General features: G+C 46.3%; 60 protein-coding genes (2 of these 60 cut by a window edge). 32 read left to right on the top strand and 28 right to left on the bottom strand.

What is annotated here, in order from left to right:
• The 3 genes from ACLIIY_RS21395 to ACLIIY_RS21385 form a co-directional block, all read left to right on the top strand.
• Positions 1 to 216: the final stretch of a TetR/AcrR family transcriptional regulator gene (locus tag ACLIIY_RS21395; protein ID WP_434529351.1), read on the top strand. Its footprint begins 330 nt before the window's first position; 216 of the gene's 546 nt are visible here — the last part of the coding sequence; its start codon lies off the left edge, out of view; its stop codon occupies positions 214 to 216.
• A 92-nt stretch (positions 217 to 308) separates the two neighbouring features.
• A complete protein-coding gene (locus ACLIIY_RS21390; protein WP_434529350.1) occupies positions 309 to 1,211 on the top strand; it encodes a LysR family transcriptional regulator in 903 nt (300 codons plus the stop codon).
• Positions 1,212 to 1,289: 78 nt separating this feature from the next.
• Positions 1,290 to 2,285 (top strand): linear amide C-N hydrolase, encoded by a 996-nt coding sequence (locus tag ACLIIY_RS21385; protein WP_434529349.1) that lies wholly within the window; start codon positions 1,290 to 1,292, stop codon positions 2,283 to 2,285.
• Between the two features lie 85 nt (positions 2,286 to 2,370).
• On the opposite strand, the gene ACLIIY_RS21380 is transcribed toward ACLIIY_RS21385, so the two are convergent.
• Entirely contained in the window at positions 2,371 to 3,321 is a 951-nt protein-coding gene (locus tag ACLIIY_RS21380; protein WP_017818454.1) for a LysR family transcriptional regulator, read from the bottom strand.
• A gap of 189 nt (positions 3,322 to 3,510) precedes the next feature.
• Between ACLIIY_RS21380 and ACLIIY_RS21375 the strand changes: the two genes are divergently transcribed.
• The 3 genes from ACLIIY_RS21375 (at position 3,511) to ACLIIY_RS21365 (ending at position 7,051) form a co-directional block, all read left to right on the top strand.
• Positions 3,511 to 4,326: an enoyl-CoA hydratase/isomerase family protein gene (locus ACLIIY_RS21375; RefSeq protein ID WP_180826913.1), complete on the top strand. Its 816-nt coding sequence runs from the start codon at positions 3,511 to 3,513 to the stop codon at positions 4,324 to 4,326.
• A 216-nt stretch (positions 4,327 to 4,542) separates the two neighbouring features.
• The gene (locus tag ACLIIY_RS21370) at positions 4,543 to 4,974 is read left to right on the top strand and encodes a DUF2000 domain-containing protein (protein ID WP_434529348.1); all 432 of its coding nucleotides are present in this window, start codon (positions 4,543 to 4,545) and stop codon (positions 4,972 to 4,974) included.
• 340 nt (positions 4,975 to 5,314) lie between these two features.
• A complete protein-coding gene (locus ACLIIY_RS21365) occupies positions 5,315 to 7,051 on the top strand; it encodes an ABC-F family ATP-binding cassette domain-containing protein (protein WP_434529347.1) in 1,737 nt (578 codons plus the stop codon).
• A gap of 80 nt (positions 7,052 to 7,131) precedes the next feature.
• On the opposite strand, the gene ACLIIY_RS21360 is transcribed toward ACLIIY_RS21365, so the two are convergent.
• Positions 7,132 to 7,302 (bottom strand): hypothetical protein, encoded by a 171-nt coding sequence (locus ACLIIY_RS21360; RefSeq protein WP_171373482.1) that lies wholly within the window; start codon positions 7,300 to 7,302, stop codon positions 7,132 to 7,134.
• A 98-nt stretch (positions 7,303 to 7,400) separates the two neighbouring features.
• Here ACLIIY_RS21360 and ACLIIY_RS21355 point away from each other — a divergent pair, with 98 nt between their 5' ends.
• The gene (locus tag ACLIIY_RS21355; protein WP_434529346.1) at positions 7,401 to 8,276 is read left to right on the top strand and encodes a LysR family transcriptional regulator; all 876 of its coding nucleotides are present in this window, start codon (positions 7,401 to 7,403) and stop codon (positions 8,274 to 8,276) included.
• A 154-nt stretch (positions 8,277 to 8,430) separates the two neighbouring features.
• On the opposite strand, the gene ACLIIY_RS21350 is transcribed toward ACLIIY_RS21355, so the two are convergent.
• On the bottom strand, positions 8,431 to 9,315 hold the full coding sequence (locus tag ACLIIY_RS21350) for a glutathione S-transferase C-terminal domain-containing protein (RefSeq protein ID WP_434529345.1): 885 nt from the start codon (positions 9,313 to 9,315) through the stop codon (positions 8,431 to 8,433).
• A 63-nt stretch (positions 9,316 to 9,378) separates the two neighbouring features.
• Complete coding sequence (locus tag ACLIIY_RS21345; RefSeq protein WP_039840493.1) at positions 9,379 to 9,918, bottom strand: NADPH-dependent FMN reductase; 540 nt, start codon at positions 9,916 to 9,918, stop codon at positions 9,379 to 9,381.
• Between the two features lie 149 nt (positions 9,919 to 10,067).
• Between ACLIIY_RS21345 and ACLIIY_RS21340 the strand changes: the two genes are divergently transcribed.
• The gene (locus ACLIIY_RS21340) at positions 10,068 to 11,018 is read left to right on the top strand and encodes a LysR family transcriptional regulator (RefSeq protein ID WP_005436284.1); all 951 of its coding nucleotides are present in this window, start codon (positions 10,068 to 10,070) and stop codon (positions 11,016 to 11,018) included.
• 116 nt (positions 11,019 to 11,134) lie between these two features.
• On the opposite strand, the gene ACLIIY_RS21335 is transcribed toward ACLIIY_RS21340, so the two are convergent.
• The 6 genes from ACLIIY_RS21335 to ACLIIY_RS21310 all read right to left on the bottom strand — a co-directional run bounded on the left by ACLIIY_RS21335 (position 11,135) and on the right by ACLIIY_RS21310 (position 17,149).
• Positions 11,135 to 11,566, bottom strand: coding sequence for a VF530 family DNA-binding protein (locus ACLIIY_RS21335; protein ID WP_005436283.1), 432 nt, complete (start codon positions 11,564 to 11,566; stop codon positions 11,135 to 11,137).
• A gap of 165 nt (positions 11,567 to 11,731) precedes the next feature.
• Positions 11,732 to 13,336, bottom strand: coding sequence for an ABC-F family ATPase (locus tag ACLIIY_RS21330; RefSeq protein WP_078609968.1), 1,605 nt, complete (start codon positions 13,334 to 13,336; stop codon positions 11,732 to 11,734).
• 206 nt (positions 13,337 to 13,542) lie between these two features.
• Positions 13,543 to 14,001, bottom strand: a complete 459-nt coding sequence (locus tag ACLIIY_RS21325) for a hypothetical protein (RefSeq protein WP_199455191.1) — start codon at positions 13,999 to 14,001, stop codon at positions 13,543 to 13,545.
• 13 nt (positions 14,002 to 14,014) lie between these two features.
• On the bottom strand, positions 14,015 to 15,688 hold the full coding sequence (locus tag ACLIIY_RS21320; RefSeq protein WP_434529344.1) for an LruC domain-containing protein: 1,674 nt from the start codon (positions 15,686 to 15,688) through the stop codon (positions 14,015 to 14,017).
• A gap of 236 nt (positions 15,689 to 15,924) precedes the next feature.
• On the bottom strand, positions 15,925 to 16,344 hold the full coding sequence (locus ACLIIY_RS21315) for a VOC family protein (RefSeq protein ID WP_009706429.1): 420 nt from the start codon (positions 16,342 to 16,344) through the stop codon (positions 15,925 to 15,927).
• Positions 16,345 to 16,348: 4 nt separating this feature from the next.
• On the bottom strand, positions 16,349 to 17,149 hold the full coding sequence (locus ACLIIY_RS21310) for a PhzF family phenazine biosynthesis protein (RefSeq protein ID WP_434529343.1): 801 nt from the start codon (positions 17,147 to 17,149) through the stop codon (positions 16,349 to 16,351).
• Positions 17,150 to 17,317: 168 nt separating this feature from the next.
• Here ACLIIY_RS21310 and ACLIIY_RS21305 point away from each other — a divergent pair, with 168 nt between their 5' ends.
• From ACLIIY_RS21305 to cydX, 9 genes are all read left to right on the top strand, one after another.
• The gene (locus tag ACLIIY_RS21305) at positions 17,318 to 17,992 is read left to right on the top strand and encodes a hypothetical protein (protein ID WP_050567645.1); all 675 of its coding nucleotides are present in this window, start codon (positions 17,318 to 17,320) and stop codon (positions 17,990 to 17,992) included.
• A gap of 265 nt (positions 17,993 to 18,257) precedes the next feature.
• Positions 18,258 to 19,214, top strand: coding sequence for an MBL fold metallo-hydrolase (locus tag ACLIIY_RS21300; RefSeq protein WP_005429413.1), 957 nt, complete (start codon positions 18,258 to 18,260; stop codon positions 19,212 to 19,214).
• Complete coding sequence (locus ACLIIY_RS21295; protein WP_005436274.1) at positions 19,204 to 19,518, top strand: hypothetical protein; 315 nt, start codon at positions 19,204 to 19,206, stop codon at positions 19,516 to 19,518. The genes ACLIIY_RS21300 and ACLIIY_RS21295 overlap by 11 nt, the downstream gene beginning before the upstream one ends.
• Entirely contained in the window at positions 19,506 to 20,372 is an 867-nt protein-coding gene (locus ACLIIY_RS21290; protein ID WP_434529342.1) for a DUF692 domain-containing protein, read from the top strand. The genes ACLIIY_RS21295 and ACLIIY_RS21290 overlap by 13 nt, the downstream gene beginning before the upstream one ends.
• Positions 20,365 to 21,096 (top strand): HvfC/BufC family peptide modification chaperone, encoded by a 732-nt coding sequence (locus tag ACLIIY_RS21285; protein ID WP_239968670.1) that lies wholly within the window; start codon positions 20,365 to 20,367, stop codon positions 21,094 to 21,096. Before ACLIIY_RS21290 ends, ACLIIY_RS21285 begins: the two co-directional genes overlap by 8 nt.
• Positions 21,093 to 21,692, top strand: coding sequence for an HvfX family Cu-binding RiPP maturation protein (locus ACLIIY_RS21280; RefSeq protein WP_434529341.1), 600 nt, complete (start codon positions 21,093 to 21,095; stop codon positions 21,690 to 21,692). The genes ACLIIY_RS21285 and ACLIIY_RS21280 overlap by 4 nt, the downstream gene beginning before the upstream one ends.
• 87 nt (positions 21,693 to 21,779) lie before the next feature.
• The gene (locus tag ACLIIY_RS21275) at positions 21,780 to 23,375 is read left to right on the top strand and encodes a cytochrome ubiquinol oxidase subunit I (protein WP_434529340.1); all 1,596 of its coding nucleotides are present in this window, start codon (positions 21,780 to 21,782) and stop codon (positions 23,373 to 23,375) included.
• 9 nt (positions 23,376 to 23,384) lie between these two features.
• Positions 23,385 to 24,521 (top strand): cytochrome d ubiquinol oxidase subunit II, encoded by a 1,137-nt coding sequence (cydB, locus tag ACLIIY_RS21270; protein ID WP_394611786.1) that lies wholly within the window; start codon positions 23,385 to 23,387, stop codon positions 24,519 to 24,521.
• 10 nt (positions 24,522 to 24,531) lie between these two features.
• Complete coding sequence (gene cydX, locus ACLIIY_RS21265; protein ID WP_010453186.1) at positions 24,532 to 24,639, top strand: cytochrome bd-I oxidase subunit CydX; 108 nt, start codon at positions 24,532 to 24,534, stop codon at positions 24,637 to 24,639.
• A 75-nt stretch (positions 24,640 to 24,714) separates the two neighbouring features.
• Here the strand turns inward: cydX and ACLIIY_RS21260 are convergent, their stop codons facing one another.
• The 4 genes from ACLIIY_RS21260 to ACLIIY_RS21245 all read right to left on the bottom strand — a co-directional run bounded on the left by ACLIIY_RS21260 (position 24,715) and on the right by ACLIIY_RS21245 (position 27,115).
• The gene (locus ACLIIY_RS21260; RefSeq protein WP_434529339.1) at positions 24,715 to 25,209 is read right to left on the bottom strand and encodes a GNAT family N-acetyltransferase; all 495 of its coding nucleotides are present in this window, start codon (positions 25,207 to 25,209) and stop codon (positions 24,715 to 24,717) included.
• A gap of 11 nt (positions 25,210 to 25,220) precedes the next feature.
• Positions 25,221 to 25,550 carry a hypothetical protein gene (locus tag ACLIIY_RS21255; RefSeq protein ID WP_045416087.1) on the bottom strand — a complete coding sequence of 110 codons (330 nt, stop codon included), beginning with the start codon at positions 25,548 to 25,550 and terminating at the stop codon, positions 25,221 to 25,223.
• 141 nt (positions 25,551 to 25,691) lie between these two features.
• Positions 25,692 to 26,240 (bottom strand): nuclear transport factor 2 family protein, encoded by a 549-nt coding sequence (locus ACLIIY_RS21250; RefSeq protein ID WP_408739651.1) that lies wholly within the window; start codon positions 26,238 to 26,240, stop codon positions 25,692 to 25,694.
• An 11-nt stretch (positions 26,241 to 26,251) separates the two neighbouring features.
• The gene (locus ACLIIY_RS21245) at positions 26,252 to 27,115 is read right to left on the bottom strand and encodes an alpha/beta hydrolase (RefSeq protein ID WP_434529511.1); all 864 of its coding nucleotides are present in this window, start codon (positions 27,113 to 27,115) and stop codon (positions 26,252 to 26,254) included.
• 302 nt (positions 27,116 to 27,417) lie between these two features.
• On the opposite strand from ACLIIY_RS21245, the gene ACLIIY_RS21240 reads away from it, so the two are divergent.
• Positions 27,418 to 28,323 (top strand): helix-turn-helix transcriptional regulator, encoded by a 906-nt coding sequence (locus ACLIIY_RS21240; RefSeq protein ID WP_152163883.1) that lies wholly within the window; start codon positions 27,418 to 27,420, stop codon positions 28,321 to 28,323.
• A gap of 2 nt (positions 28,324 to 28,325) precedes the next feature.
• Here the strand turns inward: ACLIIY_RS21240 and ACLIIY_RS21235 are convergent, their stop codons facing one another.
• Entirely contained in the window at positions 28,326 to 29,240 is a 915-nt protein-coding gene (locus tag ACLIIY_RS21235; protein WP_434529338.1) for a helix-turn-helix domain-containing protein, read from the bottom strand.
• A gap of 340 nt (positions 29,241 to 29,580) precedes the next feature.
• On the opposite strand from ACLIIY_RS21235, the gene ACLIIY_RS21230 reads away from it, so the two are divergent.
• Positions 29,581 to 30,825, top strand: a complete 1,245-nt coding sequence (locus tag ACLIIY_RS21230; protein WP_434529337.1) for a dipeptidase — start codon at positions 29,581 to 29,583, stop codon at positions 30,823 to 30,825.
• 61 nt (positions 30,826 to 30,886) lie between these two features.
• Here ACLIIY_RS21230 and ACLIIY_RS21225 read toward each other — a convergent pair whose 3' ends face one another.
• Both ACLIIY_RS21225 and ACLIIY_RS21220 read right to left on the bottom strand, forming a co-directional pair.
• Positions 30,887 to 33,310, bottom strand: coding sequence for a formate C-acetyltransferase/glycerol dehydratase family glycyl radical enzyme (locus tag ACLIIY_RS21225; protein ID WP_434529336.1), 2,424 nt, complete (start codon positions 33,308 to 33,310; stop codon positions 30,887 to 30,889).
• Positions 33,311 to 33,312: 2 nt separating this feature from the next.
• The gene (locus tag ACLIIY_RS21220; protein ID WP_434529335.1) at positions 33,313 to 34,242 is read right to left on the bottom strand and encodes a glycyl-radical enzyme activating protein; all 930 of its coding nucleotides are present in this window, start codon (positions 34,240 to 34,242) and stop codon (positions 33,313 to 33,315) included.
• Between the two features lie 254 nt (positions 34,243 to 34,496).
• Between ACLIIY_RS21220 and ACLIIY_RS21215 the strand changes: the two genes are divergently transcribed.
• Positions 34,497 to 35,171 (top strand): fructose-6-phosphate aldolase, encoded by a 675-nt coding sequence (locus ACLIIY_RS21215; protein WP_434529334.1) that lies wholly within the window; start codon positions 34,497 to 34,499, stop codon positions 35,169 to 35,171.
• 108 nt (positions 35,172 to 35,279) lie between these two features.
• On the opposite strand, the gene ACLIIY_RS21210 is transcribed toward ACLIIY_RS21215, so the two are convergent.
• From ACLIIY_RS21210 to ACLIIY_RS21190, 5 genes are all read right to left on the bottom strand, one after another.
• Positions 35,280 to 35,414, bottom strand: a complete 135-nt coding sequence (locus tag ACLIIY_RS21210; protein ID WP_434529333.1) for a hypothetical protein — start codon at positions 35,412 to 35,414, stop codon at positions 35,280 to 35,282.
• Positions 35,411 to 35,839, bottom strand: coding sequence for a DUF2809 domain-containing protein (locus ACLIIY_RS21205; RefSeq protein ID WP_434529332.1), 429 nt, complete (start codon positions 35,837 to 35,839; stop codon positions 35,411 to 35,413). Before ACLIIY_RS21205 ends, ACLIIY_RS21210 begins: the two co-directional genes overlap by 4 nt.
• Positions 35,826 to 37,166 carry a cell envelope integrity protein CreD gene (gene creD, locus ACLIIY_RS21200; RefSeq protein ID WP_434529331.1) on the bottom strand — a complete coding sequence of 447 codons (1,341 nt, stop codon included), beginning with the start codon at positions 37,164 to 37,166 and terminating at the stop codon, positions 35,826 to 35,828. The genes ACLIIY_RS21205 and creD overlap by 14 nt, the downstream gene beginning before the upstream one ends.
• Before the next feature lie 75 nt (positions 37,167 to 37,241).
• The gene (gene creC, locus ACLIIY_RS21195; protein ID WP_262665819.1) at positions 37,242 to 38,684 is read right to left on the bottom strand and encodes a two-component system sensor histidine kinase CreC; all 1,443 of its coding nucleotides are present in this window, start codon (positions 38,682 to 38,684) and stop codon (positions 37,242 to 37,244) included.
• The gene (locus tag ACLIIY_RS21190; protein ID WP_434529330.1) at positions 38,684 to 39,394 is read right to left on the bottom strand and encodes a response regulator; all 711 of its coding nucleotides are present in this window, start codon (positions 39,392 to 39,394) and stop codon (positions 38,684 to 38,686) included. Before ACLIIY_RS21190 ends, creC begins: the two co-directional genes overlap by 1 nt.
• Positions 39,395 to 39,654: 260 nt before the next feature.
• On the opposite strand from ACLIIY_RS21190, the gene ACLIIY_RS21185 reads away from it, so the two are divergent.
• Entirely contained in the window at positions 39,655 to 40,167 is a 513-nt protein-coding gene (locus ACLIIY_RS21185; protein WP_009706451.1) for a DUF2799 domain-containing protein, read from the top strand.
• Positions 40,168 to 40,202: 35 nt separating this feature from the next.
• On the opposite strand, the gene ACLIIY_RS21180 is transcribed toward ACLIIY_RS21185, so the two are convergent.
• Positions 40,203 to 40,661: a GNAT family N-acetyltransferase gene (locus tag ACLIIY_RS21180; RefSeq protein ID WP_434529329.1), complete on the bottom strand. Its 459-nt coding sequence runs from the start codon at positions 40,659 to 40,661 to the stop codon at positions 40,203 to 40,205.
• 89 nt (positions 40,662 to 40,750) lie between these two features.
• Positions 40,751 to 41,221, bottom strand: coding sequence for a GNAT family N-acetyltransferase (locus ACLIIY_RS21175; protein ID WP_270050908.1), 471 nt, complete (start codon positions 41,219 to 41,221; stop codon positions 40,751 to 40,753).
• A 132-nt stretch (positions 41,222 to 41,353) separates the two neighbouring features.
• Here ACLIIY_RS21175 and ACLIIY_RS21170 point away from each other — a divergent pair, with 132 nt between their 5' ends.
• The 3 genes from ACLIIY_RS21170 (at position 41,354) to ACLIIY_RS21160 (ending at position 44,513) form a co-directional block, all read left to right on the top strand.
• Positions 41,354 to 42,544, top strand: coding sequence for an MFS transporter (locus ACLIIY_RS21170; protein WP_434529328.1), 1,191 nt, complete (start codon positions 41,354 to 41,356; stop codon positions 42,542 to 42,544).
• Positions 42,519 to 43,490: an HTH-type transcriptional regulator YidZ gene (gene yidZ, locus ACLIIY_RS21165; RefSeq protein WP_434529327.1), complete on the top strand. Its 972-nt coding sequence runs from the start codon at positions 42,519 to 42,521 to the stop codon at positions 43,488 to 43,490. The genes ACLIIY_RS21170 and yidZ overlap by 26 nt, the downstream gene beginning before the upstream one ends.
• 183 nt (positions 43,491 to 43,673) lie before the next feature.
• Positions 43,674 to 44,513, top strand: a complete 840-nt coding sequence (locus tag ACLIIY_RS21160) for a class I SAM-dependent methyltransferase (protein WP_434529326.1) — start codon at positions 43,674 to 43,676, stop codon at positions 44,511 to 44,513.
• A gap of 88 nt (positions 44,514 to 44,601) precedes the next feature.
• Here ACLIIY_RS21160 and ACLIIY_RS21155 read toward each other — a convergent pair whose 3' ends face one another.
• Positions 44,602 to 44,883 carry a hypothetical protein gene (locus ACLIIY_RS21155; protein WP_434529325.1) on the bottom strand — a complete coding sequence of 94 codons (282 nt, stop codon included), beginning with the start codon at positions 44,881 to 44,883 and terminating at the stop codon, positions 44,602 to 44,604.
• Positions 44,884 to 45,056: 173 nt separating this feature from the next.
• Entirely contained in the window at positions 45,057 to 45,947 is an 891-nt protein-coding gene (locus tag ACLIIY_RS21150) for an alpha/beta hydrolase (RefSeq protein ID WP_434529324.1), read from the bottom strand.
• 148 nt (positions 45,948 to 46,095) lie between these two features.
• Between ACLIIY_RS21150 and ACLIIY_RS21145 the strand changes: the two genes are divergently transcribed.
• Positions 46,096 to 47,013 carry a LysR substrate-binding domain-containing protein gene (locus ACLIIY_RS21145; RefSeq protein ID WP_434529323.1) on the top strand — a complete coding sequence of 306 codons (918 nt, stop codon included), beginning with the start codon at positions 46,096 to 46,098 and terminating at the stop codon, positions 47,011 to 47,013.
• 12 nt (positions 47,014 to 47,025) lie between these two features.
• Here the strand turns inward: ACLIIY_RS21145 and ACLIIY_RS21140 are convergent, their stop codons facing one another.
• Positions 47,026 to 47,898: an aspartoacylase gene (locus ACLIIY_RS21140; protein ID WP_409592661.1), complete on the bottom strand. Its 873-nt coding sequence runs from the start codon at positions 47,896 to 47,898 to the stop codon at positions 47,026 to 47,028.
• Positions 47,899 to 47,959: 61 nt separating this feature from the next.
• A complete protein-coding gene (locus ACLIIY_RS21135; protein WP_434529322.1) occupies positions 47,960 to 48,838 on the bottom strand; it encodes a 6-carboxytetrahydropterin synthase in 879 nt (292 codons plus the stop codon).
• A 202-nt stretch (positions 48,839 to 49,040) separates the two neighbouring features.
• On the opposite strand from ACLIIY_RS21135, the gene ACLIIY_RS21130 reads away from it, so the two are divergent.
• The 7 genes from ACLIIY_RS21130 to ACLIIY_RS21100 form a co-directional block, all read left to right on the top strand.
• Entirely contained in the window at positions 49,041 to 49,910 is an 870-nt protein-coding gene (locus ACLIIY_RS21130; protein WP_434529321.1) for a DMT family transporter, read from the top strand.
• 391 nt (positions 49,911 to 50,301) lie between these two features.
• Complete coding sequence (locus ACLIIY_RS21125) at positions 50,302 to 52,482, top strand: FUSC family protein (RefSeq protein ID WP_434529320.1); 2,181 nt, start codon at positions 50,302 to 50,304, stop codon at positions 52,480 to 52,482.
• 10 nt (positions 52,483 to 52,492) lie between these two features.
• Positions 52,493 to 54,178, top strand: a complete 1,686-nt coding sequence (locus ACLIIY_RS21120) for a TolC family protein (protein ID WP_434529319.1) — start codon at positions 52,493 to 52,495, stop codon at positions 54,176 to 54,178.
• Positions 54,178 to 54,381 (top strand): DUF1656 domain-containing protein, encoded by a 204-nt coding sequence (locus ACLIIY_RS21115; protein ID WP_005453214.1) that lies wholly within the window; start codon positions 54,178 to 54,180, stop codon positions 54,379 to 54,381. Before ACLIIY_RS21120 ends, ACLIIY_RS21115 begins: the two co-directional genes overlap by 1 nt.
• Positions 54,382 to 54,393: 12 nt before the next feature.
• Entirely contained in the window at positions 54,394 to 55,281 is an 888-nt protein-coding gene (locus ACLIIY_RS21110; protein ID WP_005436231.1) for an HlyD family secretion protein, read from the top strand.
• A 19-nt stretch (positions 55,282 to 55,300) separates the two neighbouring features.
• Positions 55,301 to 55,987: a potassium channel family protein gene (locus ACLIIY_RS21105; RefSeq protein ID WP_434529318.1), complete on the top strand. Its 687-nt coding sequence runs from the start codon at positions 55,301 to 55,303 to the stop codon at positions 55,985 to 55,987.
• Positions 55,980 to 56,394 carry the start of an AI-2E family transporter gene (locus tag ACLIIY_RS21100; protein WP_005436229.1) on the top strand. Its footprint extends 737 nt past the window's final position, so 415 of the gene's 1,152 nt are visible here — the first part of the coding sequence; the start codon lies at positions 55,980 to 55,982; the stop codon falls past the right edge of the window. The genes ACLIIY_RS21105 and ACLIIY_RS21100 overlap by 8 nt, the downstream gene beginning before the upstream one ends.

Genomic DNA, 56,394 nt, shown 5'->3' with positions numbered 1-56,394 from the left:
TACATTGATGTGATTGGACAAGAAAACATAGCTACCGATCCATGCATGTTACTTGCGAATCAAAAGTACATGACGATGCTAGAAAACTACGTTTCAGCGCAACACAAAGAATCGCTTTATACCCTTATGCTAGGACTACTGAACCATCAATTGATGTTGGGTAAAGCGCTAGAAGATTCGTATATTATTGAGCAAGTTGAGCGAGTATTGAGATAAGTAAACTAATCACAACTTGTTCTTCTCTGTCTGGACTCTGTTGGGGTCTTACATTAAGTTTGAATAAGACACTTTTGTAGGACCAAATCATCATGCACATCAGTTATGAGCAAGTCACCGCCTTTGTCGCTGTTGCGGAATGTGGCTCCTTTAGCGCTGCAGCAAAACAATTAAATAAGCATCGTACGACGCTTGGTCAGGTGATCACCAATCTCGAAATTGAAATCAACATGACCTTGTTTGACCGTTCAACTCGCTATCCTCAATTGACGGAAGAAGGATTAGCACTGTATCAACATGCTAAAAACCTCGCGGAAACGACCAAGTCTTTTGAGCGTCTTTGCCAGAGCACCGAACAAGGGAACGAGAGCCAAATTACTATCTGCCATAGTGAATTGGTGCCGGGAAAACTGATTCAAGATGTGATGATTGGGATTCGAAAAAAATTCCCATTAGTCAAAGTGAACTGGCTTCACAAAAACAATCACGAAACGAAAGCGTTGTTCGAACAAGATGCAGCAGATCTTGCTGTCATGCTCGTTCCAACGGGCAATGCCACGACAGCATTCAGCTACACCTATCTGCTCAACCTTCCTTTTGTTGTTTGTGCCACCAGCGAATTTATTAAGCAACATCAGATTGTTGACCTCACCTCTCTAAAGCGAGCAAGGCAGTTGTTGATGGCGGACTTTCACCATACTGGCATCGCACAAACTCTAACGATATCGAATCTTGCCCAACAAATCGAAAGTGTGAATGTGCTCAAAAACCTATTAGTCGCAGGTGATGGCTGGGCAATTGTCCCTACCCATTGCGTGGAGGATCTTTTAGCAACCCAGCAATTACAGACCATTGAGATAGACGAACTCCATGCCGTGCTTCAGTTTCCTATCAACCTTTGGCAACACAACCGCTTAGCTGGTCCTGTTACGCGAGAAATGATTCGACTGTTTAAAGAACACAGTCATTCTCATACCATTAGAAGTGAGGATTGAATACTCACAACGTGATTTAGGTATTTTTGTTTTCCACCGTACACTCCAAATCGTTCCTAAAAATGAATCGGAGTTACTATGAAATTGAAAGCAATCACCCTAGCCCTTCTTGCTGGCACTCTTACTACTGGTGTAGCGCACGCTTGTACCTCAGTCGCATGGAATACCGACTTGGGCACTTTCACTTCTAGAACGATGGATTGGATGGAATCAACCTCACCTGTGCTAGGTACGATTAACAGCGGCGACGTTCGTTCGCTTCAAGGTAATGGTCTAGGTAATACCTACACGGTGAAATACGACATGGTTGCGGTACTGGCTTATGGTGAGTTAGTTGCCGATGGCGTAAACAGCGAGGGCATGCAAATCAACGCTCTGTTCTATCCAAATATGACCATGAAAAAGGCAGAAACAGGGTCAGAAGTCACGCAATTTACCATCGCTGAATACCTGTTAGCTAACTACGCAACAGTTGATGACGTGGTTAAAGCGCTACCAACGTTGGAATACGCGTCTATCCCTATGGAAGGGATGCCCGTCGAAATGAAACTGCACTGGTCTGTCACGGATAAGAGCGGTGATCGCCTAGTTATTGAGATGGATAAAGACGGCTTGCACACCTACCGCGGCGAAGAAGCGATGGTGATGACTAACGACCCTTCGATGAAAGAACACATCGAAATGCGCAAGAAGGTTCAACCAACGTGGGAAAACGCGAGTCGTGATACCGACTATGGCTCCATTGGCAACGGTAACTCACACAGTCGCTTTGTTCACGCGAGCTACTTTATGAGCAAACTCACGGAACCGACCAGCATCACCAACGGTATGATGAAGCTGTCGACAGTTCCTTATCGTGTACCTGCGGATGCGCCATACAAAGACTTTGGCAACGGCAATGGTATGTCTGGTTACGCAACAGAATGGACCATGACACAAAGCTTGGATACTGGTGACAGCGTGTTCGAATACAACTTTGAAGAAAACTGGAACACGGTGAAATTCAACGTTTATGAAATGATGGGCAAAGATTTCCGCCTACCACTGACGAAATCATTTATGGCGAAGTTCTAGTCGCTGACAAAATACTGAGTGCCATTTCGCACTCAAACAAAAGCACCGCAATGTCGGTGCTTTTTTCGTCCGAGCACCAAACCCACTACTTCCCTCGCCCATACATCTTGTCGAAGTTTGGAATGTTCTTTTCCCAAATGGGCGTCTCTTCTCCCACAATGGATTTGAGCGTGTCGATAAATAACTTGGTTTTAATCGGCGCATCTCGGTGCGGATACACGGCGTAGAAGGTACCGAAATCATCAATGTTCAAGTGCGTCATGATTGGCACCAACTTGCCTTGTTTGATTTCGTCTTGAACCATTTGTGCGGTCACCACAGCAAGCGTATTTCCTCCAGCTGCGCTTCTTGCCAACATTTCCACATCATTCACTTTATAAGCGACATTAAGCTGAAAGTGCTGTTGTTTACCTTGCTCATCTTGATAGCCGAATTTATCGAATAGCAGACCTGGGGCGGCGTAAATAGTGGCGGGTAAAGATTCCAACTTCTCAAGACTGTTCACCTCACCATGCTTTTCTAAAAACGCTGGGGCAGCAACAATCAACAGGCGGCTTCGCGCAATCTTACGGGTAATCAAGCTCGAGTTTTTAGGTCGTCCAATTCGGAAGCCAATATCAAAGCCCTCTTGTACCATATCAACCATGCGATCTTCTAAGCGCAGTTCAAACTCCACATCTGGGTATTGTTGTTGAAACACTGAAATCGCATCTTGAACGTATTGACGCCCGAACATGGTCGAGCTGGTAATGCGCAAGACACCGCGAGGCTCTTCGTGATAATTCTGCGCCAAACGGTGAGTATCACTAAGAAGTGACCGAAGGGATTTGGCTTGGTTGACCATTTCACTCCCTGCTGCCGTCAATGATAAGGAGCGCGTAGTTCGGTTGAGCAATCGAACACCCAACTCCTCTTCCAAACGGCTGATCTGCTTTGAGATCACCGAACGATCCACATTCTTCTGTTCTGATACCTTAGTGAACGAGCCAAGCTCGACCACCTCAAGTAACAGCAATAAACGACTAGAGAAATCCATAACGTCTTACCTAAAAAACTATTGTTGCTTTTATGGCACCAATTATATGCAATTTAGCTTATTTTTCTCATCTTATAACAAATCTATAGTGGCTGCACACAACGGGAGAGAGACAAACCTCTTCAATACCAAACCAATAAATTCGCGTTACCGAGGTCTGCTGATCTTACTAACGCTGAGGAAACAGCTATGAAAACTCTATCAATCACAACACACAACGGCATCGCTACTGTTGAAATCAACAACCCACCAGTGAACGTACTGACCATCGATTTGATTAATGAAATCAACGAATTTGTCCTATCACTTAAAGATGACCGCGATACGAAAGTGGTGGTATTCAAATCACTTCATGAGTCTTTCTTCTTGGCGCATTTAGATTTGAACGTTATCAACGGCACACAAGGTGGTCAGGCAGCATCAATTGAATTCAACCACATGATTGCCAACATCAAAGCGATGAAACAAGTATCGGTTGCTGTGGTTGATGGTGTAGCTCGTGGCGGCGGTAATGAGTTTGTGATGGCGTGTGACTTGGCGTACGGTACTGAAAACGCGGCATTTGCTCAGCCAGAGATCCACGTCAACATCCCAACGGGTGGCCAAGGTGCGGTGCAGTTCGCTCGTCGTATGGGTAAAAACAAAGCGCTTCAAGCACTGCTACTTGGTAACGACTTTACGGCACAACAAGCGGAGCAGTTAAACATCATTACTCAGTTTGTTCCTAAAGCAGAGTTGGATGGATTCTTGGCGGCAACATTGGGCGTGATTAGCCAACTAGAAGTGCGTGACATCGTAATGTACAAAGAGATCATCGCAACCTCTATCAAAGATGAAGACGCAGGTGCAGAGCTAGAGTTGCGTTACTTCTTAGAGCGCGCAAAAGAGCAAAAAACCGCAGCGATCATCGACGCGTTCCTAAAACACGGTGGTCAAACAGAGCGTGAAGCGAAAGACATCCAAGGCATCTTTGTTGATACAGCGGCTGAGCTAAACAAACAATAGAACTTGGTTCATCATCGACCTAAGGCACCGACAGTCCGTTGGTGCCTTGTCTATTAGAAAACTCGGGAAATCTTATTGCATGAAAAACGATTAAATCATTCGTTTATTGCAAACTTGGCTTTTCGACAGCAATGTTAGAAACAAAATTGCGCGTGCAAGGAAATACAATGGAGGCAGTTAAACAATAGCCAGATCAATAGAAAAACGAGGTCCTCCATGAATCAACTTCCCGACGAAAACCAAAAACGATTTGTTGCCGTAATCAGTAAAAAAGTCGAAGTGGGACGCGCCGTTAACGTATTAGGACACTTGAGCGTAAGCCTTGCGAATCAACTTTCTGATGGCGACGCAGTCTACATCGACTATCACGATCTCGACGGCAATGTTCATCCAAATATCTCCCACTATCCGTTTATCGTCTTGAGAGCGGACAACTCCAAAAAAATCAGAAAGCTTCGCCAAGAAGCACTCGATAAAAGCATCCCCTTATCCGACTTTACTCACACCATGGTAGAAGGCGGCTCTGAAGTTCAACAGCAAACCACCAAAAACACACCAGAAGCCGAGTTAGAATACTTGGGTATTTGCTTGTTCGGCGAGACTGAAACTCTTCGAGAATTGACCAAAAAATTCAGCTTATATCGCTAAAAGCGCGTGATACCTTGGTGATCCTCTCATCATTTTTTCATCAAGCTATCTGTACATTGCCACTTTTAGGGTTAGAATCTAGCGTATCTATCAACCAAAAGTGGCAACACTTACAACGAAATTAAGGAGGAATTTATGTCTTTGTGGTGTTCAATCAACCCACGTTTTTATGGCATGAAGGACCGCTCAAGAGTTTCAGATTTCGCGCTGCGATAATCTCGACTTGAGCGAATAATTACCTTTCGACGAAAACACGTCACCCGAGTACTTTCCCTCAAGCTCGAAGAATTATTGTCAGCTATGACAAAGGCGTCTTACGCCCAAAATTCTTGAGAACACTATGAGTACTTTTTTAACTGCACAATCACTAACCCTTTCTCACACAGCAACACCAATCTTCAAAGACCTGACGTTTACGATTCATCGTGGCGACAAAATTGGTCTTATCGGTCATAACGGCTGTGGTAAAAGCTCCCTACTCAAACTGCTTAGCGGTCAATTTGAACCAAGCCAAGGCACGGTTGCCAAAGCCAGTTCATGTTTGATGCGTTATGTTGAACAGCATTTACCTGAATCTTTAAGTACACATTCCGTATTGGACGCGTTAGCGGAATCCTTATCCAATGATGAGATTTGGCGCGCCGAACTCTTATTGGATGAACTCGGATTTTCAAACACAGAACGACACATGCCGGTTGAGAATTGCAGCGGTGGTCAGCAAATGCGACTCCTGCTTGCTCGTGCGATTATCCACCAACCTGACTTACTGCTTCTGGATGAACCAAGCAACCACTTGGACTTGCCATCGCTCCTTTGGTTAGAGCAATTCTTATCAAACTGGAAAGGCTCATTCGTTTTGGTATCTCACGATCAAACCTTACTCGATCGCGTCACCAACACCACTTGGGTCATGCGAGATCGATCTCTGCATCATTTCTCTCTGCCTTGTTCTCAAGCAAGACAAGCACTGAAAGAGAAAGATGAAACCGATCAACTTCGCCATGCCAGCGAGCAGAAAGAGATCGACCGAATCGAGAAAAGCGCCAAGCGTTTAGCCACTTGGGGCAAAGTCTACGACAACGAGGATCTTGCTCGAAAAGCCAAGACGATGTTTGCGCGCAAAGAACGTTTAGAGGAAGAACAAACCGAGCTGACAGAAGGCACGCCGTGGGCACTACAGCTTCAAGGTGAATCACTGCCAGCAAATCGACTATTAGAGGTTTTACCTTTCTCGGTAACGCCACCAGACAGTGATTATCACTTGTTTGATATGGCAGAAATACGCGTCAAAAGTGGCGACCGAATTGCCGTTCTAGGCAGTAATGGTTGCGGCAAATCGACTTTGTTGAACCTGCTTTATCATCAGTATGAAGCCATCCAAACCGACCTAAGCAACCAACATGAGAGTGTGACTTTCCACGATCGCTGTCGCTTGGGTTACTACGATCAATCTCTAAGGCAACTCGACGATCATCAATCCATCACGGATGCGTTGCAGTCGTTTGCCAGCATCAGTAGTGAACAGGCAAAACGTTCGCTAATTGGTGCAGGATTTGAGTACGCAAGACACGAGCAGAAAGTCATCAGTCTAAGTGGTGGAGAACGAGCAAGGCTGCTGTTTGTCGGCTTAACCCTCGCTCGTTATCACATGCTGTTTTTAGATGAACCGACCAACCATTTGGATATGGAAGGCAAAGAAGAGTTGATTGAAACTCTGCAAAACTTCGAAGGTGCCGCCTTATTGGTGAGTCACGACCGAAGCTTGATAGAGCAAAGCTGCAATCGATTCTGGTTTATTGAAAATGGCTTACTGACGGAGTATTTAAGCGCGGAAGAAGTGTATCAACGCGTAACTGATACTGCTCCCAAATCAGCCATATCGCATCATTGCAATGAAGTAATGTCGATGGAAACAAACACCGCGTCTGATGAGCAATCCGAAGAGCAAATGCTAGAAAGACTGTTGGAGCTGGAAAGCTTGCTAGAAGCCGATTTAGGGCGGAAACCCAAACATCAAAAACCAGCGATGCAAAAACAGTGGCAGCAAGAGATAGAGGAAATTACGGCGCAGCTATAAAAACAAAAGGCACCATTAATTGGTGCCTTTCTACTTTCTACTTTCTACTTTCTACTTTCTACTTTCTAGGAAAGAGCTTATTAGTCTTTTTCGAACGTCGCTACGGTCTTAATCACGCCAGACATCATTTCGTTAGCGTCTGATTTCTTAGTCGAACTCTGCATGGTTTGAGTATTTTGACGCAAGCGTTCACGCAATGCTTCTAGTTCCTTTTGTGTATCCGATAATTCCGCAGATTGGTGGTTACTCATCTTATTCTCTACTTGTACTTAACGATTAATGGAGCGATTGTCATCTAAAGTTTTTATAAGATATAGTTAGCTACCATCTAAAAATTAGATATATCGTTATGTTCAATCTTCAACAACTTGAAACGTTAGTCATGTGCGTGGAGTGTGGTTCGTTTTCTGCGGCGGCAAGAAAGCTTGGTAAAGCACAGTCTGCGGTCAGTACTACGATTTCAAACTTGGAAATAGACACAGGACTGACCATCTTTGATCGTACTTCTCGCTTGCCTACCTTAACGGCACAAGGCGAGCGACTGCATACTCAAGCCCTCTCCTTGTTAGAGCATGCACAACACATCCAAAATATGTTGGAAACGTTCAATGTGGGAATAGAAGATAGGATCTCGATAGGAATCAATGCGCTTTTACTAACACCGCAGTTTTTTGGCGTGATTGAGGAGTTCTATCAGCAATTCCCGCACACCGAGCTCAATCTCAATATCTTGAAAAACAATGACATTGCTGATGCTGTCGCGAGTAATGAAGTGGATATCGGTTTTATGTTGTGGGGCAGCACACAGCCTAAGAACGTGATTTTAGGTTCGATTGGTTACGTGCCATTTTCTATCGCGGTGCATCAATCACACCCGTTATTGGCTGAAGACTCCGTTTCTTTTGAAGCACTTAAGGCGTATCGGCAAATCGTATTAAAAGACTACCCTGCTCACTACAACGCAAACTTATCGAACTCACTGACCAAAGTGAATGATTTAGAAACCCTAGTAGAGTTGATTAAACTGAATAATAACTGGAGCTTGATACCTGACCACCTGTTTCAAAAGCACTCAGATATCGTTCCCCTTAAGCTACAAGGGGAAGAGAAAGATTGGCTTTTACAAATTGACCGTGTGACAAGCAAAGCAAAAGAATCAGGTCCTGTTATGCAGTGGCTTACAGAGCGTTGTTTGGATTTTTATCCTAGCGTACAGCCCAAGTAAATAGCCCAGAGAGTAAACTGCTCAATATTACGATTGAGTTTAAATGTCATCAGCCGTATCGCGATACGTTTCTGATGACATTGCGCTCGTTATTAACCAATAGCGGTTGGTGAACCAAGCTTATTCTCGGTCCACGCTTCATTTTTCATCTTGTTTAAAGCCATTCAATCTCAGGTCCTGCAGGCACAATCCCATTTGGGTTAATGTGCTTGTGCGAGAAGAAATAATGCAGCTTCATGTAATCCATCTCGATGGTGCTGCGAATGCGCTCATCGGCAACCAAATCCAGCATGTAACGATACAAGTTATGGTACGCCTTTAGGGGCTTTTTGTTGGCTTTGAAGTGTATTTCATATACTGCCTCAAAACGCACTAATGTTGGCAACAAGAACAAGTCAGATAGGGTAACGTCTTCGCCATGCAAGTAGCGCGACTGCCCCAAACGCTGATCCAGTTGCGCTAACGCATCAAACAAGGTTTCACTCGCTTGGTCATATTGCGCTTGCGTGGTTGCAAAGCCGACTTGATACACCTTGCCATTCACATTGCTGTGAAGCCATCGATTTAGGCCTTCGATCTCTTCACGCAATGCTGCTGGTACCAACGCCACCGGATGTTTTGCCAAAGGCAGCCAACGCGTAGCGAGGTCCATTGCCATTGCGGCTGAATCATTACCCACAATCGCATGGTTTTGCTTATCCCACAGTAAAGGGACGGTTACGCGTCCGGTGTAATCACTTTTTGCTTTCGCATACAACGCCGCTAGATTATCCGCGCGGTACAGAGGATCAGGATGTGCACTATCAAACTCCCAACCATTGCTGTAACGCTTTTCAGCAACGGAAGAGATGGAAATGACCTCATCTAAACCAAGGTACTTGATCACTAAGTAAGGGCGATGGGCAAATGGACAAGCCAACGACATGTACAAGTGATAGCGACCTGCTTCGATCTGACTTGGTAACGCGAATTGATCTTCTGCAGTCAGCTCACTTGCGTCTTTGTTTGGATACCAAACGCCTTGTTCTAATACCGCCATACCTTACCTACCTTTCTTGATTAGCTACCCTGATGAATCACTACTCATGCGAGTATAGATAACTTACAGAGACTTCTCGAAAGACGTCATTAGCTCACTTAGTTCCGCTGAGGTCGCAGCATCAAATTTGCCATCTTGGAACTTGTCGTAGAAGCCGCCTAGACTGTATGTGCCTTTTACATCGCCCCCCCACCAAGGCATCAACTCAGCCATGGTTTTGATGTTAGTTGCGCCGCCGTTTGCACCCGGAGATGTGCTCACCAGTAGAACTGGTTTCTTAGTGTCGCCAAAGAAAGACGTACCTTGAGGTGCGACACGTGATAGCCAATCAATCGCATTTTTCAGGAATGCTGGCATTGAGCCGTTGTGCTCTGGTGATGCAATGATGATCGCATCGTATTCGTTTAACGTTGCACGCAGTTTGTGAGCGTTTTCTGGGATGCCCTGACCTTCAACATCCAAACCGTACATTGGCAATTCAAAGTCGTTTAGGTCAATGGTGTTTACTTCTGTTTGTGTAGCTTGGTTTGCCAGCGCTTGAACCAATAGGCTGTGGATTGATTGGCTGTTATTGCTACCAGTAAATGCGACGATCTTTTTCATAGTGGAATCCTAATTACGTTTGCCCCTACTTATGTCGGGCACTCAGTGAATGAGGTGATATTAATTAACTCCCACCAGTGAATAAACACTATAATAGTGGCTATATAGTTCACCATTAGTGAACAATAAAAACATGAGGAAACTAATGCGTGGATAAGATCAGAGCATTAACCGTATTTCGTCGAGTGGTGGAGCTAGGTAGCTTCGTCGCGGCTGCAGAAGATTTAAACCTCTCAAAAGCCGCAATAAGTAAGAACATCAATGAATTAGAGAGCTATTTGAAAAGCCCTTTGATTAACCGTACTACCCGCAATTTGCACATTACCGATAATGGTCAGCTCTATTATCAACAAGTGTGTCAGGTTCTCGATGCACTCAACAACGCAGACCGCTCAGTGATTGAGTCTTCCCACACATTAAAGGGTACACTCAAAATCAGCATGCCGATGTCATTAGGGTTGATTGAGCTAAACCCCATCATCTGTGAATTTATGAAGCTGCATCCAGAGCTTTCCATCGAAGTGGTGATGAGTGATGAACATATTGATTTGATTGAGCAAGGGGTCGATATTGCCATTCGTGGCGGAGGCGAATTGGGTAACTCTAGCCTACGCTCGCGCAAACTACTGGATATTCGTCGTGTACTTTGCGCTTCCCCTCAATACCTTGAAGAGTCGCAGCCGTTTAAATCTCCACGTGACGTTATAAACCATCGCCTACTTAGCTATAGCCTCTCTTCAACGTCTCGCCGTTGGACATTTCAAAATGGCAGTGAGGTATTGGAAGTTGATCTGCCTGCGAGTGTTTACACTGTCAACAGTGGTTTGGCGCTCACCCAAGCGGCATGTGCCGGACATGGGGTTGCGTTGTTGCCAGACTTCTTTGTTGAGCCTCAATTGGCATCCGGTGAATTGGTTGAGATTACCCCTGAATGGCAGATGGAAAAGCACGCGCTGTACATCGTTTACCCTTACCACAAAGAGCAATCGCAAAAGTTACGAGCCTTTATTGATTATGTGGTGGAGAGCTTCCAAGCGCGATTCAGCCGTCAGTCAGATCCGCAGCAGATGTACTCTTCGATTATTAAGCTAGGGTCTTGATAACAAGGTTTAGCTGAAGAAAAGATAATAAAAAAGCCAAACTGGGTAGTTTGGCTTTTCATCAAAATCATCCTGCTCTTAGACATCGAGCCTACAAGAACAAGAAAACTGAAAGTTTATCGACGGCGGTTGTTAAAACGAGCACGATCTGAGCGTTGCTTAGCTGAACGCTCTTTGTGCGCAGACGCAGCCTTAGCTTGTGAAGCCAGAATCGATTCAACCGTCAGCTCCATTGGCTCACGCGGCTCCAATCCATGACGGAAAGTACGTGCGCGTGGTGGTAGGTTGTACTCGTATTCAGATGCCTTTGGCATGCGCTTGTAGCGGTATAGGTAGAAGTTCTCTACACGCTCACGAGCCCATTCTGTTTTCTTCAGGTACTTAACACTGCTCGCAATGCTTGGCTTAGTGTTGAAACAGTTCATACGCATTGCTGTGTCGAGGATTTCCCAACCGTAATGGTCAACAAGCTGCTGCAACATGTCTTCTAATTTAAGACCGTGCAGAGGGTTGTTCTTCTGCAGTTCAATACGTTCTTCGTCGGTCATAAATTCATGGCTCATGAACGGCTCCTTAATTGTGGGTGGCGAGCGTTGTACTCACCACCTTACCTCTATTAGGTTTAGATTAAATCACTATTGCAAATAATCTGTTGTTTTCTTCGTCTCAAAGACGAACTTTACGTCCAATTATTCACGATGATCGGCGCTTGGTTACGCAGCGCTAAGCACCTTTTGTTGGTGTGCCATGTACTCTTCAAATGTACCTTGGAAACTCACCAACTGTTTGTCTTTTACATCAATGATTGAAGTCGCCAATGACGATACAAACTCACGGTCATGACTAACAAAGATCAAAGTGCCAGTGTAGTCTTTTAACGCGCTGTTTAACGCTTCAATCGCTTCCATATCCATGTGGTTGGTTGGCTCATCCATTACCAAAACGTTGATGTCTTGCATCATTAGCTTACCAAACAGCAGGCGGTTCTTCTCACCACCCGAGCAGTTTTTCGCTTTTTTGTTGGCATCATCAGCGGTGAACAACAAGCGACCTAGAATGCCACGTACCATTAGGTCATTGTGCTTCACGGTACGCCACTGAGAGATCCACTCAAAGATGGTCAGATCGTTATCGAAGTCTGCACTGCTGTCCTGTGGGCAGTAACCAATTGAAGCGTTTTCAGACCATTTTACTACGCCCTGAGTTTGCTCTAACTCGTTCACTAGGCAACGCAGCAAGGTCGTTTTACCTACACCGTTTTCACCGATAATCGCAAGGCGAGTACCCGCTTCAAGTAACAAGTTGCCTTTTTCAAACAGCAGCTCATCACCAAACGAGTGACCAAGGTCTTGCAGTTCCAACGCTAAGCGATGCAGTTTTTTGCCCTCACCGAAATCAATCGATGGGCTAACACGGCTACTTGCTTTCACTTCGTCGAGTTGGATTTTTTCCATCTTCTTCGCGCGAGAGCTAGCTTGTTTCGCTTTCGATGCATTCGCACCAAAACGGTTTACGAATTCTTGAAGTTCGTTGATTTCAGCGGTTTTCTTCGCGTTAGAAGCCAATAACTGCTCACGACGAAGACCAGATGCTTCAAGGAAGTATTCATAGTTGCCAGGGTAAATGCGCAACTCACCGTAATCGATATCTGCCATGTGCGTACACACAGAGTTTAGGAAGTGACGGTCGTGCGAGATGATGATCATCGTACACTTACGTTGGTTCAGCTCTTCTGCCAGCCAGTTGATGGTGTGAATATCCAAGTTGTTGGTTGGTTCGTCGAGCAGCAAAATATCTGGGTTAGCAAACAGAGCTTGCGCCAAAAGCACACGCAGTTTCCAGCCCGGAGCAACTTGCTGCATCAAACCAAAATGCAGCTCTTCTTCAATACCCGCTTGAAGCAAAATATCGCCAGCACGGCTTTCTGCTGTGTAGCCGTCCATTTCTGCGAATTCGCTTTCCAGCTCAGCGACTTTCATGCCGTCTTCTTCACTCATTTCTGGTAATGAATAGATGCGGTCTCGTTCCTGCTTTACTTCCCAAAGCTTGCGGTCGCCCATGATCACGGCATCAATCACGCTGTATTGCTCGAACGCAAACTGATCTTGGCTCAATACGCCCAGTTTCAACCCCGGAGTAATGGAAACGTTGCCCGAGCTTGGCGCGAGTGCTCCGCTCAGGATTTTCATAAATGTCGACTTACCACAGCCGTTTGCGCCAATCAGACCATAACGGTTGCCGTTGCCAAACTTAGCAGAGATATTTTCGAACAGTGGCTCGGCACCAAATTGCATGGTGATATTGTTTGTACTAATGATAGCGGCGTCCTCGAAGGAAATTTCTTTTAAATAACAAGTTGTTAATTCACTTTCGAGATACGGTTAGAAAAGGGCATATTGAAAGTGGCCGCCATTCTATCTGATTCGTTCAATAGGTGATATAGATCACGCTAATGTTGCGAAGGATTTTTATCAAAAATAAAGCGTGGCTTTAACCACGCTTTGCTTATTAACGACATCTTGGATTAAAAATCGAGATGGTAATTGTTGTTGGATTGATTCAACGAAATCACCCAGTTCTTCTCAGATTCACCTGCATTCATTGGAACCCATTGCGCGTACAACTTTGTCCAATTGCCATTCACCTCTAACTCAACCTGATTGGTTCGGGTTGGATAAATGGTGGTAATGCGTGACATTGGGTCTGCAATCACATCGCCGTTTTCCGCCGTAAATGCCTCTTTGGTGTAGAGATGCAATGCACCATCAGAAGCCCCTTGATAGTTCATAGACAAGGTAATGGTCTCGCCAACATCAAAGGAAAAGTCACGTTGTGCCACAATGTCTTGTGTGTCATCAGTCTCATCCACCACTGGCGCAGGAGTTGGGGTTGAAGAGCCGCCCCCTCCGCCGCCACCGCCTCCACAAGCAGCGACTAGAGTTGAAGCAAACATGATGGTCAGAAGTTTTGTCGAAGTATTCATGTGATGATCCTTGCTATTCCGTTGCTGAGATAACTTTGCCACTCGCTGGCGCGTTGTACCAACTGGTGTCCGTTTCGCCACTGCTGGTTACCCAAGTTGGGAACCCTGTGTAGGCATGGCTGATATCTGTGTTCTCGGTTGGGTGATCCCATTCATCACGAATGTTGATTGCCCAAGGCATGTTGTTGCTGGTTAAGAAGTATTCCGAGCCGCCTGTGTCATCATCATGCAGGTTGAACAATGCGTTATTCATGTCCCCAGTACCTGAGAATGCCTTAAAGTGGGTTTGCCATGTCATGCCCGGGAAGGTCGTAACAAAGTCACCGTGGTACGTACCTTCTGCCGCAAAGATGAATGAGTCATAAGGCGGGTAACCGATTTGATCTCGTGCGACTGGCGTGGTCAGTTCGACGACCATCTGGTAGCTGAGGATGTCGGTCGCTTGCTGATTCAAACAATTGCTCTGAGTGCGGTAATAAGTACAACCTGAAGTCAGAACACCAAGCGCATCCAATTCAGCTCTTAAATCCTCCGATACCACCAACACAGTTTCGCTGCCAGATTGAAGCACCGTATGTTCCACTGCTTGCCCATTTTTGGTCACCGTTACCGATGCTACGTTGGACGAATCCACATTAGGCAGCTTCACGGCAAAACCATTGGAATAACCCGCCCCCATCGCTTGCAGGGTGTAATCGACGGTAATGGTCTTCAATTCACGTTGGCCATTCAACAGTTCGGTCACACGGTAGCGCCACACCACATCGTTAAAATCGTAGTCACCCATTAACGGCCAGCGATCTTCGAATGCCATGGTCGCATAAGTATCGGAGCTTGGATAAACCGACGTCACAGTCACCTCTGGGTTGTTCTCTTGGACCAACACTTCGTATTTCGAGTCGGTAGTGCCATCGGTGTTCACGCCATCCACCGCCGAGAAAGGTGAAATATCCACGGTAAAAATCAAATCGTTGAAATCGTTATCGCCACTCGGACGGCGAATGTCTTCAAAACCAAGCACCAAAAATTCATTCTCGGTATCCAAGAACGCAACGTTATGGCGGCGATAATTGGCGGTCGTCTCTGGATTCAAACTGGATAAGCTGTAAAAAGGTGTGTTCCAAGGACCAAGGTAAGGAATGTTGTTATAGGTACTCACATACCAACCATTCGGGATGACGAAAAACGCAAGCGTCTGACCCGCGGTTAACTGCACATCGAGATCGATAGTGTCACCTTCCTGCATGTCACCATCTGGCGCTTTCGAAGCATTTGGGAAGATCACCATGTGCGTTTCGATATCGTCTTTGCTAGTTGGCGGATTGTTGGTGTCGTAGACAAAATAGCCTAGCGAATTTCGATAGCCAGCCCCCTCATTAAGAAACGTCACTGAGGCCGTCGCGTACTCAGCGCCATCAAGCTCTTCATCGATATCAATGTTTGAATAGCGTTCCGGTGCAATAAACGCACTGTTAACGTAAGTCCCTTCAGGAAGCATCGAGTACACATTCGTCAGCGTATCCTGAGGTAAGGTTTCCGCAATGGAAGTGGTCTCTAATGGTTTACCTTTGATGGTGTAGTTTGCATTGTCACTGCCTGACTCGAACGATAAATCACTGGTAGTGAGCGCGTATCCGGACATCGATACGCAGCAACTGGTTAGCGCAATAAGTTTCCCTGCTTTCATGTTATTCCCCTCATCAACTGAATCGTTGGTCGTAGAGGGTTAACGCAAATATGATGCCGAAATTACCTCATTTAAAAACAAAGCTTTATATTGATTTAAATATCATTCTCATTTTGAGAATTAAGCTGATAGGCAAAGTGAAGCGAAATGAGAAGAGAAGAAGGAAATGCAAGAGGCGGATATTTGAAACAAAAAGAGCGCCCCGAAAGACGCTCTTAATATCGATGAATTCGAGTCTATGAACGCGACGCCATTGGGTGGCTTGGGCTCATCTCTAGCAAGTCCCACAGGTTGCCATAGAGATCTTCAAATACGGCGACTGTGCCGTAGTCTTGCTCTGCTGGCGGGCGAACAAACTTAATACCCTGCTCTACCATTCGGTTGTAATCACGCCAGAAGTCATCTGTATTCAAAAATAGGAATACACGTCCACCGGTTTGATTACCGATGAAGTCATGCTGCTCGGGCTTAGACGCTTTTGCTAGCAATAATGTCACACCATTAGAACCCGGTGGAGAAACCACAACCCAGCGCTTATCTTGCTCTGGTTGGTACGTATCTTCCACCAGCTCAAACTTCAGCTTATTCACATAAAAATCAATCGCTTCATCGTAATCTTTTACGACCAAAGCAATATGGATAATGGATTGTTTCATCGCGTTATACCTTTAGTTTTCCGCTGATTACCGTCTTTGCGGAGCCAATCAGTTTAATACGCCCATTTTCAAGCAGTTCGGTTTGTAAATGACCGCCGCGGGCTGAGGCTTGATAGGCACGGAACTGATTTTGACCGAGTTTTTGCGACCAAAACTGAGTCAGTGCGCAGTGGGCTGAGCCTGTAACAGGATCTTCGTTCACGCCTACCCAAGGAGCGAAGTAGCGCGAGATAAAGTCGAGATCTGGGGAATTCGACTGAGCAGTTACCACCACGCCACGCCCTTGAATGCTCTTTAATGCGTCAAAGTTAGGCTCGAGATCCAGCACGGCTTGTTCACTGTCGACTTCAATAAAGCCTTTGCTGTCAAACTGAGCGTAAGAAACCACCTGCTCTGCTTTCAATCCAAGTGCCGCTAGCAACGTAGCGTCTTGTTCAACACCCATTTCAAGCTGAGTCGAAGGAAAGTCGAGCTCAATCGTTGACTCGTTCACTTTTGCGTGAAGCTCACCAGAGAGGGTTTGAAAGGCAATGGTATCGCCAACCTTCGCTAATCCTTGTTCTTTTAAGATTTGCGCTGTGGCTAATGTGCCATGACCACATAGCGCCACTTCTACCTTAGGTGTGAACCAACGCAGTCGCATGTCTTTCAAACAGAGAAAAGCAGTTTCTGATACCGCCATTTCTTCAGCGATAGAGAACATCAATGCCTCTGGTAACGGTTCTGGTGAGAGGCAGACTCCTGCAGGGTTTCCTTTAAAAGGTTCGGTGGTGAAAGAGTCCACTTGGTAGATATCGAGATCCATGATGCCTCCATTTTTTGAAAGCCCCAATGTATCAACTCTCGCTTGTTGAGCAAATCCCAATTAGTGAATTGTTTCATTAACTCTAAAAAATAAAGTACGACATACCATTTACATAAAAACAATTAACAGTACAATACACCGTATAAATCAAAAGGCGAAGAGAATACCATGAAGAAAATCTTGTTAATCATTGTTTCATTTGCAGCATTGGCTCTTTCAGGTTGTGCGAGCAAACCCTACTACGGTCAAGTTCAATCAATTGATGCGCCAGATGTAGGCCTTGTAACAACAAAATCATTGGGCGAACCAATTGTCGAATACAGCTACGCACAAACTAAAGATTCATTTAGCGTACACACCCCACTTGATCTGAAGGGTGGCTTGCTTACGATGGAAGTCGGTACCTACGTAAAAGTAGCGGATGCAAGCAGATATGACGAGTACATGGCGGTCTCACCTACGGCAGGGATGGATTCAGGCTTTACTCTGCATAAAACCAATATCTACCTAGACAAAACCAACAACACTGTCTGCAACTATGACGTTTTGTATTTCTGTACCGACGAAAATGCACCCGTTTCAATCAAACCAAGAACAGTGGAAGGCGCTGACTCTCAATTTAAAGAAATGATTTATACGGGTAAACATGGCTCAAAAGTGAACTTCATGTACCGTGAGTTCACCAACAACATGATCAGAGGAGCATTTACTGTTCCTGTCGAATATGACCTGACAGAAGGGAAAGTCATCTCTTACAAAGGAGCTGAATTCGAGATCATTGAAGCGACCAACCGTCATCTCAAATACATCGTAAGAAAACACTTTACTCCTCTAAGCCTTTAACAGCTTAGGTTTGAAGACAAACAAAAGGCACCCTTCGCGGTGCCTTTTTACATTCTGATGCTTGTTCAGCTCAAACCAATAACGTTCAATTTACCTGAACGAAACTTTAAAATTACTAGATATAATTAACCATTCATATTGGATATCTTATTCCCGTGCTTTGACGGACATCAAAAACAAATCGTTTTTCCTACCTCTTCAGCACTTCTTTGGATGCTCACCCAAAGAAAATAAATATGAAAAATCAAACTCATAGGTATTCAATATGAAACAGCCTTTAAAAGCGTTAGTGCTGGCTCTAGGGTTATCCTTAGGTGCAGCCAACTGTTACGCATTAACTGTCGAACCGCTCGAAAAAGATTTTACTTTGCAGCTACTCGGATCCGGTGGACCAATCTCTGATGACCTGCGTGCATCGTCTGGTGAACTGATTTGGTGGAAAGGAAAATCACGCGTGATGATCGATGCCGGTGGCGGTGTTTATCTGCGTTTTGGTCAAGCGGGCGGCAAACTGGAAGACTTAGACTTCCTTGGTTTAAGCCACTTTCACACTGACCACGTCGCTGACGTTCCTGCCTTATTAAAAGGTGGCTACTTCTTTGACCGTCAAGATCCCCTTGATATCGCAGGCCCTGAAGCAGGCTCTGCATTTCCTAGCTTAACCGGTTACATGAAAGCGCTTTTCGACGGTGATGAAGGCGCTTACGCATATCTGAACGGTTTATTTGATGGCAGCGATGGCTTGTTCCCCGTCACCATTACTGATGTGCCATACAAAACTTCCCAAGGCACCAAGGTGTACGAGCAAGATGGGTTGACCATTTACGCTCTCGGCATCCCACACGGCGACGTTCCTTGTCTCGCTTTTCGAATCGAAAGTGCCGAAGGCGTGATGGTGATTTCCGCTGACCAAAACGGCAGTAACCCTGACTTCATCGACTTCGCTAAAGGTGCCGACATTTTATTGATGCCATTGGCAATTCACGAAGAAGCCGACGAAGTCTCATCGTTTATGCACGCTAAGCCATCGGTTGTCGGCAAGATCGCCGCAGAAGTAAATCCAAAACTCTTGGTGCTTAACCACTGGATGGGCTTAGGTCTAAAACTCAAACCCGCTTCCATCAAGATCGTCAAAGAGTACTACCACGGTCAAGTTATCGCTGGTCACGACTTATCTAGCTACCCAATGAGCGCAGCGAAGGAGATGTCTCATGAACAATAAACTCGCTCTATCTATCGCGATGACGTCTGTCATTACTTTGAACTCAGGTATGGCGTTTGCCGATGCTCCCACCGAGGCTCCTGTTGAAGCTCAATCCAGCTCTCAACATGGCGGTAAGTGTGCGGCTGGTAAATGCGGTACAGAGAAACGCTTCGAGAAACAAGAGTTAAAAGATGATCCGCAAGGCCGTTTGGTACGCGCCCGAGACGGTAAATGTGGTGTGACAGGTGAAGGCATCAACCCTTCGGCTGAAACCATCAAATTAACCAAAAGCAAAATCACAGGTGGGGTATGCGGACAATAACCGATACATCAAAAGGGATTGGGCTGCGCAGCGAACACGTTGATTTGCTGTGTCAGTTGCCCGAGCACCCAGATATCGATTTCCTCGAATTGGCACCGGAAAACTGGATGAATATTGGCGGCTTGAAACGTGAACAACTGCAAGACATTGCTAAATATTATCCGCTTGTCGCTCATGGCTTGAGCTTATCGATTGGTGATTGCCAACCGTTAAACGAGTCTTTTGTACGAGACGTCGCACGCTTTCTCGATGAATTTAATATCGACATCTATAGCGAACATCTGAGTTTCTCTAGAGACAATCAGGGCTATTTGTATGAACTGCTTCCGATCCCTCGACATAAAGAGAACATTCCGTATTTGGTCGAACGCATTCAACGCGTGCAAGACATTATTCAGCGTCCATTGGCGTTAGAGAATATCTCTTACTACCACGATTACGGACATGAAATGCCAGAGGGCGAGTTTATCGCTGAAGTGAGTGACCGCAGTGGATGTGAGCTGCTTATCGACATCAACAATGTGTTCGTCAACAGCCGAAATCATCATTTCTGCCCTTACGACATGCTGAGCACTTTACCAAGCGACGCGATTCGTTATTACCACATTGCGGGTCACTTGAAAGAGCGTGATGACTTCTTGATCGATACTCATGGTAAACCAGTGCCTGATGAAGTGATTGATCTGGCTCGCTACACCTACTCGGTACATGGCAGCAAACCTTTACTGCTTGAGCGCGACCACAATGTGCCGTCGTTGCTTGTTCTGGCTGAAGAGCTTCGCAGCATTCATGGCGAGATCTTGGATTTCAGTCAAACACTCGAAGTGTTGTGTAAGGAGGTGCTCAATGCTTAATCCTCCGAGCAAAATGCGCGCGCAAACCGAGTCCCTAACGGCTCTAATTCGCACGCCTATGAATCAGCATGCGCTGTGTCGATATAGCGAATTTATCCGCGACAACATCTTGGGTGTCGTTGCGAATACGTTCCCTCTATTTTCTTCGCAGTTCGCTGATGAACAACTTGAACGCATGGTGGATGACTTTGTGGTGATGCATGGCGCGTCCGAGCCTGAGTTTCATCATATTGCCACCGAGTTTGTTCAGTTTTTGCAGCAGAAAGCGCATCAAGATTCCAGCTCCATCTCTGCCGATCAGAAGGCGTTATTGGAATATGAATGGGTGGCGTTCAATGTAGAAATTGACACCTTAGTCGCGGCATTCAATTCTCCCTCGAATCCGATATTCGAAGAGAATCAAGTGCTGCAACTCAACCCAACATTAAAGCTGGTCGAAGTGCCTTTCTTGCTGCATCAAGACTCCGTGACCTTCTTAACTGACAGGCGTCACCCTGTGTTTTATGGCGTGTTTCGGAACTCACAGCATCATGTGATATCGCAAAAGCTCAGAGAAGTGGATGTCGCATTGATTCAGCTATTACAACAGCAACCAAACCTGACTCTGGCGCAACTACAACAAATGATTGCTCAGCAACTCGCCAGATTCAGTTTCATGGAGTGGGCTCAACACTTCAGTGAACTAGGACTCGTCAGCGTCCGCCCTTCAGGAGAAAAATTATGATTAAGTCAGCCCTCAATTGGTTCGACGGCCTCGTCGAGAAATGCAAAAGATACGATTACTTAGCGTTACTTGCGATTCGTCTCTACCTCATTCCAGTCATTTTTGTTGGCGCTCGCTCTAAGGTGCTGGGTTTCTCGGGCACCGTAGCGTGGTTTGGCGCGTCCACCGCAGATGGTGGTTTGAACTTCCCATTTCCCGAGTTGTTAGCGTTTCTTGCCGCAGGTACGGAAGTGCTTGGCTGTATTTGTATCGCATTGGGTTTGTTTACCCGAGTGATGTCGATTCCGATGATTTTCTTGATGAGTGTTGCGAGCGCAATGGTGCACTGGAAACACGGTTGGGATGCCATCGCTACTGGCGGCATGGAAGCAACGGTACGTTTGAACGGCTTTATTGAATGGTTAGCAACTAACTTCCCAGGTCGATACAACTACATCACCGAATTGGGTGACCCAGTAATGCTCAACAACGGTATGGAGTTCGCAGCGACCTACTTTGTGATGTTGCTGGTGCTGTTCTTCTACGGCGGTGGTCGCTACGTAAGCTTGGATTACTGGTTGAGAAAACCTTTCTCTCGTACACCAGCAAAGGCGTAACTCAAGTGCCCAAGCTTTAACGCTTAATTAAACAGACTAATAATAACCTTATCTAACCCGCTACTCTGGTAGCGGGAAGGAGTCCTTATGTTTGCAGATGTCGTTGATCTGTCGCGGTTTCAGTTCGCTAGTACCGCACTCTATCACTTTATATTCGTCCCACTGACCATAGGTTTGTCTTTCTTGCTGGCCGTTATGGAGTCTTTGTACGTCATGACGGGAAAAACCATTTACAAGGACATGACCAAGTTCTGGGGTAAGTTATTCGGGATTAACTTCGCTGTGGGCGTGGCGACCGGTCTTACCATGGAGTTTCAATTTGGTACCAACTGGGCGTATTACTCTCACTATGTGGGCGATATTTTCGGGGCGCCGCTTGCCATCGAAGCCTTGATTGCCTTCTTCCTCGAATCCACCTTAGTCGGCATGTTCTTCTTCGGTTGGGATCGATTATCAAAACGCCAACACTTGTCAGTCACTTGGCTGACAGCGCTAGGTTCTAACTTCTCTGGGTTATGGATTTTGATGGCAAATGGCTGGATGCAAAACCCAGTCGGCGCAGAATTCAATTACCAAACCATGAGAATGGAAATGATCAACTTTGCTGATGTGGTGTTTAACCCCGTCACGCAAGTGAAGTTTGTTCATACCGTGGCTGCCGGTTACACCACAGGTGCTTTGTTTGTGATGGGCATCAGTGCTTACTACTTACTCAAAGGTCGAGATATCTCGTTCGCTCGCCGTTCGTTTGCGGTGGCGTCTGCATTTGGTATGGCTGCGATTGTGTCGACATTGATGCTGGGTGATGAATCGGGTTACGAGCTTGGTGACGTGCAACAGGTAAAACTCGCGGCAATTGAGTCCGAATGGCACACCGAAGAAGCACCCGCCTCGTTCACGCTATTTGGCTTACCAAACCAAGAAACCATGGAAACCGACTACGCCATTAAGGTTCCATATCTAATGGGGATCATCGCGACTCGCTCACTGGATGAACCAGTGATGGGCTTACGCGATCTGATGGCACAGAACGAAGATCGTATCCGCGATGGTATCCAAGCTTACGGCATGCTAGAGGAACTTCGCGCAGGTAACGACAGCCCTGAAAACATCGCTCAATTCGATGAGATGAAGAAAGATCTCGGCTACGGTCTGCTCTTGAAGAAATACACTGAGAACGTCACCGACGCGACTGAAAGTCAAATCAAGCAAGCGGCGCAAGACACGATTCCTCAAGTAGCACCTCTGTTCTGGAGCTTCCGAATCATGGTGGCTTGTGGGGTATTGATGTTCGCCATTATCGGTTTGTCTTTCGTCCAAGTCTGCCGCAGAAAATTAGGTTCGAGTCCTTGGTTATTGAGAGCGGCACTATGGGCGATTCCATTGCCTTTCATAGCTTGTGAAGCAGGTTGGTTCGTTGCCGAATATGGACGTCAGCCATGGGCAATTGGTGAGGTGCTTCCGGTCAATATGGCAGTATCTAACCTCGCACCAAGTGACATTTGGATTTCGCTCGGCTTTGTTTATGTGCTCTACACAGCGTTCTTAATTGTAGAAATGTTCTTGATGGTGAAGTTTGCCAAACGTGGACCAAGCGTACTCAAAACGGGCCGCTATCACCATGAAGAAAACAACGAAAAACACAAACAACCCGACACATTCAAACTGATTGATCAGCACTAAGGAGGCACTATGTTTGATTACGAAAACCTACGCCTATTTACTTGGGCGATCGTTGGTGTGCTGTTGATTGGTTTCACCATCACCGACGGATTCGATATGGGGGTAGCCGCGCTGCTCCCTGTTATGGGGAAAAAGAACCTAGAACGTCGCGTAATGCTAAACGCTATCGCGCCGCACTGGGACGGCAACCAAGTTTGGCTAATTACCGCTGGTGGTGCCATCTTCGCGATATGGCCCTTGGTATACGCCGCAGCGTTTTCCGGCTTCTACATTGCCATGCTGTTAGTGCTCGCATCCCTTTGGTTGCGTCCTATCGGTATGGATTACCGAGCTAAAATCGATAATCCGCAATGGCGTAACGCATGTGATATCGCCTTGTTCATCAGCGGTATTATTCCACCGATTATCTTTGGGGTTGGCTTCGGTAACTTGTTAGTCGGTGTGCCGTTCGAGTTAAACAACTTGCTGATGCTCGATTATCAAGGTGGGTTCTTTGACTTGCTAACTCCATTCCCAATTCTGTGTGGCTTGGTGAGCTTAACCATGGTGGTGACACAAGGTGCTGCTTTCCTTCAAATGAAAACCAAACATGAGCTACGCACTCGAGCACAAAACATCACGTTGTGGGGCGCGGGGGCAACCATGTTGCTGTTTATGTTTGGCGGTTTGTTCGCGGCATCGCAATCGGGTTACATCATCATAGGCGCAATGCTTAAAGATGGCATTTCAAACCCACTCAACAAACAAGTGGTGAGCATCGCGGGTGATTTATTGCATAACTTCAGCGAAATGCCGCAACTTTGGTTGATTCCATTTACTGCGGTAACGAGCTTACTGGTGTGTTTTTGGGCAACGGTCTCTCGCCGTGCTGGGGTGGCGTTTACTATGTCGAGCATTGCGATTGCTTGCATCATTTTAACTGCAGGCGTCACCTTGTTCCCGATGATCATGCCATCAAGCATCAACCCATCGCACAGCTTAACGTTATGGGATGCGACATCGAGTGAGAAAACGCTCGGAATTATCTCTATCGTTGCCATCATCGTTGTACCTGTGATTCTGGGCTACACCGCATGGTGTTACTACAAAATGTTCGGACGTTTGGATAACAACTACATCCGCAGCAACAGCTCATCGCTCTATTAAGGAGGCAAGTATGTGGTACATGTGTTGGGTACTTGGCGTATTACTCGCCTGCGCCTTTGGTGTCATCAATGGTTTATGGCTAGAGAACACTGGACGCTTTGAAGAGGAAGAGTTCTAACCTCTCACGTCAGAACGGAGCATTCCCAATAACAAACGCCCTCAATCACGAGGGCGTTTGTTCATATCAATGAGTTTACTCTGCCGACAATCGATAGCGGCGCACTTCGTACTGGTCTTGTTCTGAATAAAATGTATTGAGAAACTCGCCACCCGCCTTTTCGATCACGCGTCTTGATGCGGTATTGTTCACATCACAAGTCACGATAGCGCTGCCTTCTATCACCTCGGCTTTCACCCAATTCAACATGAATGTGGCGATGCCTTTGCCTTGAGCATCTGGCGCAGTTTCGTAACCAATGTGCCCAATCACATTTTCAAGGTAGTCGTTATTACCATCACGAACCCGAATCGAACCAAGTATCACCCCTTCCTCGATACAGAAGTATGTCGAAGACGGCATCCAACCTTCCGGCAAGCCTTCGCCTTTCGCGTATCCAACTCGTTTTTTCAACAGCGCTTCACTGTCGCTTTGGGCAGCGACGTACATTTCCATTCCCGCATGAGCACACTTTTCAACATACTGCTCAAACGCCTCTAAATGACTGAGATTGGCTTTAACTATTTGCATGCTCGCTCTCCTTACCAGACATTCATTTTGAAATACAACAAGAAGCAGGTAATAAAAATTAAGCCACACCATGCGAAAAAGATCTTCGCTTTTTGCTCTGCACTGGCTTCTTCTGGATCTGGTTGCAGGATGAAGTAATAACAAACGATGGGAATGAGTTCGTAGGTTTTAGCAATGTATTGATGCCCCATTTCAAGAAATGGCGGGACGTACAAATACACCACGGTATAAACAATGAAATAAAATGTACCAAGAATGCGGTGCAAACCGATGGATTGCCCTTCTCGGAAAAACCAAACTAATGCTGCCAAACCGGCAAAGACTGCGACGAGTAAAAACATCCGTTCTTCTACCCTTCTTTTGAAACTTTCTCCTACCCTATTGAAACCACTCAATTAATCAAATGGTTATGTTGCCAAACACGATAAAGCTCAAACAGAAAAGGCACCAATTGGTGCCTTTGTGACGCTCTGACGCGTTTATTAGTACGTGACTTTAAGTGCCTCGCGCGCTTTTAGGTTTTGCGCCGCATGCTTAGGCGCTTCTGCCAAGACATCTCTGCTGCCTTGCTCTGCTTTTCGATTCAGTTTCACTGAGATGATTTGCCAGTTATCGCCTGCTCGTTGCAACCCAAACTCGTATTCACCCGAAACCGCCCAGAAACCTTCTTCACCGAGCCAATGACTTGCGGTGAAATCGACTGTTGCACTCGCCTTATCGCCATCAATAGAGACGTTCAGGTTGCTCAAGTCATGGAATGTCGCATCAAACCCAGGCAGGAAACCCGCCCACTGCTGCATTAAATCTTGGCGTTTGACTTGTTGAACTTCACCGCCAAACAACGAAGTGTAATCCACCGTTAATTCTGGAGCGAACAGTCGACCTAAGTATTCAAATGCGCCTTGGTCTGCCAAAGCCGAGAAGCTGTTAATGTTGCTACGAATTTTCGCTTCGTCCAAGGACATGGTTTGAGCATTCACATTCATGGCAATCACTCCGATAAACAGTAACCACAGTTGTTTAAGCTTCATCACGTGATTCCTTATAGGTTCGCTTCGAAGTGCTCTACAACTTCATCGACAGCCAGTTTTACTGCTTCTGGTTGGTCATAGAAATCGAATTGATTGATGTCGTATAGCCATACTGCGTTAACGTTGCTACCGGCATTCTCGATGTAACGATGCGCACCAGCAGGCAGAGCCATGGCTTCAGATGCCACCATTAGCACTGGTTTATCTTGTGTTGCTGCGCTTGCTTGAGCGTCGTAGTTCAACCAACCAGTCCATGATGCAACGTTGTATTGGTTGTCATATTCAGGAATCAAACCGCGGTCAGTTTCTGTGTAGTAAGGTGCTTGGAACATCAGTGCGTTCTCATTGGTTGTGCTTGCCGCTTCAATGTAAACCGGAGTCGCTGAGCGCGCTGCTTCTTCCGCTGCTACGAGTAAGTTTTTCGCACTTTCTTCGCCACCATAAATTTCAGTCGCCATCGCTTTATCGTGCAACCAAGGAGCAACTACTGCCGCGGCTTTTACTTTGTCATTACCGGCAACCGCATCTAGCATGTAGCCAGCTGATGCACAGATACCCAAACCACCGATGCGTGATGCATCAACACCATCGAGCTGACTCACCGCTTCAATCACTGCGCGAATGTCTGCGGTTTTACGTGCAGGATCTTCTAAGTACATCACTTGGTCTTTGCTTTCACCCCAACCACGGAAATCAAACGTCAGTGCCGCATAACCTCGCTCTGCCAATGCTTGAGCATAAACCGCTGGCATCTGCTCTTTCACCGTTGTCCACGCACCCGTCACGATAACAACTGGGGCATTCTTCGCACCTTTTGGTAGGTACAGGTTTGCAGCTAGTTGACCAACTTGAGTATTGAGTTCGATGTGTTTCATGGTGGTGTCCTCTAAAGCTAAGTTCATGTTGTTGTCATTTGCAGAAACTGAATGAGCAAAGGTGGTGAACGGCAAACTACCTAATAGTAGTAAAAGCGATTTCTTAAACATGGCATCCTCTCTGTCTTATGTTTTGCCTAAGCTGTCCGGCTAACTTGGGTATAGATTAGCGCTGCACCGCGAGAGAAGATTGAACATTCCTGCCCAAGTTTTTGTACTTTATTGCCCCCTCAATGAGTTGACGAAATGTGCAAAACTCGGCTAATTTCAGCTAGCAAGTGGAAGAGAACAAAGGAAAGAAAATGAAGTCCGAGCTTAAGTTTTATGACTCTGAATCTAATGCGCTATCAAGCTGTGGCGACGTGCTGGATATTGAGTTTTCAAACCATGGATTAGATTGGTCGGGCGTATTGGTCGAAAAAGGCACGTCCCCTTATTTCTATCCGAAGAATGTCTACACCCCCTACTTCTACTTTGCATTGGCACTAGAAAAAGATTTGAATTGGAGTGTTGAAAAAGATGGCACGTTCGCCGATCTGAAAACCAGCCCGGGCAACATTTGGATTAATCCGCCGAAAACCCCGTTTACCCATGATGTGGCAGAGCCTTGTTACTTCGTGATTTTAGCGATTGAAGAGCAAGAGTTTTTCTCACACTGCCCGCTAAATTTAGAGGGAATTGAGCTGCAATTTTTGAACAACTACAACGTGTTGGATGAGACCATCAAAGGCATCATTGAGCTGTTTATGTTGGAAGCGAAAGCCAAAGGACGAAATGGCAAAACCTACCTCAATAACTTGGTTTCACTCCTTGCAACCCACTACATTCAAAACTACTCCAACTACTTTGACCTTAAGAACAACCAGCTTGCTGCCTCTAAGTTCGACCAACACCAAGTCGATAAGATTGACCAATACATCGAAGAAAACATCGGCAACAACATCGCGGTCGATGATCTCGCAGACTTGCTTGGTTGCAGTAAGTTTTACTTTCTGAGGGAATTCAAAAAGCTGATCGGCGTAACACCTTATCAGTACCTGATGAATAAGCGTTTGGAGCAAGCTCGAGTGGCACTTTCTTCTGGTTCAGTCAATATCGCTTTAACGGCGCACGAGCTTGGCTTTAATGACCAGTCCCACTTTACTCGAGCGTTCAAAAACCATTTCGGTATGACACCGGGACAATTCGTCAAACAACAAGAAAGCTAATCTTAAGACTGGTTAGCTTTCTTCCACTGCAAAGGGGTGATGCCATTCGCGCGTTTAAAGGCACGCACAAACTGAGTGGCATCAGCGTATCCCAAGTGCACAGCAATATCTCTAACGGCACTGTTTCTTTGAATCAAAACGCGTTTGGCAAAAGCAAAGTTGAGCGCCTCTTTTACCTCACGAAAACTGGTGCCTTCTTGCTTCAAACTGCGCTGCACCGTGCGCTTTGAAATGCCAATTAACTCGCTAAACACTTCCAAAGACATATCAACTCGCCCTACATACGCCGCCAAAGCTTGCTCAACATAGTAAGCAAAAGGCTTGTCTTCCGCGCATACATTTATGCTATCGATCCCTTCTAAAGCGGGATACTCCAACGCTAAATGTTCTTGACCAAGAAACTGCGGAATATCGTTTCTGATTTGGAGCTCGGTTAAGGGCTGGCCTTGCGGGTGAAGCAGATAGTAAGCGCTCGGCTCTTGCAGATTGGGGTACCAAGCTTTCAAATACGCATGAAGATAAACCGTTAGAAACAGTTCGGCTTCTATTTGATCGCAAGCACTAGCATGAGCTTTTACATGAATCACATGAGCTGTCGTTTCTAAGCTCAAGGCTCTTAGACCTAAGCTCGTGATGACGTTTTCCGGCGTGGCTTGATTGAACTTTAAATTAAGACTCGCTTGCCTCGCGATACGTTGTAATGAAGAGACAAACACCGTTGCGCCTAAGTGCTGCCTCACCCCAGATAACAACCGAGAAAAAGCATGGAAAGGAATGAACTCAGCCGTTGAAGTGTCTAGCGCAAATGGCATGTCGGCTTGCTCTTGCAATAGCGCCAATGCTTTAGGCTCCAGAGCTAACTGCCCAAGAAAATCATACACGATTGTTTTTCTAATCAATGGGATAGAATGACTCACACCTTCTCCTAAATTCAACACGTCTCTTTTCATTACACGACTTCTGACGTTACTTGACTGGCTTTTCAAAAAATAGGACACGTGGCGCAAAATGCACATTTTCATATTCCTAACTGGCTAAGATAACCACATCGCTTGAGTGAAGCTAAGGCAAAAAATTTGAGCCATAGATCGTATTTCACATCAAGTTTCCGTTATCGCTTAGAGATTGGCAGCAAGAACGTGAGTTTTGACTAATATTCAATTAGTTGAATTAAACCGTTAACGACAAAAGCCATCTCTAAACGCTAGATGCCCCCATCAAAATAAACGGACTTACACTCACTATTGAGAGGTTACTATGATCAAGAAAATGTCATTGGCAGCAATCACTATCGCCGTATCAATGGGCTCCGCTTACGCCAGCGTAGAAAGCAAAACGTGGCCAGCCTCAGACAAAGCGAAAGCCTTTGTTCAAGACACCATTGTGATTGGCATGCTAGCAAGCCCTTATGGTGCTGGCTGGACAGATGATCAACAACTTCTCGATTACTTCCAATTAGCACGCGATAACGGCATTACTGGCCATGAATACACAATTACTGCGGCTGACCATAACTTTGATGACTTCATCTTCCACCATCACAAGCACCGTGCTGCCATGGCGAAAGAACCAGACAACTTTATTGTTGCCCATTCCAACCAAGACATTGAGAAAGCGCACGTAGAAGGCAAAACCGCCGTTCTTTGGAATAGCCAAACTGCCACCATTTTGGAAGAAGACGTGACTCGTATGGCGCTGCTTAAAGACATGGGTTTGAAAAGCATGATCTTGGCGTACAACGATATTTTTCGTACCGGTTCAGGTCAATTAGCCGCCTATAATGGCCGCGATATTGGCTTAACACCTTGGGGCCAATCGGTGATCGATGAGATGGTGAAATACCGTGTAATTCTGGACTTGAGCCATACCGGTTCCAAGACCGCCAATGATGCGATGGATTACATGGAAAAGAATCATGCCGGAACGCCATTTATCTACTCTCACTCAGTCCCTGCGGGTTTGTATAAGAGTGAACCCGATGCGACACCAAAAGGCTGTTATCGTGCAATCCCTGATGATGAAGCAATTCGTGCTGCGAAATCTGGCGGCTATGTATCACCAACCTTTACCGAGTGGATGATGGATGGTGTATGGCCTGAGGACATTTCGCCAAAGCAAGCGGCAGATATGATTGATTACTATGTGAAATTGGTTGGCGTTGACCATGTTGGTATCGCAACCGATGACATGTTCTCAACAAAAGGCGTGGTCGATTTTGCGATGAAAAATGCCAAGATGTATGACGATGGCGGCTACATGATTGACGCCTTCAACAAGGGCGCAACAGGTAACGGCGAACTATCCAAAATCTTAGCCGCTATTACCGATGACTTGTGGGCACGAGGCTATAGCAACGAAGACTTGGCGAAGATTTACGGCGGTAACAAGATGCGAGTTTACGCCCAAGTTTCCGAGGGCGTTGACCCAAAAGCGTTCCAAGAGCAGTATGCAAAACGCTTGGAAATGCTAACAAAAATGCGCCACGAGCATATGGGTAAATAAACTCAGACCAAAACGCAAAAAGGCACCAATCGGTGCCTTTTGTTTTACTTAGTGAGTCTACTTACAGCTCATGCTCAGTACGTGCGATGATGTCGTCTTGAGCATCTGGTGATAGCGCAGTAAAGAAAGCTGAGTAGCCTGCGACTCGTACAACCAGATCACGATATTGTTCAGGGTTCTTCTTCGCTGCTAGCAAGGTCTCGCGAGAGACGATGTTGTACTGCACGTGCCAACCTTTGTGGTGGTTGAAGAAGGTGCGAATCAACATAGAAAGCTTGAGTTTATCCCCTTCAGACTCAACCGCTGCCGGGCTTAACTTCTGGTTAAGTAGCACGCCTCCAAGGATCTTGTTCGCTTGGATTTTACCGACTGAGTTGTACACTGCCGTTGGACCTAAACGGTCTGAGCCAGATGACGGGCTTGCACCTTCTGCCAATGGCGTTTTCGCTTTACGACCGTCTGGCGTTGCCATAGTTGAAGCGCCAAATGGGACGTTTGCCGAGATACTTGATGTACCTGCGTAGTAACCGCCGCCAATTGGACCACGCCCATGACGCGTATTAACGAACTGTTCTAGCTCATCAATGTACACTTGGTACGCGTCTGCGAGCAGTTGGTCTACCGCGTCATCATCGTTACCGTATTTTGGTGCAAAGTTGATAAGACGTTGGCGAAGCTGTTCGTTCTCCATGCCGTCGAAATCTTCTGCCAATGCTTTTGCCAGCTCTGGCTGAGTGATTTGCGCGTCATCGAAAACAAGGTGCTTGATGGCGGCTAGGCTGTTACCCAAGTTTGCGATACCGACTTGCAAACCAGATACCCAATCGTATTTCGCGCCACCTTCTTTCACGGTTTTACCGCGAGCCAAACAGTCATCCACCAGCGTTGAACAGAAGATGTCTTGTGCCTGCTGTTCAAGCACGCTGTCCACTACCGTATCAATCTCAATCGATTTACGGGTGTAGTAGCGGATTTGCTCTGCCCAAGAAGCCGTCACTTGCTCAAAGCTCTCAAAGTTGCCTTTTGCTAATGACTTATCGTGCGGCAAGAAAGCTTTACCCGTTGTTGCATCCATACCTTCATTCAATGAAGCGAGCAGGATGCGAGCGAAGTTAATGAAGCTCATGCCCGTACAACGGTAACCCCATTTGCCCGGAACCGCCGTCTCGATACAGCCGATAGATGCGTAGTTGTAAGCGTCTTCTTTCTCTACACCAAGCTTGATGAATTCAGGAATAACAATCTCGTCGTTGTTAAAAGCTGGCATGCCGAAGCCGCACTTAATCACCTCGATACAGCCCATTAAGAACTCTTGGTTCAAACCTTCGTGGTAACGCACACTCAGGTTAGGTTGCGTCGAACGCAACTGACCACAAGATTCCAGAATCGCCCAAGAAAGGGGATTCACTGCGTCTTCTGGCTCACCCTTTTCATTCAACTTCTGACCGCCAATACACACGTTTTGGTACAGTGGAGAACCTGCGGATGCTTTCGAGTGCGCGCCAGAGCGAATCTTGTTTACTTCAAGCAGCTTCAACCAGCAGCTTTGTAAAAGCTCTAGTGCAAAGTCTTTTTCGATCGCGCCGTTTTCGATATCGCGAACATAAAATTCGTTTAGGAACTGGTCCATACGACCAAAAGAAACCGAGTGACCGTTCGATTCGATTTGTAACATCAACTGAACGAAGTAGCTCAATTGCAGTGCTTGCCAGAAGTTTTCTGGTGCGTGGCTCGCGACATGACGACAGTTTGCCGCAATGCTTTCTAACTCAGCTTTGCGCAGCGGGCGCGTCTCTTCTAACGCCATTTTTGCCGCCAATTCAGCGTAGCTCACCATGTGATCTTGAATCGCAAGCAGTACGATTTCGACTGATTTATAGAACTGCTCTTTCTTCAAGCCTTCAAAGGTCGAAACATCATTGTTAGCACGGTGCAGACGAACATCCTCTAGCAAGCCGTTCATGCCTAGCTTCAAGATTTTTTCGTTATCCACCGCAAGGTGCGCGTCACCCGAAGTCATGTTGCCTTCAGCTTTAATGATGGTGCTGGCTAAGATTTCTTGCTGCTCATCAGTGAACAAGCCATAACAACGGTCTTGAACGGTTTTACCGCGCCAGTACGGTGTGATGCTGTGGATGCTTTGCTTATCTTCTTCAGTGACCGCAAAGCCTGCACCAGGACGGTCGGCTAGCTCATCAATTTCCGCTTCAATCCAACGTACAGTGTATTCTGGGAAAATAGGCGCAGCGCGCACTTTGCTCGCTTGGTTACCGACAATCAACTCATCGTGTTTAATCCAAATCGTACGAGTGCGTAAGTGCTCTTGCAGCGCCAGCGCACGTTGCACAATCACAGGTTTGTCTTCGTTTGCTTGATAAGCACGAGTGTATGCCTCTGCACGCTCGGTACAGACAGGTGGCGTTACGATATTTACCAGTGCCGATTTGTGCGCTTTGATACGCTCAGGAAGGTAATTCAGGTCCATAGTTAACCTCTTACAATCACGTTAAGTTGGGTGTTTTCGCTTGCGTATTGCATGGCGCTTTCTAGCAGTTCTGGTTTGTTTAATGGCTTGTCAGAACACTCGTAAGGCATATCGAGCAAACGGTATTTATTGATGCCGAGCGTGTGGTACGGCAGCAAGTGAAGTTCTTGGCAGCTTTCTAGTGAAGCCGCAAAATCGATGATGTCTTTCAACTCTTCGATGGTGTCATTGAACCCCGGCACAACGGGAACGCGAATCACAATGCGCTTCGCGATAGGTGCCAGTTTTCGGAAATTGTCTTTGATGCGTTTTAGTGAACCTTTCGCCCAGCTAAGAAACTTCTCTTCATCGGTGTGTTTTAAATCCGCCAACCAGCAATCAATATATGGCGCGGCTTTTTCAACGTTCTTCCACGGCACATGCATGCACGATTCAATAGCGGTAGAGACTTGGTTGTCATGCAGACGCTGCGCGAGTTCTGCCACCAAATCCGCTTGCATGAGTGGCTCACCACCGGAGAAGGTCACGCCACCTTGGCTTTGGTCGTAGAAAGGTTTGTCTTTCATCAAGGTGTCGAACAGCATGTCTGATTTCGCCTCTTCACCGCAGACGGTCAGTGCTTGCGTAGGACAGACGTTTCGCAGCGCGATCAGTTGGTCTTCTTTGATAGCTTTGCGATTGATGATGATCTGGTTGTCGATGCGTTGAATACCATCACCCACCGTTTCAATACCCGCTGTGGCTTGATACGCAGAAACGCACAGCTGGCAACCTTCCATACAGCTTCGCTGATCAAATAAGAGTGAATGCTTTTCGCTGCGGCTTTCTGGGTTTTGACACCAAGGGCAAGACAAGCTGCATCCTTTAAGAAAAAGAATGGAACGAATGCCATCGCCATCATGGGTAGAGAATCGTTGAATATTGAAATACATCTCTGCTTGCCTCTTGGTCTGTGCTACCGCTGTGTACTTAATCCGTTTCTTGCTGGTTAAGTCTTATGAGCGGCTTTTCTTTGTTCGAACTGAAAGCTTCATTTGAGCGTTTACAAGTTTCACTTAACTTTCATTTAATGAAATTATTATAGTTTCAAATGAAATTTCAATTGATCAAAATCAAGATCTCGTTCGATTGTCAGATCTATAGTGATCCCATCATCAAAACGAAGATTTTGTTTAAGGTAGAAACCATGATTGAACTTTATTTAGATACTGCTGATGTGGCAGAAGTAAAACGCTTTAACCAGTGCCTACCGCTAAAAGGCGTGACGACAAACCCAAGCATTTTGGCGAAGTCAAAACAGGGACTAAATGAAACCCTAGCAGGCATGCAAGAAGCACTTGGCGGTACACCTCGCTTTCACGCTCAAGTCGTGAGTTCAACCGTCGAAGGTATGCTGGCAGAAGCGCGCCAACTGAATGAATTGCCTTACGATATGGTGGTAAAAGTGCCAGCAACAGAAACCGGCTTAGCTGCAATTAAGCTAATGAAAAAAGAGGGAATTCAGGTTCTTGCTACCGCTATCTATTCAGCTCAACAAGGCTTCCTTGCAGCACTGTGCGGTGCAGACTACCTAGCACCTTACGTAAACCGCATTGATGCGATGAACGGCAACGGTGTTGAAGTGGTCGCGGATCTTCAATTGTTGCTCGATCAAAACCAATTACCAGCGAAGATTTTGGCAGCCAGCTTCAAGAACACTCAACAAGCGATGGAGGTGATGAAACTGGGTATCGAAGCCATTACATTACCAACTGAAGTGGCGGCACAAATGTTCGCACATCCAGCAGTAAAACCGGCGGTTGAACAGTTCGATAAAGACTGGAATGAGACGTTCGGCGATAAACTTTCATTTGAAAGCTAATTAAAAGTAAAAACTCAATATTTTAGTCAACAATAATGGAATCTTAACTCACCCTGTGCGCCGGTGAGTTTGAGATTCCCTTTTGTATTTCAGATAAAGAGGTGATGTTTACAGCAGTTCTCTGTTGGTCAGTGACCAAAGGTACACGCGCTTGAGTAAACTGATTTTGAACCTCTTACGAATACCTCGTTTGGAATTGCGGAGTCGGTTTGGTAGCGCAATGGCTTTCATCTCGTTTTTCATTTCTTTTCCATCCACCAACACAGTAGACCTCCGATGCAGTAAGCCAGCAGATCTTTCCAATCAAATGTGGCACCCAAAATTACAGCCAGAGGCGATGAAGATTCGATACCAAGCCAAGCTGCGACCTGAAGCAATTGCCCCAACTCGACGGCAAACGCAATCAACACCACCAATGAAACCAGCCAGTTAACGGGCATAGAGAACATACTTGCAAGAAAGTAGTAGAGCCAAACCACAACCAGAACATCACCAAATGTCGGACGAATAAAGCTGTCTCGAACATAGAGCGCAATAACGACCAATGCGATAAAACACACCAAGCTTTTGAGTCCATTTTCTGCAGAAAATCGCAGGTGGATAGCGGACGTCTCTTCCACCATATCGCTTGGCTGACCAGTGAGAGTTGCTCGCTTAAACGTCTTCATGATTCGCCTTTGCACTTTCTTCTGCTTTCTTGTTTCGTGCGTACCAGTCGACGTTGCGTGTAATGACCATAGTGAAGCTCAAAATCGCGAAACACAGTAATGTCCCCATGACCAATGCGTAACTCTCTGCTTGTAGCAAGCCAAACAGTAATCCGTAGAGAGTGAGCAAACACGCTCCGAATATCGCGCCGTGCTTGGTGTTGCTCAACATACCGCTCACGTACACACTTAAAAGCCCGGTCGATGCAACTGCCGACACCACATATGCCCAGTTAAAGCCGAGGTGTTCACTCATCGAAATCAGCAACAGATAGAAAAGCGCTAAAGCCAGACCAATAAAACCGTATTGTACTGGGTGAATCGGACGCGCCTGGAACAGCTCCAGCAAGAAGAAACTCGCAAATACTAATGTGATAACCAATAGTGAATAGTTCACGGCTCGGTGAGACTTCAAATAGTGGTCCACGGGATCAATCAAATCTACGCCCATTTGTCGCTGTTCAAGCTCGTGACAAGCGTGATTCGATGACAAACAGCTTTGGAACAGCTGCGCGATATTGGTTGAGAAGTTGTTGCTCGCCCATTGCGCGTTAAATCCATCTTCAGATACTTCTGATGACACCGGTAAGTAATCACCGATAAAGCTTGGATGCGCCCATGTTGAAGAGAGCTCCACTGTTGTTTGACTGCCAATTGGTGTGACTTGAAGCTGTCCCATCCCTTGTAGCAAGAAGTTAAGATCGAATGCCAAAGGTTGTGTTGGGTTTAGGTCTGCAAGTGTCAGATCACTATGGAAGCCTTGTGGTAACTGATTTAACCCCGTTCCCGGTGCGACTTCGATATCAGAGCTCGCCATGGTCATGTCATCCAAACGAATCAATCCACGGCTGTCTTCAATGCCAACGACTAGGCTCATGTTGTCAATATCAAGCCCCTGCAACGCCGCGAGATCGTCTGCATCAAAAGTGCCTTTCAGTGCCACTTGTGCTTTGTATAAACGCGCGCGGTAAATGCCTCGGTACTTTTCAAAACTGTCCAGATTCGCGCTCATATCAAAAGTGCTAGGTAGGAGGAATTTACGACGCTCTTTAATCTGTACTTTGTCATCTCGGTAACTGGTTTCGGTGTAGTTAACCATGATGAATGGACCAATGATGCGCTGTTCGCCGCTGCTGCTGCGTGCGATGTCGTTTCTGACTTCATCTTGGCGATATGAGCGTTCTGAGATCAGTCCTGTGACCATTGAAAGCGGGATTTGCAGTAAGACAAACAAAAACAGCACGAAAGCGAACTTCGTGCCGAGTTGGTTATTGAGGATCTTTTTCATGTTTCATTCTCCATTTGCTGATGGGAGTAATCTAAATCAGCAATTTGGAGAACGAATGGAGCTAATGTGGAGTTTCTATGGAGTTGGTAAAATCAGGGTCACTTTCACGCCAGAATCGACGTTTTCGACTTGCAACTTACCTTTGTGTAGCTTGGTCACTTGCTCAACAAAATTCAGCCCGAGCCCAGTGCTCTTAACGCCATTTTCCCGAGCAAGGGAATAGAAGCGCTCGGTCAAACGAGGCATCGCATAGTCGGGAATATGAGAACCTGAATTGAAAATCGACAGGCACACTTTCTCTTTCGTGACCTCAGTTTTCCATTCAATACGGCCCTCTGAATGAACAAAATCCAGCGCATTGTCCATCAAGTTAAAAACGGCTTGTTTCAGCAAGAAGGCATCACCAAACACGGAGAGATGGTCATCAATTTGGATTTTGGCAGTGACCGACTTAGCACTCAAGCGCGCATCCGCCGATTCAACCACTTCATTGACCATTTGTTTTAGCGAGATAGCTTCGACTTGTTCTAGCTCAGGGCGCTTTTCAAGACGAGCAAGTTCGAGCAACTTATCAATCAATGACTGCATGCGGTCGCTTTCTCGCTCAATGTTGCCAGCAAAGCGCGTGACCTTTTCTTCAGGCAACGGCATTTGCAATATTTCACTCGCGCCTTTAATCGCTGATAACGGGCTTTTCAGCTCATGAGTCAGCGTCTGTACGTACTCTTCCACATATTGTTTACCATCGAGCTGATTGCGCATTTTCTCCAATGCGTCGCTTAGCGTGCCGTACTCATAAAAGATACGAAATGTCGGCTTAGAGACCTTTTCACCCTCACCCATTTTGGTCGCGTAGTCTTCTAGCTTGTTCAGTGCCGAGTGAATTCGCCAAGCAAACAATGCCCCTGCCAATAGCACTAAACCACTCATCCACACCATCCAAAACAATACATTGCGTTTAGAAAGATCGATGAAAGGTTGTACTGAGCGATTGGATTTTGCCACCGTTACGCTGCCAATGATTTCACCTTTGTGGTAAATGGGCGCAGCCACGTGCATAACGGTTGAGAGCGGATCTTTCGGGTCTTCGATGGTACTGCGCGCGCCGTATTGACCACGCAACGTGAGATAAACATCGTTCCATTGCGAGTAGTCTTTGCCTACGTCTTGCTGCCAAGAATCCGCAATCACAATGCCTTGTTTGTCGGTAATGTAAATTCGATGGTTGATCGCTTTTTTGCCAATTTCCCAAATGCGCGCTTGAGGCTCTCGCTGCCCATAAGCCGCTAATAGTTTGGAGAAGCGACTCTCAGACAACTTTCCGTTTGCAACGTCCTCTTCTGCCAATACCGCGAGCAAGTTCGCCATATCCACCAGCGTCTCTTCAGTGGTTTGACGCACGGTTGGCTTGAGTTCTTGGACGACCGTTTTGCTCACCATGTAAGCCGTCATCCCGACTAAGATGAAGTAGAGAAAAAACAGTCTGAGTCCAAGCGGGATCTTCGGCCAGCGATTCATCATTCACCTTTAATGCAGTAGAAGTAACCAAAGCCACGCTTGGTACAGATACGTTCAGACATCCCAAACGGCTTCAACTTATGGCGAATAGCTTTGATGTGGGTATCGATATTGCGCTCGTACGCAGCCTCTGGCGCCATGTCTGCCGCGATCATAAGTTGCTCTCGACTCAATACATTAGAAGAGACGGAGATCAGCTTATCGAGGATCTTAAATTCGACCGCAGTTAACCCAAGCATTTGCCCGCCAACACCATAATCGAAGTTTTGCGCAACCAAATCATGGCTCAATTGAGGTTGTTCTGGAACAGCCACAGGCTCTGGTTTGTGCTCCATCATTGGCGCTTTAGCTTTGATTCGAAGTTTAATGCGAGCCAACATTTCACGCGGGCTAAATGGCTTAGTCACGTAATCATCCGCGCCAATCTCCAAGCCGACTACGCGGTCAATTTCATCGCTTCTTGCGGTGAGAAAGATAATGGGAATATCAGAAAACTCACGGATGGTTTTACATAATTCAAAACCATTGCCATCCGGTAAGCCTACGTCTAACACAAGTAACGCTGCAGAGTTATGCTGCAAAAAGGCCAAGCCCTCTCCTGCCGTTGCAAACCACTCTGCGTGGTAGCCATCCATCTCTAATACATGAATCAGGTTCTCTGCGATGGCAGATTCATCCTCAATAATGACGACGGTTGATTGGTCGCTCAATGTTCTAACCTCACTGACGATACTTGTTTAGATGCACATCTTGTTCACTTACTTTGGCGCAAAGGCTATCGGATTGATACCACAAAGGCAAAATCCGTGAATAATATTAATCAAACACCCTCTCAGTCAGCGTGGTGAACTTATCACTCACACTGATGAGTCACTACAATTGTGAATACAATGATTTCAACCATTGATATGAACAGTGTTCATTTTACACTCGAGTTATCAATTCGATTTTGTTTAAAGGACAGTAACTGATGAAAAGAGCGCTAATCCCCCTAGCTTTACTCACTTTGCTCTCTGGTTGCGCCAGCATGTCTCCGGATGAGTGCAAGACGGCGAACTGGTACAAGGTAGGTTATCAAGATGGCCGAGACGGCAACGATCCAAACGTTATCAATAGCTATACCGAAGACTGTGGTGAAGCGGGTGTGACACCAGACCGAGCGAAATGGAAAGAAGGTTTTGATAAAGGCACTATCCAATATTGCTCACCAGACAATGGTTACACTGTCGGTATCGAAGGCAAGGAATACTACGGTGTGTGCAGCAGCAAAGAATTCATTGAAAACTACCAGTTAGGTCATCAAGAATATCAACGCCAGCAACGCATCCAAGAGATCGATACTGAAATCTCGGTCATCGATAATCAACTTGATGGCAACCCAGACAAAGACAATGCTAAACGTCTGAAAGAGAAGAGAAAGCGATTGGCTGACGAGCGCTCAGACCTCTTGTCGCCAACCATCAACTTGAATCTGAATTTCTAACTCAATTGGATTTAGCTTCTAAAAAATTAATGGCCCTAACTCAGTTCTAGGGTCATGAATTGGCTGTTTGGATCGAGTTCGTAATCCCCGAACGGCTCGCAGTACACAAAGCCATGCTTTTCATACAACAGGCGCGCAGGTTTAAAAAATTCCATCGAGCCCGTTTCTAAACTCAAGCGCTGCAAGCCTTTTTGCTTCGCTTGCTCAATCACATGAATCAATAATTGAGAGGCCACACCTTGGTTTCTTGCCGCTGGCGTAGTGCGCATGGATTTCAGCTCCGCGTGTTGGCCATCCAACTCTTTAATCGCAGCACACCCAAGCAGTTGTTCACCCTTCCATCCAGTCCAAAATGTCACTTCTGGTGCTTTGAGCTTATCTAAATCTAACGCATGCACACTCTCTGGTGGCGACGTGGCGTACATGTCTTGCAAATGTTCTACTAGCAATGCAATGACTGCTGTTCTTTCTAAATTGTCGACTTCAATGTTCACATATCGTCCTTGAGCGTTTGTGCTTATTCATTCAATAGCATTGAATTTATTGCATAACTTTAGCCGATACAATCTTTTACTCCGCCTTTTTACAACCGCTGGCGCATAATGTGCTGAGGCCCAACCGGACCACCATGATACAGCTCATTAGTATCTTCAAAACCTGCTTTCAAATAGCACTGATAAGCCGGTACATTGCGGCAATTAACCGTCAAATAGAGAAAATCAAAGCTCGGAAAATGCAATTTCGCATAATCAGCAAATTGGCTGATGGCTCGCTTGGCAATGCCTTTGCCTTGATGACGATGATCCAACAATAACCAACGCACGCCTAAGCTCTTTTCCGGACAGAAGTCGTAATTCTCACTGTATCCCGCATCAAAGACAAAAAAGCCGACCACTTGATCATCCAATAAGATCAAATGCGCTAGCTCTGTCGGTTTAAGACTTTCCAATAACTCAGGAATATTTGCGACTGTGTATTGGACTTGATCCTCTAAGACTTGCAGCTCAAGGGTTTGCTCATGACGGCATGGCGTGTACTTTTCAATGGTAATCATAATCATCCTTGCTGTTTTTATACCCATTTCATACAGGGTATGTCGTAAATGGAAAAACCTGCTGTCGTATTTCCCACTCGCAGGCAAACGTTTAGCACACTATTATCCTCATCAACTGTTAGTGAGGTTGTCATGTTTCGTTTTCTGCTTTGTAGTTTCTCTCTTGTTTTACTCTATCCTACCGCCATTGATCTTTATCTTGTAGGTTTGCCTCAAATTGCCGCGGATTTAAACGCCAGTGAATCACAATTACACATCGCGTTTTCTATTTATCTTGCAGGTATGGCAACCACCATGTTGTTTGCAGGAAAAATCGCCGACTCCGTTGGCCGTAAACCGGTGGCGATGGTAGGTGCAGCCATTTTTATTGCAGCATCATTGCTTGGCGGAATGGCAGAACAATCCAACACATTTTTAATCGCACGTTTTGCACAAGGTATTGGGGCAGGCTCTTGCTATGTGGTTGCATTTGCTATTCTGCGCGACACATTGGATGACAAACGCCGTGCGAAGGTGCTGTCGATGCTTAACGGCATTACCTGCATTATTCCTGTTATCGCCCCCGTTGTTGGCCATCTCATTATGCTCAAATTCCCTTGGCCAAGCCTATTCACCACAATGGCTGGCATGGGTGTGGTGGTTTGTTTGCTTTCGACCTTGGTGCTGAAAGAATCAAAACCTAGTGCATTGCCACAACAAAGCACCGCTTCAGCTTCTACCCAAGAAACGATCGCAGAGCGCTTTTTCATTAGCCGACTCATCATTACGGCCATCGGCGTGACCACCATTCTTACCTACGTGAATGTCTCTCCAATGCTGGTGATGGGCGAACTTGGTTTTGACCGTGGCGGCTATTCTTCTGTCATGGCAGGCACTGCATTAGTCAGTATGATCACTTCTTTCTCTGCGCCATTGGCTTTGTCTTACTTTAAGCAACGTACTCTGATGCTGACTTCGCAAACCTTGCTTGTCAGTGCCGCGATGGTGATTGGTTTTGCTCATCTAAACCAATGGGGAATCCCATTTTACTTATTCGGATTTGGGCTGATTTGCGCTGGCTTCTCGATTGGCTTTGGCGTGGCCATGAGTCAAGCGCTCAGCCCTTTCTCTCTGCGTGCTGGTGTAGCAAGCTCACTACTGGGTATCGCTCAAGTATGTTGCTCTGCCCTCTACATCTGGTTTATGGGGTTCATCGGCGTTAATGCGCTGAATATGTTGGTGTTTGTGTTAGCTATAGGTGGCGCAATCAGCTTGGCTCTAATACTATTTATTCCTAAGCCTGCTCATGAAAGCCACTATGAAGAAATCACTAGCCCGTCTTGATCTCAACTTGTTGTTCACTCTGCAATTGCTGCTGCAAGAGCAGAGTGTTTCCAAAACATCGAAGAAGTTAAACGTCACGCCGTCAACGGTAAGTAAATCGCTTAATAAGCTTCGTGACTGGTTTGATGATCCTCTGTTTGTGAAAACACCGAAAGGATTAGCACCCACTCCATTAGCGCAAAGCATGGAGCAAGATCTGGCGGAATGGCTACAAATTGGCAGCCAAATTGCGGAGAAACGCAGCGATATAGCCCCCAAAGGCGTGCGCTTTGATCTGACTATTGAGTCACCTTTAGTGCTGACGATTCTTGATGATCTTCTTGTTGCAATCCACCAGCGCTACCCAGATGCGAAAGTCAAAACCAGTAACTGGGATTACGATTCACTCGATGCGATTGTGCGGGGCGAGGCAGACATCGGCTTTACCGGCAGAGAAAGTCATCCTCGCTCGAAGGAATCACTCGACCTGCTTCCCTACTTCCTCGATTTTGAAGTGCTGTTCTCAGATTTACCTATGGTGTACCTGCACAAAGATCACCCTGCTTTGGAGCAGGAATGGAACCTTGAGACCTTTTTGAGTTACCAACACATCAATATTGTTTGGGAAAAGAGTGAGACGTGGGCACTGGACGAAGTGTTGAGTGAACTTGGTTTAGAGCGCTCCATTGGCTTAACCATGTCGAGCTTCGAACAGTCTCTGTTTATGGCCGCGCAACCACACCACAATATGCTGACCACAGCGCCGCAATACTGTGAGAGTTACACCAAGAAGTTGCATCCAGACTTGGTGTGCTTACCCATTCCTTTAGAGCAACCACAACAAGAAAAACTGCTGATCCCGTTCACCATGATCTGGCACAAACGTAATGCGTACAACCCCAAACTGGTATGGTTGAGAAACACCATCAAGTCGCTTTATGGGGAGAAGAGCAGCAGCAATACGTGATTGCTTCTTCCACACATTACTGATAAATTTCGCGCGTTTTTAACCCTATTTTCAAGGAGGTATTTCCAATGATTCGTTTTCAACACACTCATTTTAATCAACGTCCTTACGTTGTTTTAGGATAACTAAAACCCCTAAATTCAAGTAAGGACGACAAGCTAACTTATTGTCGGAATTACAACTATGTTTAAAAAACTGAATGAAGCAACTGCCAAACCAGCCGTTTGGTCAGCATACACCGCAGACGTACTGTGGACAGATAACCACATTGCGAAACAGATGCTCAGCTTCCATCTAAACCAAGAAATCGAAGCCGCGTCGCGCTCATTCAACTTCATTGATGAATCTGTTGACTGGCTGGTGACTGAATTTGGTCTCAACCAAGATTCAAAAACCATCGATTTTGGTTGCGGCCCTGGCCTTTACACCCAACGTTTAAAAACGCGTGGTGTAGGCACGGTGCTCGGATTGGATTTCTCGCAAAACTCGCTGGAATATGCGACTCAACAAGCAGCGTCTTCTAACCTCGCTATTGAGTATCACTTAGGCAATTACCTAGAGTTCAGTGACACACGACCGTTTGATTTGATCACGCTTGTTATGTGCGACCTTTGCGCGCTCAATCCAACTCAACGTGCGACGTTGTTTGCTAAGTTCAAAACACTGTTGGCTGAGAATGGTGCGATTGCATTAGACGTTTACACACAAACACGTTTTAACAAGCAAGCTCAAGCGCTGACACTCAATCAAAATGCCATGAACGGTTTTTGGAGTGCAGAAGATTACTGGTGTATTCAATCTTCATTCAAATACGACACTGACCTTGTCACGTTAGACAAGTACGTGATAACTGAAGCGCAACGAGAATGGACAGTCTATAACTGGCTGCAACATTTCACTTTAGACATGCTTAAAGCAGAACTTGCGCCGCATGGTTTAGAAGTTCAAGCAACCTACAGCGACTTGCGCGGAAAGCCGTTCGTAGATGGTGACGAAATGGCGGTGGTGATTCGTCATAAATAATGACCAATCCAAGCTAGAGCGGCACTGCTACCAATAGCAAAAGGGGCGATATTCTCGCCCCTTTTTCGTGTTTCGCTATTTGCTTATGTTACGCATGAACCAACTCAACCGGTCCGTGATCGTCACAGTGATCGCCGTGTTGATGGTGAAGTCGACCGTCGACAATGTAATCCACATGATCACCATGTTGTATTGCCTCATGTCCACAACCAGGCCCATGTACATGCCCACCGCAAGAGTGAACAGGATGACACCCATCAGGATTGGTATCACTTAATCCAATAACATGTTCATCGCAGTGATCACCATGTGGATGATGCAAGGTTCCATCCACTAAGTAATCAACATGACCATCATGACGTATTGCCATATGCCCACAATTTGGACCATGAGCATGGTTTGAATGTGAATGCGTTTTAGAGCAAGTCATCGACCCACCTCCCTTTTATAGGTTTATGCTTTTATATCAATGTTAGCTGTTGTGTTGCTACGCATTCCCTATATTTTAGATTATGTGAGAGGCTTCATGTGTACCATGCATGATCAATGAAAAAACTCGATGATCTGCTCGACTGCTTGATCAACATATTCGTCTTCATCATACAGGGCGATGTGATTCGCTCCTTCAATTCGAATCAGCTGTTTAGGCTGCGAAGCTGCTTCAAACATTTGCTCGCTTTCGTATGCGGAGTCTGCTTCTGTACCGACAATCATCAGTAGTGGTGTCGGCGTCAAGTTTGCAGCAATATCCAACGCTGAAAAGTTAGCCAACGTCTCATATGACCAAGGCAAAAACTTGCTCTCGTATAAGCCTTTTGCTCCGCGCTCTGTCATGTAGTACTGGTAAAACTCTCGGAACAGACGTGGCATTTCCTCACTGTCTTCAGCTGGCGCGTGAGGCAGGAAATCAATCTGCCCAGTAGCAAGATATCGTTCTCTCGCTTCATTACCTTTACGTAGCAAGTCTAACAAACCTTCTCGGCCAATTACGTTGTGATAAAAGCCTCGGTGGTCGAAGTAAGCACTCACGGTCGCAAGTGATTTTACGCGTCTATCTGTCGCAACGGCATGAGCTAAATATCCGCCGCCAGAACAAACACCTAACCCATGGATTTGCTCACTATCCACATACGCTAAGGAACGTAAATAAGTTACCCCGTTGCGGCAATCTTCCGCTTTATTGTATGGGTTCTCATGAAATCTTGGCGCACCTTCACTGGCGCCAAAACTGGCATGGTCAAACGTTAATACCACAAATCCCTTGGCCGCAATTTTCTCGGCGTAAATTCTTACCGTCTGTTCTTTTACCCCCGCCTGCGGCGCAGCAATCAAAACCGCTGGTAAAGGATTTTCGACTTGGGATGGACGATGAATTTCCGCTGCAAGTCGGTTGCCATTGCTGAAAAATGAAGCCTCATATCTTGTTACTGTCACTCGATTCACTCTCTATGTTTAACGGTTTTTTAGACGATAAAGACGAGCATTCACAAACATTTGCACCCTGCTCTTCTCTTTTAAACAAGTATAAGGAGGGCTATTATTCGGATATATATAGGCATTATGAAAACACTGTTAGGTTTATATGAACAATCTATCTTGGCGAGGCATTCGCGCGTTTATTTATGTCGCGGAATGTGGAAGCTTCACCTCCGCAGCCGAAGCAATGGGCGCATCAAAGGCAAACGTAAGTCAGCTCGTGAGTGAATTAGAGTCTTCTCTGGGTGTTCAGTTACTCTATAGAACCACACGTCAGCTCCGCCTTACTGAAATTGGCGATGGTTACTTTCGTAAATGCAAAGAAGCGATGCTACAACTGGATGCCGCTGCAGAGTGGGCACAGCAAGCCACCAGCGAAATTAAGGGGCGGATTCATATGAATTGTGTTGGAGGTCCGATTGGCGAAGAACTTATTGCACCATTGGTGATGAGTTTTCAAGCCGCCTACCCGAACGTAGAAGTAGAGCTCGATTTCTCAAGACATCGCGTCGATCTCATTGAAGATAGCTACGACTTGGTGCTTCGTGTCGGCGAGATGCCAGACTCCACTCTCATCGCGCGCCGACTCACCACACTCCGCACACACTATGTCGCAAGCCCAGATTTCCTGGAACGACACCCGAACATCCTCGTCCCAGAAAATCTTAAAGCCTTGCCTTTGATTCATGGCAGTGTTGATCATTGGATCATGAAGAATCACAAAGAGCAGCGCATCATCAACGTAGGGCAAGGTATTAAGGCGGCTACTGGCAGAACCATGCGCCACGCGGCGATTTCTGGGCTAGGGGTAACGCGACTAACCGATGTGTACTGCCATGCTGATTTAACATCAGGGAGACTTATCGAAGTGCTCCCTGAGTGGTCAGAAAAAACCTTACTTTCGCTCGTCTGTCCGCCAGTCAAATATCAACTGCCAAGAGTCAAAATGCTCATGGACTGGATAAGTGACCGATTTGAAGAGCACTATAAACAGTTCAAAATTGAGGGCGAACATTCAAGCTAAGCTCGCTTTCAATCACTCCGCGCTCACAACCTTTTTCTCAGCAAGAGCCATGGCAATATTGGCTTTGCTGTATGCACTTTCATTGATGAAGTGCGGATAGATATCCTGTTTACCTTCCCAGAAAATGTCGTAACCAAAGAAGGTCGCGAGTAGTGGTTCGCCCGGTTTAACTACCTCGAAGTCTCGTCCACAGATCATAGGGTGCACTGTCGCGACACGCATACCATCGTGATCGACAGGGATCATCACTTCTTCAGTATAAAAATACGCGTCGTAGTCGTTCAGCTCACCAAGTTGCCCAAGGTTATGCTGTTCAAGGTAATCGAGCACCATGGTCAGCATCTTCTTCATTAGTTCTAGCGTGTCGTACTTCAGTGAGCCATGCGCTTGAGCTCCAACTTCGATCATCACGCCATGTTGCCCAGTGGTGCACAAGTAAGGTTGGTCATCCCACGCTTTTCTATCTTCAAACAGAATGTTGGCTTCAGGCATACGTTGTTTCACATATGCCCCCATCTTGCGATAGAACACGTCGTTAGAAACCAAAATCAAGGTCGCACCCATGTTACTGGTGGTGTTGTGCAGATCGATGATCAATTGATTCTCTTGGTGAGCATGTACTTGCGTGAATTGCTGCGCGATTTCAGTTTCTTGCTGAGTCGCAGGTGATGATTGATTCGCCAAGGCAAATTCACGGTTGAGGTCGGTCTCAACATAACGAACGTTTTGCTTTACTGCTTCAGGGTTGCCAAGCACACACTGAGTATTGAACGTCGAACGGTCGGCAACATAAAGACGATCTTTGATAAGCTTTTGAAGGTAAATGCCAGAAAGCTCATTACCATGCGTACCTGCTACGAGCAGAACACGATTAAGTTTGTCCATAAAAGTGATATTCCAAATATTGAGTAAAAGTGAGTTTTGATTGAGATTGAGCAGCGCGTTGTTAGCGAAACGCCATTGCTCCTTTCCCCACGCCTTCATAAGCGATGATTTGTAACGACTGTCCTTCTTCCAGTGAAGGAGCAATTTCATTGGCGATAAACACAGCCAACAACTCTACCGTCGTATCGGTGTTCAATACTTCGGTTTCGCTGTGCGCAATAGCAAGTTGGAAGTCACCTTGTGAAGTGGTGTATCGGAAACCAAAATGCGTATCGCAGTTGATGAGGTTCGCATGTTCGCTCAGTTCCAAATGACTAATCTCAACCAGATCTTCGATAGAAGCGAGGTAGATATCCTGCCAACGCTGCGCAAAAGCGTCCTCACGAGCGGTATCGCGCTGACCATCAACCAGAATTTGAATCGGCGAGCGATGCCCATGTGCAATACGCTGACAATTGCCATCGTGCTTTTTTAAACCGTGGGTGTAGTGATAGTAAGCGCCATCGAGTTTTTCATGACGCAAGGTCACGTCAATCGATGCCACATTAGTTGGTAAATGACCTTGCAGAACTTGGTGGATGTGTTGCGTTACGCTCTCTATTGAGATTTCTTGTGCATCCACGAAGCAAAAGGCTTCATCTGGGCAATGCAGGTGAATGCTCTTTTCTCCGCGCATGAGATCGACTTGGGTATAACCGGCTTTAGTATTCGCCCTTTCGACTGCGGAATTTTTTACTGGGACAAGCAAGCGGTGATCAACGTACTGATCGACCAATTGTTTGATTTGTTTTTTTACTTTCGAGAAATCCAGCACCATGCTCATCTCATTGAGATCGCCGTGCATTACTACGTCCAGAATCCAACTCTCGCCGACCATACCTCGTGTTTCACACAAATACGAAGCATCAATAACCGTGAGATCGTTAACAAATAGATTCAATCTGAATTCCTCATTTTATGTTGAGTCTAAAAATCAAATGTTATGTTATAACACCTACCGCTCTCGCTCAATTTCGTAAAGTGATGTTCTTCCCGGTCTGTGTTGCGCTATGGTTTCAGCTATAACTAATCACTTTATCAACTAATTAGCCTTTTCAATTTAGCGCTACACTGCGACTCTTGATGATATTTGAGGATAAGGAATGTCGACATTTTTACTGACCGCGATTGCCATGTTGGCGTTTGCCGCCAATTCGCTGTTGTGCCGTTTGGCATTGGCAGCAGGTTTGATTGACGCGGGCAGCTTCACTCTTATCCGTTTACTCTCTGGCGCCGTGACTCTCATCGCCATCATGCTTTTGCGTGGCAACTGGCGCAGCCAAATCCCAACAACTCGATTCAGTCTGTTCGCTGGTGTGGCCTTATTTGGATATGCGGCACTGTTCTCTTTCGCTTATGTAAAACTAGCAGCTGGAACTGGAGCCTTGTTACTTTTTGGTGCCGTGCAGCTGACTTTACTCGCACTCTATTGGTGGCAAGGGCAACGGTTTAAATTACTCGAACTTGTCGGTATTGCGGTTTCTTTGCTTGGATTTGCGTGGTTAATGCTGCCATCGGCAACACGTCCTGATGTTTGGTCAGCTTTGTTAATGGTGTTATCAGGCATCTGTTGGGCAGGGTTTACCGCCTTGGGTAAGCAAGCTTCCACTCCTAGCAGCGGCATTACTTGGGGATTCATTACCGCTTCTATCTTTGGGCTTTTACTCTCTCCTCTTCTACTAGAGGCCATTCACGCTACGTTGCAAGGCGTAATGCTCGCGGTTGTATCCGGCGCCATCGCCTCTGGTTGCGGTTACGTCCTTTGGTATCAAGTGATGCAAAAACTGACCTTGCTGCAAGCGGCAGTCAGCCAACTTTCTGTCCCTGCGATTGCGTTAGTCTTAGGAAGCGCGTTGTTAAGTGAGCCGCTCACTACCCATTCAATCATCACCAGTGCCATCATCCTTGGTGGGATCGCTTTAGTATTTTTATCTCGCTCCCAAAAACCGACAAAGACGCCAGCAAGCCAATAAAAAATAAAAACTTTCCTCTCAACTTATCTCCCATCATCTATGCTTTTTGTTAGGCACTTGTTTTCACAGCACTTTGGACGTGAGCAATGCCTAACACGCTGGCGATGAGCCTTGAATAGAAATTTGGTTTGGTAACTCCTGCAAAACTGTATCAGTAATGAGATTTTCTAGTTAAACGTTTTCTTGGTCATTTTTCCCTCACGCCATAGGTAACGGGGTGTGAACGGCGATTTGAGCATTTTGACCCAATTTGGTTTTGACAAAGGATTTACAAACCACCTCTTTTCAATCGCTATATTCCGCCTCCGCAATTTTTTCAGAACGAAATTCTGATTATTGATTGAGTAAATTCATCCACTTACAAACATAAGCCTGAGCTAACTTTGAGACTATGAACGATAAAAGCAAATTCGCCACAAAAGTAGCCCTTAGCCTGACTCTGGCTTATCTGATCCCATTTGCCATGGGTTGGCCGCAAGCGTCGACGGCAGCAACGACAGTCATGTTGATCGCTTCAACAGGCAGCCGCCGTGAATCGCTAGCGAAAGGCACATTGCGTGTGTTGGGTACTTTAGTCGGTGCTGTGATTGGCCTGCTATTAGTCGGAATGTTTGCGCAAGACCGCTTCATGTACATGCTCAGTGTCTCTGTGGTTGTGTCCTTTATCTTCTATTTCCGTAACGCTTACCAAAAAGACCCAACGCTGCTTGCCCTAACCGGCGTAATGACTTTGATGATGTCGAACGGTGGCGATGCAGAAGGCGCGTTTATGTACGGCGTTGACCGCGCGTACATGACCATCTTTGGCGTGGTGCTTTACACCTTGGTAGGCACATTCTTATGGCCAACAAAGACAGAGCAAAACCTTCGTCAGCTTATTGAACAACTTAACCAAGCTCAGCAAGCGTTGTTCGCAGCGATTTTACAGAACTTCGAACAAAGGCATGCTCAACAGCAAGGGTTGATTCCGGCTTCGGGTACTCAGGACAATGAGGAAAACGAAGAACCAAAGCCCACTATCGACGAGTTGCTAGACAAAGTCTTTGCCGCACAAAACGCACTAGAGCAACGCTTTGCAACCGTGAGTGTCGAGTGCAGTGATGTCTCGGCCTACATGAAAGAATGGCAACTTGCCGTCCACTTCAACAAGCAAATCACCCAAGAACTCAGCGTGGCAGCACACAGTCACTTTAGCCACCAGCAAGACCGAAGCTGCATCAACAACTTCGATCAAGCCATCGAAGAAATTCAAACACTATTCAAAACCTGCCAAGAGATGTGGGATAACGAAGGCCCAGCCTATCGCGCGCAGGAATTTAAAGTCGATTACAACCAACAGGCTTTGTCGGACGCTCCACACCTTGCAAAAGGCTCTGCGCTCACGCTTGGTCACTTGCTTAAATTAATGCACCAAAGCTTGTCTCGCTTAGCAGAGAGCATCAGCTGTATTGATTCAGTGACCAACAATGTGTCGTTCAAACAAGAATTGCCGAAGCAGAAGAGCAAGTTCCTTTGGTGGGATGCCGAAAACTTCAAAACCGCAGTGAAAACCTTCACCACCTACTGGGTGGCTGGGTTGATTTGGATTTACTTCAATCCACCGGGTGGCTACTCGTTTGTTACTTTCTCGACCATCTTTATGTCACTGCTGTCGTTCGTACCTGTTCACCCATTCATGTTGCTGATTTTGTTTACGTTTGGCTTCCTATTTGCGGTGCCTTCGTACGTCTTTATCTTACCGGGATTAGAGCTCGGTGGTGAACTTGGGTTGTTCATCTTCATCTACACCTTTATCGGCTTCTACTTGTTTAAAGGGCCGGTGACCATCTTCTACATGATTGGTTTGTTTGTCCTCGGTCTCGACAACAACATGACCTATCACTTCGGCATTCTGATGACGATCATGACCTTGTTCTACATGGTGGTGTTCATGATCATTTTCGCTCACTACTTCCCGTTCAATTCCCGTCCGGAGCACTTGTTCTTGACCATGAAGGAGCGGTATTTCAGGCATGTGGGCGATTTGTTTTCCAGCTACCACGAACAGTCTGAATCGACTTACAAAAAGATGAAACGTTCACTGCACTTGGTGACACTGAACGTCTCTTCTAAAAAGCTCAAAGTGTGGGGGTCGAAGATCAACCACAAGCTGTTCGACAAGACACCGCCAGAAGCGATTGGTGCATTCAGCAAGTCTTGTGACGCCCTGAGCAACCACGTCAACATTCTGATTGCTGCCGAACAAAAGCTATTAAGTAACCCACTTATCAAGCAGTTACGCAGCAAGCATACCGATTCCATATTACCTCTGATGGCTGGCGCACTCGCAAGCCATCAGGCGACCGACGAACTCGATTCTGTGTTCGAAAAATACAGCCAGGATTACCAATCCTTTGAAAATAAACTGGAAGATTTCTTTAGTGAGTTGGATTTATCTGACTACGCTTATTCAGAGATTGCCGGTTTTTATATCTTGCTGAATTTAAAACGGAACGTGTTCGAAGCGATCAACCAATGCAAGCAAACCTACGAGGATATCGATTGGGTGAACTTACGTCAGAAGCGGTTTTAAAGGTGAGGATATGATGCTTCTAAAACTAACTAAACCAAGCCTCGCCATACTCTCTGTACTCGGATTGAGTGCGTGTACGACTTTGGGTCCGGACTACGTCCATCCAGAGCAAACCGCCTTGCCAAGTGATTGGTCGGTAGAAAAAGCGGCGCAAGACACACAGCAGTCTGAGCAAAAACTGCAGCAGTGGTGGCAGCAGTTCAACGATCCAACACTGAACCAACTGGTTGAGATGGCGAGCCAACAAAACCTCGATCTTGAGGCGGCGGGTTTGCGCATCGTCCAAGCACGTTCGCTATTGGGTATCTCCACAGGATTGCAATACCCACAAGTGCAAACCGTATCCGGTAACTTAGCTAGGGCTTATGTGAACGACCAAGGTGTGAATAACGCTGCGTTGTCGTTTGATGCTGGCTGGGAGATGGACATTTGGGGCAAATACGCACGTGGCATTGAATCAGCTGAGGCTGGTTACTATGCGTCGATTGCGTCATACCACGACATCATGGTGACCATCACCTCTGAGGTGGCACGCAACTACATCAATTACCGCACGTTCCAAGAACGTATTTTGCTTTCTCGTCGAAACATCGAGATCCAAGAGCGCGTGGTGAATATTACACAGGTGCAGTTTGATTCGGGTAACGTAACCGAGCTCGACGTTCAGCAAGCGAAGAACCAACTCTTCAATACTAAAGCGGCGCAACCTTCGCTTGAAATTGCAATGAAGCAGTCGCGCACGGCATTGGCATTGCTGTTAGGTGTCCTGCCAGAAGACGTTGAAAAGCTGTTGCAATCTGATGGCTTTGCCCAGCGTATGGCAGATTACGAAAACCAGTTTAAATCCTCAGGCAGAAAACCAGCCTTGTCTGGTAATGATGAACGTTCCATCGTACCTCGCCCTCCTCTGTTGGATGACAAAGTGGATGCGAACCTAGTAATGCGTCGACCTGACTTGCTGGTTTCAGAGATGCAAGCACGAGCGCAAAGTGCTCAGATTGGCGTTGCAGAAACCGCACTGTACCCAAGCTTCACGCTGTTCGGCTCGATTGGTATCGACAGCACAGTACCGGATGGTAGCAGCTTTAGTTTCAGTGACTCGTTGACCATGGTCGCGGGGCCAAGCTTTAGTTGGAACATTTTCCAGTATGGCCGAGTGAAGAACAACATCCGCTTTGAAGATGCACGCTTCCAAGAAACCATCACCAACTACAACAAGAAGGTGCTGCAAGCGGTTAATGAAGTAACTAATGCGCTGGAAGCTTACGACTTGTACTTGGAGCAAAAATCGTTGCGTCTGCAATCGGTGAACTCATCCATTCGCGCATTCAACATCTCGATGACCCAGTACGAAAACGGTCAGATTTCTTTTGAGCGTCTACTGAATTCAGTAGAGAAGATGACTCGCGCAGAAGACAGCTACGCCACCATCAAAGGTAACGTCGCAAACCAAGTGGTTGCCCTTTACAAAGCACTCGGTGGCGGTTGGGAAACCCAAACTGGTAAGCCTTTCTTATCAGAAACCGTTGCAAAACAGATGCAAGACCGCAGCGATTGGGATGATTTGCTAGACGAAGAAGAACGCGTTCTGCCGCCACTGCTTCTTGAGCAACCATCAGACAAAGCGCAAGCGGACAGTCCTGAGCAAATAAGTGATGAGCAAAACAATGCCGAGCAAGATGGGGAGGTGCAGTAATGCCACACGAACTCTCTTGGGGTGACGTTTACTTCTCACCGCTGCTCTTGGTACTGATTCTAGCGGTCACCGCTACATGGATAACGGTGATCATTTTGAACAAGACGCGCTTGTCTCGTTTCATTGCGTTTCCGTCTCTGACATTCATTGCCATCATGGTGTTCTACGTGGTGGCCATCGACAGTTTTTATATACAGTTTTAGGTGCCCAACAAGATGAAAAAACTACTCGTTATTGCACTCAATCTTGTCATTCTTGGTGGCGCGGCGTGGTTCGGCTATCAGAAGTTCGAAGAGTATTTTAACAACCCATGGACCCGTGATGGTCAGGTACGTGCGAACGTTATCAAGGTCGCACCTCGTGTGTCTGGCCCTATCGTCAATGTTGCGGTGATGGACAACCAAGAAGTGAAGAAAGGTGATCTGCTGTTTGAGATCGACCCAACTACTTACGAAGTTGCCCTATCACAAGCCGAAGTGGCGTTAGAGAAAGCCATCGTTAGCTCTCGCGGTAAAAAGATCGAATACGATCGTTTGAAAGACATTCGAGCGAAAGACCGTGGCGCTGTCTCTCACAAAGATCTGATTCGTCGTGAAATCACTTACGAAGAGTCACTACTGCAAATCAAATCAGCAGAAGAGCAACTTAAATCTGCACGCCTGAACCTTGGTTACACCAAAGTGTACGCATCGGTTGATGGCTTTGTATCGAACCTCGATATCCGTGACGGTACACAGGCAGTTGCAAACCAACCATTAGTGGCACTTATCGACAAAAACAGCTTCTGGGTCTTTGGCTTCTTCCGTGAAAACCAATTGGCACAAATTGCTCCGGGTAGCGATGCGCGCGTGACCTTGATGTCTCATCCAGATACGCCAATCGATGCAACGGTGGACTCTATTGGTTGGGGTATCGCACCAAAAGACGGCACCGTGGGCTACAACCTACTGCCGAACGTGAATCCCGTATTCCAGTGGATTCGTCTAGCGCAACGTATTCCGGTTCGCGTCTCTCTGCATGAACTGCCAGAAGGTGTCGATCTTCGATTCGGGCTTTCTGCTTCCATCATGGTGATGAAGGACTCATCACAAGAACAAGAGTAGGAGTTAAACAGGCATAACCATGGTTATTGGAAAAAAACTCAAAAACATCAATGAAGAAAACAACTTCTTCTATCTGACCTTAGCGCTTATCGGGCTTTTGATTGGCGGTGCGTTTGTACAGGTCGTTGGAGAAGGTGCGATGGAGCACTTGCTGCAAGGCTTCACCATCATCACCTTCATCGTCTGTATGGCGAGCTTGCGCTTTGACAAAAATTGGTCACGTTTCCTCTATACCCTATTGGGTACGTGGGTTGTGGTGATTGGTATCAAAGCCGTGCTAGGCATCAAAGAAATGGACGTAGTGATGCTCGCCCTCAGCTTTGCGTTCTTCTTCGGCACATTTAAGTCTATCGCAAGGCAGATTCTGTTCACTGGGCATGTGAACACCAACAAAGTCATTGGCTCTGTTGCTCTATTTTTGCTGCTAGGTCTGATGTGGGCAATTGCTTACCTCATTCTTCTTGAGTTCTCTCCAAACTCATTCACTGGGATGGAAGCCATCTCTTGGGGTCAGAACTTCTCTAATGCAGCGTATTTCAGTTTCGTCACCTTAACCACACTCGGTTATGGCGATATCAGCCCTCTAACACCATTGGCGCAAGTCGTTGTGTATTTAGAGGCCATCGTAGGCGTGTTTTATATGGCGATTGTTGTTTCAAGTCTCGTCAGTTCCAACATTGAACATCAGGTAAACAAAAATGGATAAACAATCGGTAAAAATCGAGAGTAAGGTTTTCATCAGTAATATGGTGGAATCCGCAATACGTATCGGCTTGATCTTAGTCTTGCTGATGTTTACATACGACATCATCAAACCTTTCATTCTTCCTGTGATTTGGGGTGCCATCATTGCCGTTGCATTGATGCCAATCTGTAAGAAGCTAGCAAAAGTGTATGGTGGCAAACGTGGCCTAGCGGCGACGACAATCGCCTTGTTGGGTATCGCACTATTGGTGACACCTTTAGTCATGGTATCTGGCTCTATCGTCGATGGTGCAACACACGCGTTAGACGTTTTACAAAGTGGCGATATTAAGATCCCTGGTCCAAAACCTTCTGTCGCAGAATGGCCGTTGGTCGGTGACAAGCTTTACGAAGTATGGACACTGTTCG

This window comes from Vibrio sp. K4 (assembly GCF_051122595.1).
Taxonomy (GTDB): domain Bacteria; phylum Pseudomonadota; class Gammaproteobacteria; order Enterobacterales; family Vibrionaceae; genus Vibrio; species Vibrio owensii.
The sequence above is the reverse complement of the archived record's forward strand: the minus strand, read 5'-3'. Positions and strand labels throughout refer to the sequence as shown.

Coding starts and splice junctions, on each gene's coding strand:
- ACLIIY_RS21390 (WP_434529350.1), top strand. CDS start 309: ATGCACATCAGTTATGAGCAAGTCACCGCCTTTGTCGCTGTTGCGGAA.
- ACLIIY_RS21385 (WP_434529349.1), top strand. CDS start 1,290: ATGAAATTGAAAGCAATCACCCTAGCCCTTCTTGCTGGCACTCTTACT.
- ACLIIY_RS21380 (WP_017818454.1), bottom strand. CDS start 3,321: ATGGATTTCTCTAGTCGTTTATTGCTGTTACTTGAGGTGGTCGAGCTT.
- ACLIIY_RS21375 (WP_180826913.1), top strand. CDS start 3,511: ATGAAAACTCTATCAATCACAACACACAACGGCATCGCTACTGTTGAA.
- ACLIIY_RS21370 (WP_434529348.1), top strand. CDS start 4,543: ATGAATCAACTTCCCGACGAAAACCAAAAACGATTTGTTGCCGTAATC.
- ACLIIY_RS21365 (WP_434529347.1), top strand. CDS start 5,315: ATGAGTACTTTTTTAACTGCACAATCACTAACCCTTTCTCACACAGCA.
- ACLIIY_RS21360 (WP_171373482.1), bottom strand. CDS start 7,302: ATGAGTAACCACCAATCTGCGGAATTATCGGATACACAAAAGGAACTA.
- ACLIIY_RS21355 (WP_434529346.1), top strand. CDS start 7,401: ATGTTCAATCTTCAACAACTTGAAACGTTAGTCATGTGCGTGGAGTGT.
- ACLIIY_RS21350 (WP_434529345.1), bottom strand. CDS start 9,315: ATGGCGGTATTAGAACAAGGCGTTTGGTATCCAAACAAAGACGCAAGT.
- ACLIIY_RS21345 (WP_039840493.1), bottom strand. CDS start 9,918: ATGAAAAAGATCGTCGCATTTACTGGTAGCAATAACAGCCAATCAATC.
- ACLIIY_RS21335 (WP_005436283.1), bottom strand. CDS start 11,566: ATGACCGACGAAGAACGTATTGAACTGCAGAAGAACAACCCTCTGCAC.
- ACLIIY_RS21325 (WP_199455191.1), bottom strand. CDS start 14,001: ATGAATACTTCGACAAAACTTCTGACCATCATGTTTGCTTCAACTCTA.
- ACLIIY_RS21320 (WP_434529344.1), bottom strand. CDS start 15,688: ATGAAAGCAGGGAAACTTATTGCGCTAACCAGTTGCTGCGTATCGATG.
- ACLIIY_RS21315 (WP_009706429.1), bottom strand. CDS start 16,344: ATGAAACAATCCATTATCCATATTGCTTTGGTCGTAAAAGATTACGAT.
- ACLIIY_RS21310 (WP_434529343.1), bottom strand. CDS start 17,149: ATGGATCTCGATATCTACCAAGTGGACTCTTTCACCACCGAACCTTTT.
- ACLIIY_RS21305 (WP_050567645.1), top strand. CDS start 17,318: ATGAAGAAAATCTTGTTAATCATTGTTTCATTTGCAGCATTGGCTCTT.
- ACLIIY_RS21300 (WP_005429413.1), top strand. CDS start 18,258: ATGAAACAGCCTTTAAAAGCGTTAGTGCTGGCTCTAGGGTTATCCTTA.
- ACLIIY_RS21295 (WP_005436274.1), top strand. CDS start 19,204: ATGAACAATAAACTCGCTCTATCTATCGCGATGACGTCTGTCATTACT.
- ACLIIY_RS21290 (WP_434529342.1), top strand. CDS start 19,506: ATGCGGACAATAACCGATACATCAAAAGGGATTGGGCTGCGCAGCGAA.
- ACLIIY_RS21285 (WP_239968670.1), top strand. CDS start 20,365: ATGCTTAATCCTCCGAGCAAAATGCGCGCGCAAACCGAGTCCCTAACG.
- ACLIIY_RS21280 (WP_434529341.1), top strand. CDS start 21,093: ATGATTAAGTCAGCCCTCAATTGGTTCGACGGCCTCGTCGAGAAATGC.
- ACLIIY_RS21275 (WP_434529340.1), top strand. CDS start 21,780: ATGTTTGCAGATGTCGTTGATCTGTCGCGGTTTCAGTTCGCTAGTACC.
- cydB (WP_394611786.1), top strand. CDS start 23,385: ATGTTTGATTACGAAAACCTACGCCTATTTACTTGGGCGATCGTTGGT.
- cydX (WP_010453186.1), top strand. CDS start 24,532: ATGTGGTACATGTGTTGGGTACTTGGCGTATTACTCGCCTGCGCCTTT.
- ACLIIY_RS21260 (WP_434529339.1), bottom strand. CDS start 25,209: ATGCAAATAGTTAAAGCCAATCTCAGTCATTTAGAGGCGTTTGAGCAG.
- ACLIIY_RS21255 (WP_045416087.1), bottom strand. CDS start 25,550: ATGTTTTTACTCGTCGCAGTCTTTGCCGGTTTGGCAGCATTAGTTTGG.
- ACLIIY_RS21250 (WP_408739651.1), bottom strand. CDS start 26,240: ATGAAGCTTAAACAACTGTGGTTACTGTTTATCGGAGTGATTGCCATG.
- ACLIIY_RS21245 (WP_434529511.1), bottom strand. CDS start 27,115: ATGAAACACATCGAACTCAATACTCAAGTTGGTCAACTAGCTGCAAAC.
- ACLIIY_RS21240 (WP_152163883.1), top strand. CDS start 27,418: ATGAAGTCCGAGCTTAAGTTTTATGACTCTGAATCTAATGCGCTATCA.
- ACLIIY_RS21230 (WP_434529337.1), top strand. CDS start 29,581: ATGATCAAGAAAATGTCATTGGCAGCAATCACTATCGCCGTATCAATG.
- ACLIIY_RS21225 (WP_434529336.1), bottom strand. CDS start 33,310: ATGGACCTGAATTACCTTCCTGAGCGTATCAAAGCGCACAAATCGGCA.
- ACLIIY_RS21220 (WP_434529335.1), bottom strand. CDS start 34,242: ATGTATTTCAATATTCAACGATTCTCTACCCATGATGGCGATGGCATT.
- ACLIIY_RS21215 (WP_434529334.1), top strand. CDS start 34,497: ATGATTGAACTTTATTTAGATACTGCTGATGTGGCAGAAGTAAAACGC.
- ACLIIY_RS21210 (WP_434529333.1), bottom strand. CDS start 35,414: ATGAAAAACGAGATGAAAGCCATTGCGCTACCAAACCGACTCCGCAAT.
- ACLIIY_RS21205 (WP_434529332.1), bottom strand. CDS start 35,839: ATGAAGACGTTTAAGCGAGCAACTCTCACTGGTCAGCCAAGCGATATG.
- creD (WP_434529331.1), bottom strand. CDS start 37,166: ATGAAAAAGATCCTCAATAACCAACTCGGCACGAAGTTCGCTTTCGTG.
- creC (WP_262665819.1), bottom strand. CDS start 38,684: ATGAATCGCTGGCCGAAGATCCCGCTTGGACTCAGACTGTTTTTTCTC.
- ACLIIY_RS21185 (WP_009706451.1), top strand. CDS start 39,655: ATGAAAAGAGCGCTAATCCCCCTAGCTTTACTCACTTTGCTCTCTGGT.
- ACLIIY_RS21175 (WP_270050908.1), bottom strand. CDS start 41,221: ATGATTACCATTGAAAAGTACACGCCATGCCGTCATGAGCAAACCCTT.
- ACLIIY_RS21170 (WP_434529328.1), top strand. CDS start 41,354: ATGTTTCGTTTTCTGCTTTGTAGTTTCTCTCTTGTTTTACTCTATCCT.
- yidZ (WP_434529327.1), top strand. CDS start 42,519: ATGAAGAAATCACTAGCCCGTCTTGATCTCAACTTGTTGTTCACTCTG.
- ACLIIY_RS21160 (WP_434529326.1), top strand. CDS start 43,674: ATGTTTAAAAAACTGAATGAAGCAACTGCCAAACCAGCCGTTTGGTCA.
- ACLIIY_RS21155 (WP_434529325.1), bottom strand. CDS start 44,883: ATGGCAATACGTCATGATGGTCATGTTGATTACTTAGTGGATGGAACC.
- ACLIIY_RS21145 (WP_434529323.1), top strand. CDS start 46,096: ATGAACAATCTATCTTGGCGAGGCATTCGCGCGTTTATTTATGTCGCG.
- ACLIIY_RS21140 (WP_409592661.1), bottom strand. CDS start 47,898: ATGGACAAACTTAATCGTGTTCTGCTCGTAGCAGGTACGCATGGTAAT.
- ACLIIY_RS21130 (WP_434529321.1), top strand. CDS start 49,041: ATGTCGACATTTTTACTGACCGCGATTGCCATGTTGGCGTTTGCCGCC.
- ACLIIY_RS21125 (WP_434529320.1), top strand. CDS start 50,302: ATGAACGATAAAAGCAAATTCGCCACAAAAGTAGCCCTTAGCCTGACT.
- ACLIIY_RS21120 (WP_434529319.1), top strand. CDS start 52,493: ATGATGCTTCTAAAACTAACTAAACCAAGCCTCGCCATACTCTCTGTA.
- ACLIIY_RS21115 (WP_005453214.1), top strand. CDS start 54,178: ATGCCACACGAACTCTCTTGGGGTGACGTTTACTTCTCACCGCTGCTC.
- ACLIIY_RS21110 (WP_005436231.1), top strand. CDS start 54,394: ATGAAAAAACTACTCGTTATTGCACTCAATCTTGTCATTCTTGGTGGC.
- ACLIIY_RS21105 (WP_434529318.1), top strand. CDS start 55,301: ATGGTTATTGGAAAAAAACTCAAAAACATCAATGAAGAAAACAACTTC.